29 protein-coding genes and 1 tRNA gene are annotated in these 40654 nt (G+C 69.0%); 20 read left to right on the forward strand and 10 right to left on the reverse strand.

Translation table 11 applies throughout. The features are described 5' to 3' along the window. Window position 1 precedes the first annotated feature (1 nt). From nusA to ribF, 5 genes are all read left to right on the forward strand, one after another. Window positions 2-1030, forward strand: a complete 1029-nt coding sequence (nusA, locus tag GFD21_RS09420) for a transcription termination factor NusA (RefSeq protein WP_163197715.1) — start codon at window positions 2-4, stop codon at window positions 1028-1030. Window positions 1031-1209: 179 nt separating this feature from the next. Further along, window positions 1210-4107 (forward strand): translation initiation factor IF-2, encoded by a 2898-nt coding sequence (gene infB, locus GFD21_RS09425; RefSeq protein WP_163197716.1) that lies wholly within the window; start codon window positions 1210-1212, stop codon window positions 4105-4107. Window positions 4108-4278: 171 nt separating this feature from the next. Further along, window positions 4279-4809 carry a 30S ribosome-binding factor RbfA gene (gene rbfA, locus GFD21_RS09430; RefSeq protein WP_163197717.1) on the forward strand — a complete coding sequence of 177 codons (531 nt, stop codon included), beginning with the start codon at window positions 4279-4281 and terminating at the stop codon, window positions 4807-4809. Further along, window positions 4802-5950 (forward strand): tRNA pseudouridine(55) synthase TruB, encoded by a 1149-nt coding sequence (truB, locus tag GFD21_RS09435; protein WP_225431772.1) that lies wholly within the window; start codon window positions 4802-4804, stop codon window positions 5948-5950. The genes rbfA and truB overlap by 8 nt, the downstream gene beginning before the upstream one ends. Before the next feature lie 237 nt (window positions 5951-6187). Beyond that, window positions 6188-7312 (forward strand): bifunctional riboflavin kinase/FMN adenylyltransferase, encoded by a 1125-nt coding sequence (gene ribF, locus GFD21_RS09440; RefSeq protein WP_163197719.1) that lies wholly within the window; start codon window positions 6188-6190, stop codon window positions 7310-7312. Window positions 7313-7410: 98 nt separating this feature from the next. Here the strand turns inward: ribF and radA are convergent, their stop codons facing one another. Continuing rightward, complete coding sequence (radA, locus tag GFD21_RS09445; protein WP_163197720.1) at window positions 7411-8853, reverse strand: DNA repair protein RadA; 1443 nt, start codon at window positions 8851-8853, stop codon at window positions 7411-7413. Window positions 8854-8946: 93 nt separating this feature from the next. Between radA and GFD21_RS09450 the strand changes: the two genes are divergently transcribed. Continuing rightward, window positions 8947-9567 carry a hypothetical protein gene (locus tag GFD21_RS09450; RefSeq protein WP_163197721.1) on the forward strand — a complete coding sequence of 207 codons (621 nt, stop codon included), beginning with the start codon at window positions 8947-8949 and terminating at the stop codon, window positions 9565-9567. 202 nt (window positions 9568-9769) lie between these two features. Then, a complete protein-coding gene (locus tag GFD21_RS09455; RefSeq protein WP_004268639.1) occupies window positions 9770-9859 on the forward strand; it encodes a 30S ribosomal protein bS22 in 90 nt (29 codons plus the stop codon). 115 nt (window positions 9860-9974) lie between these two features. On the opposite strand, the gene rpiA is transcribed toward GFD21_RS09455, so the two are convergent. Together rpiA and GFD21_RS09465 are read right to left on the reverse strand one after the other, a co-directional pair. Then, a complete protein-coding gene (gene rpiA, locus GFD21_RS09460) occupies window positions 9975-10673 on the reverse strand; it encodes a ribose-5-phosphate isomerase RpiA (protein ID WP_163197722.1) in 699 nt (232 codons plus the stop codon). 95 nt (window positions 10674-10768) lie between these two features. Beyond that, entirely contained in the window at window positions 10769-11905 is a 1137-nt protein-coding gene (locus GFD21_RS09465) for a ribonuclease H family protein (RefSeq protein WP_163197723.1), read from the reverse strand. A 391-nt stretch (window positions 11906-12296) separates the two neighbouring features. Between GFD21_RS09465 and GFD21_RS11360 the strand changes: the two genes are divergently transcribed. From GFD21_RS11360 to GFD21_RS09495, 6 genes are read left to right on the forward strand one after another with little or no spacing between them, the layout of a single operon-like run. Beyond that, window positions 12297-14717 carry a fibronectin type III domain-containing protein gene (locus tag GFD21_RS11360; RefSeq protein ID WP_163197724.1) on the forward strand — a complete coding sequence of 807 codons (2421 nt, stop codon included), beginning with the start codon at window positions 12297-12299 and terminating at the stop codon, window positions 14715-14717. 5 nt (window positions 14718-14722) lie between these two features. Then, window positions 14723-15958 (forward strand): heme/hemin ABC transporter substrate-binding protein, encoded by a 1236-nt coding sequence (locus GFD21_RS09475; protein ID WP_225431773.1) that lies wholly within the window; start codon window positions 14723-14725, stop codon window positions 15956-15958. Beyond that, window positions 15955-17097, forward strand: coding sequence for a FecCD family ABC transporter permease (locus tag GFD21_RS09480; RefSeq protein ID WP_163197725.1), 1143 nt, complete (start codon window positions 15955-15957; stop codon window positions 17095-17097). Before GFD21_RS09475 ends, GFD21_RS09480 begins: the two co-directional genes overlap by 4 nt. Then, complete coding sequence (locus tag GFD21_RS09485; protein ID WP_225431774.1) at window positions 17094-18041, forward strand: heme ABC transporter ATP-binding protein; 948 nt, start codon at window positions 17094-17096, stop codon at window positions 18039-18041. Before GFD21_RS09480 ends, GFD21_RS09485 begins: the two co-directional genes overlap by 4 nt. Then, the gene (locus GFD21_RS09490; protein WP_163197726.1) at window positions 18038-19510 is read left to right on the forward strand and encodes a hypothetical protein; all 1473 of its coding nucleotides are present in this window, start codon (window positions 18038-18040) and stop codon (window positions 19508-19510) included. The genes GFD21_RS09485 and GFD21_RS09490 overlap by 4 nt, the downstream gene beginning before the upstream one ends. 14 nt (window positions 19511-19524) lie before the next feature. After that, the gene (locus GFD21_RS09495) at window positions 19525-20979 is read left to right on the forward strand and encodes a hypothetical protein (protein WP_163197667.1); all 1455 of its coding nucleotides are present in this window, start codon (window positions 19525-19527) and stop codon (window positions 20977-20979) included. 162 nt (window positions 20980-21141) lie between these two features. Here the strand turns inward: GFD21_RS09495 and pgm are convergent, their stop codons facing one another. Continuing rightward, window positions 21142-22818, reverse strand: coding sequence for a phosphoglucomutase (alpha-D-glucose-1,6-bisphosphate-dependent) (gene pgm / locus GFD21_RS09500; RefSeq protein ID WP_163197727.1), 1677 nt, complete (start codon window positions 22816-22818; stop codon window positions 21142-21144). A 483-nt stretch (window positions 22819-23301) separates the two neighbouring features. Here pgm and GFD21_RS09505 point away from each other — a divergent pair, with 483 nt between their 5' ends. Both GFD21_RS09505 and GFD21_RS09510 read left to right on the forward strand, forming a co-directional pair. Further along, window positions 23302-25431 carry a glucose PTS transporter subunit IIA gene (locus tag GFD21_RS09505; RefSeq protein WP_163197743.1) on the forward strand — a complete coding sequence of 710 codons (2130 nt, stop codon included), beginning with the start codon at window positions 23302-23304 and terminating at the stop codon, window positions 25429-25431. Between the two features lie 46 nt (window positions 25432-25477). Beyond that, window positions 25478-26311 carry a PRD domain-containing protein gene (locus GFD21_RS09510; protein WP_163197728.1) on the forward strand — a complete coding sequence of 278 codons (834 nt, stop codon included), beginning with the start codon at window positions 25478-25480 and terminating at the stop codon, window positions 26309-26311. Window positions 26312-26320: 9 nt separating this feature from the next. Here GFD21_RS09510 and GFD21_RS09515 read toward each other — a convergent pair whose 3' ends face one another. Next, window positions 26321-27451 carry a diacylglycerol/lipid kinase family protein gene (locus GFD21_RS09515; protein ID WP_163197729.1) on the reverse strand — a complete coding sequence of 377 codons (1131 nt, stop codon included), beginning with the start codon at window positions 27449-27451 and terminating at the stop codon, window positions 26321-26323. Between the two features lie 149 nt (window positions 27452-27600). Here GFD21_RS09515 and serS point away from each other — a divergent pair, with 149 nt between their 5' ends. After that, window positions 27601-28887 (forward strand): serine--tRNA ligase, encoded by a 1287-nt coding sequence (gene serS / locus GFD21_RS09520; protein WP_163197730.1) that lies wholly within the window; start codon window positions 27601-27603, stop codon window positions 28885-28887. Between the two features lie 101 nt (window positions 28888-28988). After that, window positions 28989-29073: transfer RNA gene (locus GFD21_RS09525), tRNA-Ser, on the forward strand. 62 nt (window positions 29074-29135) lie between these two features. On the opposite strand, the gene GFD21_RS09530 is transcribed toward GFD21_RS09525, so the two are convergent. Together GFD21_RS09530 and GFD21_RS09535 are read right to left on the reverse strand one after the other, a co-directional pair. After that, entirely contained in the window at window positions 29136-29867 is a 732-nt protein-coding gene (locus tag GFD21_RS09530) for a LuxR C-terminal-related transcriptional regulator (protein WP_225431775.1), read from the reverse strand. A gap of 8 nt (window positions 29868-29875) precedes the next feature. Then, a complete protein-coding gene (locus tag GFD21_RS09535; protein WP_225431781.1) occupies window positions 29876-31237 on the reverse strand; it encodes an ATP-binding protein in 1362 nt (453 codons plus the stop codon). 200 nt (window positions 31238-31437) lie between these two features. Between GFD21_RS09535 and GFD21_RS09540 the strand changes: the two genes are divergently transcribed. The 3 genes from GFD21_RS09540 (at window position 31438) to GFD21_RS09550 (ending at window position 36080) form a co-directional block, all read left to right on the forward strand. Beyond that, window positions 31438-33405 carry a PspC domain-containing protein gene (locus tag GFD21_RS09540; protein WP_163197732.1) on the forward strand — a complete coding sequence of 656 codons (1968 nt, stop codon included), beginning with the start codon at window positions 31438-31440 and terminating at the stop codon, window positions 33403-33405. Continuing rightward, on the forward strand, window positions 33398-34186 hold the full coding sequence (locus GFD21_RS09545; RefSeq protein ID WP_163197733.1) for a hypothetical protein: 789 nt from the start codon (window positions 33398-33400) through the stop codon (window positions 34184-34186). Before GFD21_RS09540 ends, GFD21_RS09545 begins: the two co-directional genes overlap by 8 nt. 133 nt (window positions 34187-34319) lie before the next feature. Beyond that, the gene (locus tag GFD21_RS09550; RefSeq protein WP_163197734.1) at window positions 34320-36080 is read left to right on the forward strand and encodes an alpha/beta hydrolase family protein; all 1761 of its coding nucleotides are present in this window, start codon (window positions 34320-34322) and stop codon (window positions 36078-36080) included. Window positions 36081-36089: 9 nt separating this feature from the next. Here the strand turns inward: GFD21_RS09550 and GFD21_RS09555 are convergent, their stop codons facing one another. The 3 genes from GFD21_RS09555 to GFD21_RS09565 form a co-directional block, all read right to left on the reverse strand. After that, entirely contained in the window at window positions 36090-36749 is a 660-nt protein-coding gene (locus tag GFD21_RS09555) for a DUF4125 family protein (RefSeq protein WP_163197735.1), read from the reverse strand. Between the two features lie 37 nt (window positions 36750-36786). Next, window positions 36787-39051, reverse strand: coding sequence for a DUF4037 domain-containing protein (locus GFD21_RS09560; RefSeq protein WP_404801581.1), 2265 nt, complete (start codon window positions 39049-39051; stop codon window positions 36787-36789). Between the two features lie 194 nt (window positions 39052-39245). Further along, window positions 39246-40433, reverse strand: a complete 1188-nt coding sequence (locus tag GFD21_RS09565; protein WP_163197737.1) for an MFS transporter — start codon at window positions 40431-40433, stop codon at window positions 39246-39248. Between the last annotated feature and the right edge of the window lie 221 nt (window positions 40434-40654).

The raw sequence follows: 40654 nt of genomic DNA on the forward strand, positions 1-40654 counted from the left end.
AATGGAACTGGACCTGGCAGGAATGCACAAGCTCGCAGCCGAGCAAGGAATCGACCCGGAGGCGCTCGACGGGGCGCTCGCTGAGGCGCTGCGCCTCGCCTATCTCAAGACCCCGCATGCGGCGAAGCACGCCCGCGTCGAGCTTGACGACCGCGCCGGCACGTTCACCGTGTGGGCGGCCGACGAGATTCCGGGCACGCCCACCGAGGAGGACCCCCACCCGGCCCCCACGCTCGGCGAGGAATACGACGACACCCCGAAGGACTTCGGCCGTCTCGCCGCGGCGACCGCGCGCCAGGTCATCACCCAGCTGTTCCGCCGTGCGGAGGACGAACGCGTGTTCGGCGCGTTCTCCGGCCAGAAGGGCAAGCTCATCACCGGCATCGTCCAGCAGGATGTGAAGGACCCCTCCAACGTGCACATCGCCGTCGGGGACGTCGAGGCCATCCTGCCCCGCCGCGAGCAGGTGCCGGGCGAGCGCTACCGCCACGGCGAGCGTCTGCGCGTCTACGTCGTCAACGTGGGCCGCGGCCTCAAGGGCCCGGAGATCATCGTCTCCCGCTCCCACCCGGAACTGGTGCGCAAGCTGTTCGAGCGCGAGGTGCCGGAGCTCGTGTCCGGCGCCGTGTCGATCATGGCGATCGCCCGCGAGGCGGGCGCCCGCACCAAGATCGCGGTCAAGGCCAACACCGATGGCGTGAACCCGAAGGGCGCGCTCATCGGCCCCGGCGGCGCCCGCGTGCGCGCCGTGATGGAGAACCTCGGACCGGAGAAGATCGACATCGTCGACTACTCCGACGATCCGGCCAAGTTCGTCGCCTCCGCCCTGAGCCCGGCCGTCGCGACCGGCGTGCAGGTGATCAGCGAGAAGAACAAGACCGCCATCGCCTTCATCCATGACGACCAGCTGTCGCTGGCCATCGGCAAGGAGGGCCAGAACGCGCGTCTGGCCGCCAAGCTCACCGGTTGGAAGATCGGCATCGAGTCCGCCGAGGCCCACGCCAAGAAGGTCGCCGAACAGGGCCAGTGAACGTTTCGCGCCCGGCGTGCCCACATCCAGCGTACTGAGTATGCTTGGTGCGGTATGCCGGGCGTAAGCATGCCCGGCCGAAGAACGAGGAATACACGATCATGGTCGCACGATGAACAGGCTCGTCGTCTTCGATATTTGACCGCGCCGACGCGTGGTCGCAGATAGGAGAACAAGTAGTGGCGAAACCACGCGTTTATGAAATTGCCAAGGCCCTTGGCGTCGACAGCAAGACGGTGCTGGAGAAGCTCAAGGATATGGGGGAGTTCGTCAAGTCCGCCTCCTCCACGGTCGAACCCCCGGTGGTTCGCAAACTGAAGACCGCCTTCGCCAACCAGGGCGGCAACAACGCCAACGGCGGTCAGTCCGGCAACGGCGGCAAGCAGGGCGGCGCCCGTCCCGCGGCCCCGCGCGGCCCCCGTCCGTCCGCGCCGCGCCCCGGCCAGCAGCATGGCGGCGAGCGTGCGCAGCGTAACGAACAGCATCCCGCCCCGGTTCCGGGCGCCCGTCCCGCGGCCCCGCGCCCGGGCCAGCACCAGCAGTCCGCGCAGCCGGGTCCCGCCCAGCACGGCGAACGTCCGCAACATCACGGCCAGGGCCAGCCCGGCCAGCAGGGCCATCGTCCGGGTCCCCAGGGCCGTCCGGGCGCCCGTCCGTCCGCGCCTCGCCCGCAGGGCGAGCGCCGCGGGCCCCAGTCCGGCCAGGGCCGTCCCACGCCCCAGCCGGGCCCGCACAACAACCAGCGCGGCCAGCAGGCGCCGCGTCCGGGCCAGGAAGGCGCCCAGCGCCCGCATACCCCGGGCCCGCGTCCGGGCAACAACCCGTTCAGCCGCAAGCAGGGCATGCACACGCCCACGCCCGGCGACATCCCGCGTCCTCATCCGATGGCGCGCCCGACCGTGAACGACAGCCGCAACGGCGGTCGCGGCGGCCGTGGCGGCCAGCGCGGCGGCTTCCGCAACGGCCGTCCGGGCCAGGGCGGCGCCCCGCGTCCGGGCCAGTGGGGCCATAACCGTCCGGGCCAGGGCGGCGCGCAGGCCGGCGGCCAGCGCGGCGGTTTCCGTTCCGGCACCGGCACCGGCGGCTTCCAGAACAACGGCGGTCCGAGCAACGGCCCCGCGCGCGGCGGCGGCCGCGGTCGCGGCGGCGCCGCGGGCGCCTTCGGCCGTCAGGGCGGCAAGAGCTCCAAGGCGCGTAAGAACCGTCTGGCGAAGCGCAGGGAGTACGAGGAGATCAAGGCGCCGACCATCGGCGGCGTGCGCATCCCGCGCGGCAACGGCCAGACCATCCGCCTGCGTCAGGGCGCGTCCCTGGCGGATCTCGCGGAGAAGATCAACGTCAATCCGGCGGCCCTCGTCACCGTGATGTTCCATCTCGGCGAGATGGCCACGGCCACGCAGTCGCTCGACGAGTCCACCTTCCAGATCCTGGGCGAGGAGATCGGCTGGAACATCCAGATCGTCTCCGCCGAGGAGGAGGACAAGGAGCTGCTCCAGCAGTTCGACATCAACCTGGACGAGGAGGAGCTGCAGGAGGACGAGAACCTCAAGCCGCGTCCGCCGGTCGTCACCGTCATGGGCCATGTCGACCACGGCAAGACCCGACTGCTCGACACCATCCGCAAGACCAACGTCATCGAGGGCGAGGCCGGCGGCATCACCCAGCGCATCGGCGCCTACCAGGTGACCGTCGATCTTGAGGGCGAGAAGCGCAAGATCACGTTCCTCGACACCCCGGGCCACGAGGCGTTCACCGCCATGCGCGCCCGCGGCGCCGAGCTCACCGACGTCGCGATCCTCGTGGTCGCCGCCGACGACGGCGTCATGCCGCAGACGGTCGAGGCCATCAACCACGCCCAGGCGGCCCACGTGCCGATCGTCGTGGCGGTCAACAAGATCGACAAGCCGGGCGCCAACCCGGACAAGGTGCGCGGCCAGCTCACCGAGTTCGGCCTGGTTCCGGAGGAGTACGGCGGCGACACCATGTTCGTCGACATCTCCGCCAAGCAGAACATCAACGTGGACAAGCTCCTCGAGGCGGTGCTCCTCACCGCCGACGCCGAGCTCGACCTGCGCGCGAACCCGGACATGGACGCGCGCGGCGCCACCGTCGAGGCCCGCCTCGACAAGGGCCGCGGCGCCGTGGCCACCGTGCTCGTCCAGCAGGGCACCCTGCACGTGGGCGACGCCATCGTGGCCGGCACCTCGTACGGCCGCGTGCGCGCCATGCTCGACGAGAACGGCAAGCACATGAAGGAGGCCGGCCCGTCCACGCCCGTCCAGGTGCTGGGCCTGACCTCCGTGCCGACCGCGGGCGACCTGTTCCTGGTCGCCGGCGACGACCGCACGGCCCGCCAGATCGCCGAGAAGCGCCAGGCCACCGAGCGCGCCGCGCAGCTGGCCAAGCGCCGCAAGATCGTCTCCCTCGAGTCCCTCAAGGAGCAGTTCGCCAAGTCCGAGGTGGACATGCTCAACATCGTCATCAAGGGCGATTCCTCCGGCTCCGTCGAGGCGCTCGAGGACTCCCTGATGAAGATCGAGGTGTCCGACGAGGTCGGCATCCAGGTCATCCACCGCGGCGTCGGCGCGATCACGCAGAACGACGTCAACCTTGCCACGGTCGACAAGGCCGTCATCATCGGCTTCAACGTGCGTCCGAACCGCCAGGTGCAGGACCTCGCCGACCGCGAAGGCGTGGAGATCAAGTACTACTCGATCATCTACAAGGCCATCGAGGACATCGAGGCGGCCCTCAAGGGCATGCTCAAGCCGGAATACGAGGAGGTCGTCACCTCCCACTCCGAGATCCGCGAGATCTTCCGCTCCTCCAAGTTCGGCAACATCGCCGGCGTCATGGTGCAGGACGGCGAGGTCAAGCGCGGCACGAAGTGCCGTATCCTGCGCAACGGCGTCGCCACGGTCAACGACCTGGAGATCTCCTCGCTGCGTCGTTTCAAGGACGACGTGCAGTCCGTCAAGGAAGGCTACGAGGCGGGCATCAACCTCGGCACCTTCAACGACATCGAGCTCGGCGACATCATCGAGACCTTCGAGATGCGCGAGGTCGAGCGCAAGTAGTGCAGGCAACCGCCTCACCCAGGTGAGGCCCGGCCCCCTCCGACGAGGGGACTGTCATCCCAGGATGACTGGGGGAGGGATCGACGGCGGTTCCGTCGGTCCCTCCCCTACCCGGCGATGCCGGGAGCCCCGCTCCCGAGAGGGGGCCGAGTCATATGAAAGGACTTTCCCATGGCAGGAACCAACCCCCGTGCGGCACGCATCGCGGCCCTGATCCAGCGCGTCATCGCCTCCTCCATCGAGCGCGAACTGCATGACAAGCGACTGGCGAACATCACCATCACCGAAGTGCGCGTGACCAACGACCTGCAGATCGCCAAGGTGTACTGGACCCAGTACGGCCATGAGGGCAAGGAGACGGGCGAGCGCAAGCGCGCCCAGCAGGCCCTCGACCAGGCCAAGGGCCATCTGCGCAAGCTCGTCGGCCACAAGGCCGGCCTGCGCCTCACCCCGCAGCTGCAGTTCGTGTTCGACGAGGTGCCCGGCGAGGCCCACGAGATCGAGGACATCCTCGCCATCGCGCGCAAGCGCGACGAGGAGCTCGCCAAGGCCCGCGCCACCGCCCAGTACGCCGGCGACGCCGACCCGTACAAGCACGACGACGAGGCCGAGGACGCCTCCGGCGACGGCTTCGGCGATGACGACGCCGATTTCGACGATATGGACGATTTCGACGTCTCCGATGAAGCCGCGCATGAGTGACGGCCTGATCATCGTCGACAAGCCGCAGGGTGTGACCAGCTTCGACGCGGTCGCCGCCGTGCGCGGCGCATTGCGCACGAAGAAGGTCGGCCACGCCGGCACGCTCGACCCGATGGCCACGGGCATGCTGGTCATCGGGTTCGGACGCGCCACGCGTCTGCTGCAGTACATCGTCGAACACGACAAGACCTATGAGGCGACGATCCGCCTCGGCGCCGGCACCACCACCGACGACGCCGAAGGCGAACTCATCCGGTTCCCGTCCGGTGAAGGGAGCCGGGCCGTGCCGCCGGACCGGGCTCGCATCGAGGCGATGATCGCCGAGCGGTTCCTCGGCGACATCGAACAGGTGCCGAACACGTTCTCCGCCATCAAGATCAACGGACAGCGCGCCTACGACCTCGCCCGCGAAGGCAGGGACGTCGAACTCAAGGCGCGTCCGGTGCATATCGCCGACTTCTCCGTGCTCGACGTGCGCGCCGGCGTCGCGTCCGTCTCATCCACGACGGCGCCGCTGGAACCCGGCGACGCGACGGCCCGCATGGACCACAGGGACCGCGACGCGACGGCGGACCCCGCGCGCATCCCCGTCGTCGACGTGGACGTGCGCGTCAGCTGCTCGTCCGGCACCTACATCCGCGCGCTGGCCCGAGACCTGGGCGCGGCCCTCGGCACGGGCGGCTACCTGACGCGTCTGCGCCGCACCCGGGTGGGACGGTTCGCCCTCGCGGACGACCGTTCCGGTCTCGCCGCCGACGTCGCGACGCAGGGCGTGCACGCCATCGCCGCGCATGCGGAGCCGAGGACCTTCACCAACCGCGACGGCGAGACCGTCACCCGCAACCGTTGCGTATTGGACACGCCGGACGGATTGTCCGGCGACGAACGCGGGGACTGGCTGCGTGCCCGCGCCATCGGCATGGACGCGGCGGCGCGCGGCGCATTGCCGGTCGTGGAGGTCACGGCCGCCGACGCCGCCGAGCTGCGGTTCGGCCGCCGCCTCGAACGGGAGATGCGCAGGGGCGTGCCCGCGGCGGCCATCGTGCCCGCGCACGACGGCCTTCCCGGCGACGTGGTCGCGATCGTGGAGCGGGCGAACGCCCACCAGATCAAACCGGTCACCGTATTCCCGGCGCAATAGGGGACGTGCGGCGCCGGCATCCGGTGCCGGTGCCTGGTGCCGGTGCCTGGTGCCGGTGTCGGGCGCCGTAACGGTCGCCATGACGGCCCGTCCTTCACGGCGGGCGAACCGCCGGACCCTCATAGCGGGGTGTTGCTAGAGTGGACGCGGCGAAAACGCGTATGCGGGCGCGGCACCCCGCGCCTTGTCCATGCGCCGTCGCGCATGGACCGGATTTCCAGACCCTCAAGGACGGCAATGAACATCACCTACCTGACCCCGGACGAGAACGGCGACGTGGAATGGCCCGCCTTCGACAACGACAAGCGTTCCGTCGTCACGCTCGGCGCGTTCGACGGCATGCATCTGGGCCATCGCGCGGTGATCGACCGCGTCGTCGAACTCGCGAAGAAGCATGACGCGTTCTCCATCGTGATTCTGTTCGACCCGCGTCCCGCGTTCGTGCACGCGTGGGCGAACGCGCACGACGGTGCGGAACCCGGTCCGGACATCATCGACGCGAACGCGCTCAGCGGCGTGGACGACCGTCTCGCGTACATGGAGCGGGCCGGCGTCGAACATGTGCTCGTCGTGCGCTACACGCTGGCGTTCGCCGCGAAATCGTACATCTTCTTCCTCGGCCGCCTGGTGGGCAAGATCGGCATGCGCACGCTCGTGCTCGGATCGGACGCCGCGATGGGCGCCGGCCGCAAGGGCGACGTGAAGGCGATCTCCAACCTGGCCGCCGGCGCGGGCGTGTTCGAACTCGACGTGGTCGATGACCGCGGCCCGGGCGAGGTGCGCATCCCGCGCGACTGGAAGCCCGAGATGCCCGCCGGGTGGGGCGAGCCCTCCGACCCGCTCGCGAACGCCACCAAGGCGGAACGCCGCGCCTGGAGCAAGAAGCACCAGGCCAGGCTGACCCGCGCATGGAGCTCGTCCAACGTGCGCTACCTGCTCGGCCACGGCCGCATCAGGGAGGCGAACGCGATCCTCGGCCGCATGCACAGCGTGATCGGCGAGGTCGTGCACGGCGAGGAACGCGGCCGCACCATCGGGTTCCCGACCGCGAACCTCGGCGAGGCCGTGACCGGCTACCTGCCGGTCGACGGCGTGTACGCCGGATGGCTCGTCGACGGCGACGACCGCTGGCCCGCCGCCATCTCCATCGGCACCAAGCCGACCTTCAGCGAGAAGACCGGCCTCAACGAGCGCGTGGTCGAGGCGTACGCGATCACCGACGACTGGCTGGAACTCTACGGCCACAAGGTGCGCATCGAATTCGCGGGCTACCTGCGCCCGCAGGTGAAGTTCGACGGCGTCGAGGCCCTCAAGGAGGAACTCGCACGCAACGTCGAGGAGACCAAACACCTCACCGCCTGACATCGTTGACGCTCGTCCGTCGATCGGCCGTATGGTCTCGCGCGGCTGCATGGTCTCGCGCGGGCATACGGTTTATATGGTTTCGCAAGGTCATACGGTCATAACAACACCCCCAATGCGGACTTGAGCGTATCCACCTGTACGACGGCGAGCCCGGGGATCTCCACGCGCCTGCGCAGGCGCGGCACCACCGCCGTGGCGAACCCCAGTCGCGCCGCCTCGCGCAGCCGGTATTCCAGACGCGGCACGGGCCGTACCTGACCGGTCAGGGAGATCTCGCCGATCGCGCAGGTGGTGCGGGGGATCGGCGCGTGCTTCGCCGCGCCCGCCAACGCGGCCACGATGGCCAGGTCGCAGGCCGGTTCCTTCGCCAGGCCGCCGGCGATCGTCGAAATGTACAGGTCGTTGCCCAGCAGGTTCACATGACCGTGCCGGTACAGCACCGCGACGAGCATCGCGATGCGGTTCGCATCCACGCCGTTCGCCGCGCGCCGCGGCGTCGGCAGCACCGAATTCGTGACCAACGACTGGACCTCGATGGGCAGCGACCGGTGGCCGTCGAGCGTGAACGTCACGCAGGTGCCCTCGACCGCCGCCCCGTCGCCGTCGGAACCGTCCGCGGAGGAGAGGAACAGGCCGGAGGGATCGGTGACCTCCTCGATGCCCTCGCCGCTCATATCGAAGCATCCGACCTCGTCGGTGGGACCGAAACGGTTCTTCACCGCGCGCAGCATGCGCAGCGCGGTCTCGCCGTCCCCCTCGAACTGGCAGACCACGTCCACCAGATGCTCGAGCGTGCGCGGGCCGGCGATCGAGCCGTCCTTGGTGACATGGCCGACCAGCAGCACCGGCACATCCAGCGTCTTGGCCACGTCGATGAGCGCGCTCGCCACCTCGCGCACCTGCGTGGAGCCGCCGGAGATGCCGTCGACGTCCTGCGAGACGATCGTCTGCGCCGAATCGACGATCGCCAGCGTGGGCCGTTCGCGTTCGATGAGGCCGAGCACGGTGGCCAGATCGGTGGTGGCGGCGAGCAGCAGGTTCGGTTCCACCGCATCGATGCGCGTGGCGCGCAGACGCACCTGCCCCTGCGACTCCTCGCCGGACACGTACAGCACCGTGCCGCCCTGCGCCGCGTGCGCGCGGGCGATGTTGCCCGCGGTCTCCAACAGCAGCGTGGACTTGCCGATGCCCGGCTCGCCGGCGATGAGCACGACCGAGCCCGGCACGATGCCGCCGCCGAGCACACGGTCGAACTCGGAGAAGCCGGTGGGGATGCGCGCCACGTCGTCGGTACCGACCTGGGTGATCGGTGTGGCCGCGGATTCGGCCACCGCGGCCGCCTGCGTGCGGGCCGTGCGGCCGGGGCCCGAGGCGCGTGACGACGCACCCGCCCCGCCCCGTCTCGCCGCAGCGGTCGGCCGGGCCTCGTGGAACTCGTCCACGGTTCCCCACTGCCCGCATTCGGGGCATCTGCCGTACCATTTCGGGCCGGTCCACCCGCATTCGGAGCACAGATATCGCACGTTCGTCTTCGCCATGCCTCGAACCTACGCCCGCGAACCGACGACCGGTAGATATCTACCGGTTTTTCCCTCTCCGGCGCGTCACCCGGCTGTGCCACAATCGGAGGCATGTCGAACACTCGTAGCTTCTCGCAACATTCGTCGCACGGCAAGCTGATCGCCGTCGTCATCGCCGCGGCGCTGGTCATCATCCTCGCGCTGCTGTCCGCCTTCGTCTGGCCTGGCTGGGCGCTCAACAAGGGCGGAAACGCGAGCCAGGGCGCCGGCACCCAGCAGACCGCGGAGCCGACCACGCCGAGCATCAAGGCCACGGCCCTGCCGGACAACGCCACCGAGCTGCTCAAGGCCATGCCGGACAGCGTGCTCAATTTCGCGCGCACCAAGGCGGACGCCTCGACCACGTGGAACTCCGCCACGCCGCTCGAGGAGTACACGCTCACCTACTCCACCGGCAAGAAGGCCGCCGACGTGACCCTCGTCGTGGCCCAGTGGAGCGAATCCGATCCGGCGAAGACCCAGTACGACGCGCTCGCCAAGGCGGTCACCGGCAAGACCATCGCCTCCGGCGCCGTCAAGGTGCAGGGCGACGCCACCGGCGACTACGTGGTGAAGACCGATTCCGGCGACGCGAAGAAGGCCACCGCCCTGTGGCGCAACGACACGGTCGTGTTCCAGGCCACCGGCTCCAAGGCCTCGGTCCAGCGTTTCTACCAGAAGTTCCCGCTGTAAGGGGAGGCCGCCGGGGTGCGGGAGCGCGGGCGGCATCGTCCGCCCGCATCGTATCCCCGGCATTCCGCGCGGGCCGGCATCCGCCCGCTCGCATCGTGGGCGCATCCGCGCCCCGTGGCGACGCACGGGTGGCGTAGTCCGCGAGAACGTGTATACTCGTGCGAGTTGCAACTTTTACGATTAATCGGATTGGAGGCTTCAGATGGGTTCCGTCATCAAGAAGCGCCGCAAGCGGATGAGCAAGAAGAAGCACCGCAAACTGCTGCGTAAGACCCGCCACCAGCGCAAGTAGTCTTACCTGCAACCAAGGCATGGAAAACCCCGCGGACCGTACGGTCGCGGGGTTTTCTCATATTCCGGGGAAGCGGGCGGAAGCAATCCGGCCTCCGCCCGCGGGGATCACCGGGTCACTTGTTGCCGTTGGTGAGGACGCGCGGGCCGTTCGGGTCGCCGACGATCACCTTGTCGACCATGTTGAGGAACAGGCCGTGCTCGACGACGCCCACCGTGTTGATGAGGTCCTCGGCCAGGTCGAACGGGTGCTCGATCTTCTCCAGGTGCAGGTCCACCACGTAGTTGTTCTCGTCGGTGCGCACCTCCTTGCCGTCGGCGTCGAGGCGCAGGACCGGCTTGTAGCCCTTGGCCTCGAACTTCTTGATGACGTGGCCGGCGCCGAACGGGATGACCTCGACCGGCAGCGGGAACTTGCCGATGGTGTCGACGACCTTGGACTCGTCGACGATCCACACGATCCTGTCGGAGTTGGTGGCCACGATCTTCTCCCACAGCAGGGCCGCGCCGCCGCCCTTGATGCCGTTGAAGTCCTTGTCGACCTCGTCGGCGCCGTCGATGGTCACGTCGATGTGGTCCACGTCGTCGATGTCGACGATCTTGATGCCGTAGCTTTCGGCCTGGGCCTGCGTGCGGCGGGAGGTGGTCACGCCGGTGAACTGGAGGCCCTCCTCCTTGACGCGGCGGCCGAGCTCGTCCACGAGGAACTTGACGGTGGAACCGGTGCCCAGACCCGCGATCATGCCGTTCTCGACGAGCTTGGCGGCTTCGATGCCGGCGGCCTTCTTGAGGGCGTCCTGCTGTGCCTTATCCATGATGTGAATCCTTTCCTTCCATGTGAAAGTCCGTTACCATCCTAACGCGCATGGGAGATTGTGTGCGCTCGTGTCCGCTCCTGTTCGACGGATGTTCAACCGCGCAGAAACTCCGCATTCACAAGGGTGAGATTGCCGTCGCCGTCCACGAATCCGTCCACCGCGATGTACCCGCGCACGTGCATCGCCTCTCCCGTGTAGAACGGGCTGGTCTTCGGCGCGGGGGAGAAACGCACGCCTCCCGACACGGTCAGGCCGGTCGGGGCCGGTCGGGGCGTCGGCGCGGCGGTCCGCGGCTGCTGGGAATCCGCGTGCCGGTCCGGCTGCACCGTCCGCTGTGCGGGGCGCCGGTCCGTGCCCGCGGGGCCGGCGGCATGCGTCGCGGCCGCCGCCCGATTGGTGTCCTTGCGCGCGTCGCCGATTCGCCTCGCCCCGGGCGTCGTCGCGGGTTCCGCCCCGGCCCGTGCCTCGTCGCCGTAATCCGGCGCGCCCTCCGGTTCGGCGAGCATGTCCGCGAGGCTCTTACGTGATCCCGCTCGCGTCGCCGACCGCGAACCCTCCGTCGCGTCGCGGCGTATGCCGGCATGTGCCGGCGTGTCGCCGTCGCCCGCGCCGTCGCGCAGACTCGCGGCGTCGGCCTTGCCGTCCAATACGAGCTGCACGTCCGGCGGCACGTCGGTGCCGCGCGAATATTCGGAGTTGAGCAGCGAACGCCATCCCTCGATGGGCAGGTACCCGTCGCGTGCGCCGGAACGGCAGTCGCCCGCGTACGTGCGCGCGAGTTCGTCGACGAGCTCGTTGCCCGCATTGCCGGCATGGCCCTTCACCCACTTGAACTCGACCGGGCCGGGGCGTTTCGCGATCTCCTCGTCGATGGCCTGGACGAGTTCGCGGTTCTTGACCGGCTTCTTCTGTGAGTTCTTCCAGCCGTTGCGCTTCCAGCCCTTCACCCATTTGGTCGAGCAGTTGATGGCGTACTGCGAATCCGATTCGATGATGAGCCTTTGCGGTCCCGGATGCGCGCGCAACGCCTCCAGGACCGCGCACAGCTCGCCGATCTGGTTGGTGCCGTTCGTGGCGCCGCCCGCGTCATAGCCGCGCGAATCGTGCTCGTGCCCGGGCGCGCCGCCGTCGCCCGCGTCCTTCGCGTGGTCCGCCCACGCCCATCCCATCGGGCCGTTGGGGTTGCCCAAGGCCGAACCGTCCGTCGAAACCACAATCGTCTCAGTCATGCCCTCCACCCTACGGTCCGGCGGGAATAACGGGACTCCCGTCTCCGTCCCGAAGGCCGACGCCGGGGCGGAACGACGCACCGGCGGCTCCCCGAGGGGGCGGCCCATGGGGATGTGAGCTTTGTCACATCCGTTGACTTTCCGTGTGTCGTCTGCCATCGCGCGCGCATGAATAGCGGGGGTTATGGGGTGGACACAAGTCTTTTTTCGGGGGAATTTTCCCCATATATTGCGGGAGGTTTCCATGGAGACGCCCATCGGCAGCGTAAGGATTTCGGGGTGCCCTCCACCGGACCTACCCTTCACTTCCAACCAACGGGTACACCGGCGGGCCCGCCACGCGGGTCCGCCTCCTTCAGGAGAGACCGGGAACGAACGAAAGGAGACACCAGTGTTCTCACCATCCCGCATGCAGGGCCCCGCGGCCCGGCCGACGCAGGCCGTGGCCGCGCTGGCGGCCGTCGCCGTCCTCGGCGCGGGCCTGACCGCCGCGTCCTCCGCCGTCGCCGCCGAGACGACCGCGAAGACCACCAGCGACGCCACGCTCACATGGAGCCTCAACAAGGAATCGAACTGGCGCGCCTACGCGCCCGGCACGTTCAACTTCCTGTCCGCCGGCATCGTCGACAAGACCTCCGCCAGCGACCCCGTCGAGGAGAACGAGTGGAAGCAGGCCGACGGCGACGTGTCCATCGAGAAGAAGCAGGCCGACGGCACGTACCAGGCCGCCACCTGGGCGGGCCTGAAGACCACGCCGGACGGCAAGGACCTGCCCGCCGCCTACACGGCGACCGGCGAGGGCAGCGGCAACCGCGTCAGGCTCGCCAACGGCACCGGCACGATCGACGCCGCGAACGACGACGCCGAGATCTCGTGGGACGGCGCGTTCACCGTCGTCTACTACTCCGGCCTCAACCAGTGGTACGCGAAGGACCTCAAGCTCACCGTGGCGAACGGCTCCGGCAGGCTCACCGCCACGCTCGGCGGCTGGGGCACCGACATGAACGACACGAGCAAGTTCGCCGTGCTCGACGAGGAGAAGGACGTGGAGATCGCCACGCTCTCGAACGTCGACGTGAAGGACGACGGCACCGTTGTCACCCCCGACTTCAACGAGACCGACGTGGACGGCCAGGGCACCATGCGCAAGAGCTGGCCGAAGCGGTTCCTCGACTTCGTGACCAAGACCGGCACCGGCCCCTACTGGTACGCCTCCGGCGGCGCCGCCGACCAGCGCAAGACCCCCGCCGAGATCCAGGTCTCCTACACGGCGAAGGCCCCCGAGCCGCAGGCCACCGCGCCCGAGGCGCCGGCCAAACCGACCGCGACCGTCGCCGGCACCATGGCCGACCCGTACCAGGTGAAGGTCGACTGGAAGGCCCCGGCCAAGGACGGCGGCTCCGCGATCACCGGCTACACGGTGACCCTCGTCCCGTCCACCGGCGATCCGGTGAGCCAGGACGTCGACGCGAGCGCCACCACCGCCACGTTCGGCAAGCTCACCGCGCAGAACGTCTCCTACACGGCGTCCGTCGTCGCGAAGAACACGGAAGGCGCGTCCGCCGCCTCCGCCGCCTCCGACCCGGTCACCCCGAACGCCGACCCGGCCGCCGCGCCGGCCGTCACCGTCGAGCCGACCGGCGACATCGACCCGGCCGTGGAGAACACGTTCACCGTCAAGGGCACCGGCTTCACCGGCGGCGCCGCCTTCTACGGCGCGTACGCCGTCGTCGCCGACACGGGCAAGTGGAACGCCGGCCGGAACCCGACTTCGCCGAACGACTTCGTCAAGGCCGCATGGGTCAAGGCCGCCGGCATCAAGGACGGCGCCTTCACCGCCACCGTCACCGTGCCCGCCGGCTCGCTCGAATACGGCAGGACCTACGTGGTCGGCACTACCGCCGCGCACGGCCTGTCCCTGACCGACCGTCGCCTCGACACCGCCACGGCGATCACGCTCAAGGCCCAGGCGCAGGCCCCCGAGGCCCCGGCCCAGCCGCAGCTCGCCGCGAACGGCACCAGCGCCACCGTCACCTGGACCGCCCCGGCCGACAACGGTTCCGCGATCACCGGCTACACGGTGACGCTCACCCCGGCCGACGGCAAGGGCGACGTCAAGACCCAGCAGGTCGACGCCGCCGCGACCGCCGCCACGTTCGACGGCCTCGCCAAGGGCGTGACCTACACGGCCACCGTCGTCGCCAGGAACGCGATCGGCGCGTCCGCCGCGTCCCCGGCCTCCGCCGCCGTCACGATCGCCGCCACCGCGCCGGGCGCGGCCGGCGACGTGACCGTCCGCCAGTCCGCCGCCCACGAGCTGATCGTCGGTTGGACCGCTCCGGCCGACGACGGCGGTTCCGCGATCACCGGCTACACGGTGACGCTCACCCCGGCCGACGGCAAGGGCGACGTAAAGACCCAGCAGGTCGACGCCGCCACGACCACCGCCGTCTTCACCGACCTCGATCCGGCCGTCGCCTACACGGCGTCCGTCGTCGCCACGAACGCGATCGGCGATTCCACCGCCGCAACGTCCGACATCAACGCTCCGGTCAACCCCGCCCCGGACCAATCCACGGGCGATGGTGACGGCACCGATTCCGGTGTCACCGACGGCGACGGCGCGACCGGTGGCACGCAGTCCGGCACGACCGGCACCATCGGCTCCGGCATCGCGAACACCACGACGAACGCCGACGGTTCCGCGAAGCTGGGCTCGACCGGCGCCTCCGTCGCCGTGTTCGCCGGCGTGACGGTCGCGCTCGCCGCCGCCGCGGCCGCCGTGACCATCCTGCGACGCCGCAACGCCTGAGACGGATGATGACCGACTCCCGCAACGGTCGCCGCCGCCGCGCTTCGGCGCGTGCGGCGGCGGCCTTCGTGGCCGTGTGCCTGCTGACGCTCGGCGGATGCGCGAACATCGGTACGATCTCCGAGGTGAGCCTCGACAGCTGCGACGTGCCGACCGCCTCCACCGAGCCGAATCCGCCGCAGCTGCCCGACGTCACGCAGGCGCAGCTCACCGACCCGCGCGCGATCGAAGGCCCCACGACCGCGTACACGCGGTCGGACCGGATCATCCCGATCACGAACGTGCCGTTCGAGGAGCAGCAACTGCCCGTCACCGTGGAAAGCGCGGACGGGCCCAAGCAGACCGTGACGGACACGACGCGCATCCTCGCGCTCAACCAGAACGGCGGTCTCGCGGCCGCCGTGTACGCGCTCGGATTCGGCTGCAATCTGGTCGGCCGCGACACGGCCACCGGTTCGTCCGGCATGGACAAGCTGCCCAAGGTGACCGTCAACGGCATGGACCTGAACGCGGAGGCGATCCTCGCGCTCGAACCCACCGTCATCATCACCGACACGTCGATCGGCCCGTACGACGTGCAATTGCAGTTGCGCCAATCCGGGATTCCGGTCGTGTTCGTGCCGTTGGACAGCGAGAAGGGCGTCGCCGGCGTGGGCGCGCAGGTCCAGGCCGTCGCCGACGCGCTCGGCGTGAGCGACCTCGGCAAACAGCTCGTCAAACGCACGAACAGCGAGATCGACCGGACCATCCAGAACATCCAACGCACGCTCGTCCCCACGGACGAGAAGCGGCGCCCCCGCATCGTGTTCCTCTATGTGCGCGGCACATCGATCTACTACTGGTTCGGCGAAGGCTCCGGCGCGGATTCGCTCATCCAGTCGATCGGCGCGGTCGACGTGGCCGAGGAGGTCGGTTTCAAGGGCATGGCGCCCACCAACTCCGAAGTGCTCATCAAGGCGAAACCCGACGTGATTCTCGCGATGACCCTCGGCGTCGAATCCGCGGGAGGCGTCGACGGCATGCTCGCCATGCCTGGCATCGCGGAGACGCCCGCCGGGCGGCACCGGCGCATCGTCGACATGAGCGACTACGAGATCATGAGCTTCGGCCCGCAGACCGCGCAGGTGCTGGCCGCGCTCGCCACCGCCGTCTACGCGCCCGAATACGGCTACCAGCCGGACGACAAGCCGGAAGTCATCCAGAAACGACTCGACGAGATGCAGCAGGAGGACCAGTCATGACCTCGCCGACACGCACGTCACCGGCCTCGCGGTCCGCGGCCCGCGAGCGCGATACGCGCATCCGCGCCGATGCGGCCGACCTCGGCCTTGCGGCCCGCACCCCGCGCGTCGGCAGGACCGCCCTCACCTTCATCGTGCTCGCCGCGGGGCTCGTCGTCATGACCATCGTCTCCGCCTCGCTGGGCCAGCTCATCATCCCCTTCGACCAGGTGCTCGGCTCGGTCTTCAACAAAATCGGCCTCCACTGGCTCGACGGCCCGTCCCGCGCGTTCGGCGAGGAGGCGTTGTGGAACGTGCGTTTCCCGCGCATCGTCATGGCGATCGTCGTCGGCGCGGCGCTCGGCGTGGCCGGCGCGCTCATGCAGGGCGTGTTCGGCAATCCCCTGGCCGAGCCGGGCACGGTGGGCGTCTCCTCCGGCGCGGCCGTCGGCGCCAGCTGCTCGATCCTCATGGGCTGGGATTTCCTCGGCGCGCTCACGACGCCCGCCCTCGCCTTCGCCTGCGGCCTGTTCACCACACTGTCCGTGTATCTGCTCGCCCGCCGCGACGGCCGTACCGAGGTCGTCACCTTGATTTTGACCGGCGTGGCCGTCAACGCGGTGGCCGGCGCGCTGATCTCGTTCTGCACGTTCGCCGCGCCCACCTCCGCCCGCGACCAGATCGTGTTCTGGCAGATGGGTTCGTTCAACGGCTCGCGCTGGAACCAGGTCGCGCTCGTCGCACCGATGTGCGTGGTCGGCGTCATCGCCGTGCAGTTCATGGCGCGTCGCCTCGACCTGCTCGCGCTCGGCGAGAAGCCGGCCCGCCATCTCGGCGTGAACGTCGAACGTCTGCGTTTCCGATCGATGCTCGTCGTCGCGCTGCTGGTCTCGTCGGCGGTCGCGTTCTGCGGCATCATCGCGTTCGTGGGCTTGGTCGTGCCGCATCTGCTGCGCATCATCATCGGCCCCGGGCACCGCGCGCTGCTGCCCGCCTCCGCGCTGGGCGGCGCGCTGCTGCTCACCATCGCCGATTTCGCCGCGCGCACCACGATCCGGTTCGCGGACCTGCCGATCGGCATGCTCACCTCGCTCGTCGGCGGGCCGTTCTTCTTCTGGCTGCTGCGCCGCAGCCGCTCCAAGTCGGGAGGTTGGGCATGAGCATCCGCAACATGAACATCGGCATGGGCGTCCTCGACCGCACGCATCGCCCGCCGGTCCCGCCGCGCCCGGGCGACACCGTGCTGGAACTGAACGGCGTCGATGTCGAGATCGACGGCCGGCGAATCCTCGACGGTATCGACCTCGACATCCGCGCCGGCGAACTGCTGTCCATCGCCGGGCCCAACGGCGCCGGCAAATCCACGATGCTGAATGCGATCACCGGCGACGTGCCGGTCACGTCCGGCTCGATCAGCCTGTTCGGCGAACCGATCGCCGCGTGGGATGCGACCGAGCTCGCGATGCGTCGCTCCGTGCTCATGCAGAACGTGGACGTCACGTTCCCGTTCTCCGTCGACGACATCGTGCGCATGGGTCGCTCCCCGTGGGAGGGCACGCCCGACGAGTCGGACGACGACATGATCGTCGCATCGGCGATGGCGATGACCGAGTCGACGTCGCTCGCGGAACGCGTCTACACGTCCCTGTCCGGCGGCGAGCGCGGGCGCGCCGCGTTCTCGCGCGTGCTCGCGCAGGCCGCGCCGATCCTGCTGCTCGACGAGCCGACCGCGGCGATGGACGTGAAACACCAGGAGATGCTGATGCGTCTGGGTCGCGACTACGCCGAGGCCGGTTGCGCGGTCGTCGTCATCGTGCACGCGCTCGACGCGGCGGCCGCATGGTCGGATCGCGTGGCGCTGCTCGAGCGCGGCCGGATCGCCGCGCTCGGCGCGCCCGAGGAGGTGTTCACGTCCGCGCGACTGTCCGCCGTGTACCAGTGCCCGATCGAGGTGCTGCGGCGTGACGACGGGAGTCTCGTGATCGCGCCGGAGCGTCCGGCCGTGCGTCGTCACGTGTACGGCCGCCGCGCGTTCCCGCTTGAGGGGCGTGCGAACCTGCCGCAGTTCGACCATGTGTCCGGTCAGGGGAAGGAGACGCGATGACGGGGAAGGAAACGGCCGTCCGTGTGGCGCCGCGCGTTACGACGCGTCTGGCGGCGTGCGGCGCGTCCGTGTTGCTGTCCGCGGCGATGCTCGTCGCGTCCGCGTTGTCCGGCGTGTGGCCGGGCGCCGCGTCGTCGGCTCTCGTGCCGTCCGCCTACGCCGCGGGCGCGAGCGTCGCCGTCGGCGTGGACGGCGGCACGCTCAATCCGGACGGGAACACGGCGGTCTCGTTGTCCGGCAGCGGGTTCCAATCCGTGAAGAACGGGTTCGGCGGCATCTACGTGCTGTTCGGCTGGGTGAGCGATCCGGGCGGCGACTCATGGAAGCCGTCGCAGGGCGGCGTGACCGGCGAGACCTACAAATACGTGCCGGACGACGAGAACGATCCGGCCGGCTACGACGTGTTCGTCGCATTCCCCGGCAGTTCGACCGAAAGCGCGGCGAACGGCGGCGAGATCGCCGCGGACGGCACGTGGAACGCGACGATCACCGTGCCCGGTGCGAGGTTCACGAGCACGGACCGTTCCGGCAACCCGTCGGATGTGGACTGCACGGCGGTGCAGTGCGGCATCATCACGATCGGCGCGCACGGCGTTGCGAACGCGAACAACGAGACGTTCACGCCGTTGACGTTCGGCGCGACGGCCCCGTCCGCCGCGGATACCACGGACTCCGCGGACTCCGACGCCGCGCAGTCGGGGCGGTCGTCGGAATCGGCGTCCGGTTCGGGCGCGACCGGCAAGACCGGCAGGAGCGCGGACGCGGGCGGTGCGACGACCGCGGATGCCACCGCGCGTCAGACCGTCGGAACGGCGTTGGAAGGAGCGAATGTGGGAACCCCTGCTTTGGGTGTGGCCGGATGGCTGATCGTCGCGGCGGCGATCATCCTCGGCATCGCCGTGATTGTGCTCGCGGCGGGATTCGGCGGCTATCTCGCCGCGAAATCGTTGCTGCTCGGCGTCTCGCCGGCGGCGATGGAGCAGGAGATGGCGCGTCGTGAGCGTCGCGCCGAGAGCGTGCGCGCGCGTGAGGAACTCAACACCGCGAAGCGGCGGCGCAAACAGTCCGAACGTCTGGCGCGCGAACAGGCGAAGGCCGGTCGCGCGCGGGGACTGCTGGCGGATGCGGGTGCGCCGGTGACGCGTGCCGCGATGCCGGAGGCGTCGGATGGCGGTGCCGTGCCGGGCAGGACGATGCCGGTCGACGCCGGCACCGTCGGCGAAGAGACGCAGATGCTCGCGCCGCCGGCGGGGGAGACCACGGTGATGCCCGCCGTCGCGGGGGATTCGGATGCCCCTGGCGGCGTCGCGCGTCGCGCGGCCGACATCCGCGGGTTCTTCACCCGTCATGCGGCGGCGGACGTGTCATCCGACGCCGCATTATCACCGAAATCACGGATATCGCCGGAAACGCCGGAATCACCGGTAACGACGTCGTTCCGGCCGGCACGAGGCGGGGAGGTCGCATGATGGGTGCGGGACGCATGATACTGAAGACGCTGTGCGCGGCCGCTGCGACGCTGGCCGTCTGCGCCGGCTCGGTGGCCGTCGCCGCGCCCGCGCTCGCCGCGGACGGCGGCGCGGCGACGAACGCGGCGACGATCACCACGCTCGACGGCGGCTCCGGTGACGGTGGTTCCGGGGACGGCGGTGGCGATGGTTCCGGCGATACCGCCGGCGGTGATTCCGGCGACGGTGCCGAAGCCCCCGGGGACGCCACGAAACTCGACGACGTGACGCTGCGCTGGAGCATGAACGACGAGACCAATTCGGCCGCGTTCTTCGGCGGCTGCAACTTCCTCTCCGCGGGAGTCGCCGGCGACACCGGCGCGTCGAAGACCTGGGACGAAAGCCTCTACCGGTCGTCGGACGGGAACGTGAGCATCCAAAAAACCGACGCGAACGGCGCATGGGCGGAGGCGACCTGGGCGTCGAAATGCCTCACGCGCGACGGCGCGAACGTGACGATGGGCAAGCGCGCGGACGGCCGGTCGATCAACACCGAATCGCAGGTCGTGATCTCCGGAGGCGCCGGCACGGTGAAGGCGGACGGCACGACGACCATCAGTTGGAAAGGCTCATGGACGGTCGCCTACTACGGCGGCATGACCTACTGGTCCGTCACCGATCCGACGCTCACGCTCGGCGCGGACGGCGCCGGCGCGCTCACCGCCACCGCATCCGGCTACGGCGCCGACATGAACGACTCGAGCAAGTGGTTCACGCTCGAACCGCAGGAGATCCACCTTGCCGACTTCACCGGCGGCAATACGGTGGACGTCGCGAAAGCGCTCGACGACCACGGGTTCACCGCGACCCCCGACTATCTCGGCGTCGCGGTGAACGCGAGCGGCGACCATGGCTCGCAGGCCGCGAAAAGCGATGCGAACGCCGCCTACTGGGGTGCATTCCCGCAGTCGTTCGTCGACTTCCAGCTCAAAACCGGCCAGTCCGCCTACTGGTACACGTCGGACAGCGCGCGTGATTTCGCGAAACCGACATTACCGCTGTACGTGCAGTACGACGCGTCGTATGTCGTGGACGCGGGGGAGGGAAGCCCGGCCGCCGGAACCGCAGCGGGGGGAGCGGCGTCGGCCTCGGGTTCGTCGGCTTCGCGTGCCGGTGCGGGTTCGGGCTCCTCCGCGACGGCGAAAAAGACGACCTCCTCCGCGACGACGCCGTCCTCCGGCGGTGAGGCGTCGGCTGACGACGCGGGTACGGGCTCCGGGGATACGGGTGCCGGGGATACGGGCGCCGCGGCGTCGGCGGGCGGCTCCGGCGACGGCACGATGCTCATCGCCGACAACGCGAAGACCATCGCGGTCGGTTCCGGTTCGGTGGCCGTGGCCTCCGGGCTGCCGCTGGCCTTGGGGTGGCTCATCCGCCGACGCCTCGGCCTCGACGTCGCCGCCGAACTCGACCGGCGTCTCGGTCCGTAGCCCCGTTGGCCGCCCATGCCATGCGGTCGCCTTGAGGATGGTGGCATCGCACGGCATGGGCGGCCATCACCGGCAATCGTCCGGTGTGAAATATGAAAGACCCCGGGCGGTCCATACATTGCGGACCGCACCGGGGCCTTTCACGCATTCAGGTCAGCGACCTCACTCGCCGAGGGCCTTGTCGACGACCTCGGAGGCTTCCTCGAGCACCTTGTCGAGGGCCTCGGGGCTCTCGAAGGACTCGGCGTACACCTTGTAGATGTTCTCGGTGCCGGAAGGACGGGCGGCGAACCAGTTGTCCTTCGTGGTGACCTTGAGGCCGCCGATCTTGGCGTGGTTGCCCGGCGCCTCGGTCAGCTTGGCGGTGATGTCCTCGCCGGCGAGCTGCGTGGCGGTCACGTCGTCGCCGGTCAGCTTGGCGAACTTCTGCTTCTGCTCGAGCGTGGTCGGGGTGTCAACGCGCTTGTACCAGGACTCGCCGAAGCGGGCCACCTGGTCCTTGTGCAGCTCGGCCGGGTTCTTGCCGGTTTTCGCGGTGATCTCGGCGGCCAGCAGGTCGGGGATGAGACCGTCCTTGTCGGTGGTCCACACGCGGCCGTCGCGACGCAGGAAGCTCATGCCGGAGCTCTCCTCGCCGCCGAACGCGACCTCGCCGGAGAACAGCGGGTCGACGAACCACTTGAAGCCGACCGGCACCTCGAGGACCTTCGCGTCGATCGACGCGGCGACGCGGTCGATCAGCGAGGAGGAGACGAGGGTCTTGCCGACGGCCGCGCCCTTCGGCCAGCCCGGGCGGTTGCCGCCGAACAGGTACTCGACGCACACGGCGATGTAGTGGTTCGGGTTCATCACGCCCCAATCCGGGCAGACGATGCCGTGGCGGTCGGCGTCCGGGTCGGTGCCGCCGACGAGATCGTACTTGTCCCAGGCGCCGGCGTTGAGCTCGTCGACGAGGCCCTTCATCGCGTACGGCGAGGACGGGTCCATGCGGATCTTGCCGTCGTGGTCGATGGTCATGAAGCGCCAGGTCGGATCGACCTCGGGGCGCACCACGCCGATGTTCAGGCCGTACTTCTCGTTGATGAGCGGCCAGTAGTTGACGGACGCGCCGCCCAGCGGGTCGATGCCGAGACGCACGCCGGAATTACGGATCGCGTCGAAGTCGATGACGTTGCCGAGGTCGGCCACGTAGTGCTCGCGGAAGTCGAAGCCCTCGACGTACTCGGACTTGACGGCCTCCTCGTAGGGCACGCGCTTGACGGACTTGTAGTCGCCGAGCAGCTCGTTGGCGCGGGCGGCGATCGCGTTGGTCACGTCCGCCGGGGCGGGGCCGCCGGTGACCGGATCGTACTTGAAGCCGCCGTCGGTGGGCGGGTTGTGGGACGGGGTGACGACGATGCCGTCGGCCAGACCTTCGCCTTCGAAGCGCTGGGTGCCGTCGGCGGCGCGGTTGTGGGTGAGGATCGCCTGGGAGACCACCGGGGTGGGCACGAAGTCGTCGCGCGAGTCGATACGCACGTGCACGCCGTTGGCGACGAGCACCTCGATGGCGGTCTTCTTGGCCGGGCCGGACAGCGCGTGCGTGTCGGAGCCGAGGTACAGCGGGCCGGTGACGCCGGCCTTCTTGCGGTATTCGGCGATGGCCTGGGAGATGGCGACGATGTGGGCCTCGTTGAACGAGGTCTTCAGGGACGATCCGCGGTGGCCGGAGGTGCCGAAGATGACACGCTGCTCGGGGACGGACGGGTCGGGGACGAGGTCATAGTACTTGCCGATGACCTCATCGACGTTGATCAGATCTTCTGGGGTGGCGGGCTTGCCCGCATTGTTTGCTACCATGAAACCAATTGTACGGCGATGGGGTCGGATAACACGTGAGGTTTTGTGCCTAATTGTTCTGAAATGTGTGTGAACTCGGAGTGAATCGCGGCGCGGGGGCGCAAACCGGCGTGCCGTGGCATTGGATTCCGTTCGATGGCATGTCCGGGTCGCGCCCGGGGTCCCGTTGCATGTCCCATTAACGCAAAATCACTTTTGTAAAAACCATTGGAATTACTGGCAACACGTCGAACGGATGACAAGGTTTGCAGGATTGTTACCGTTCTGTTATAGTGACGCACTGTCAGTTTCCTTTAGCAGGGTTGCTACTCAAGATTTCGAGGCAAGACCTGAGGCGCGAGTCTGGCCGTAGACGTATGCCGTTCCGGTGTCCGTCCGCGGGCATGAAATGCTCTTGCCTCGGGTCTTTTTTCGTCATCTGGGTCAATGTCGACCTGGCGATGGGCGACTACACATTGATGGAAGAAAGAAATGGAGAATCCGATGTCGCATCAGGACGATGTCAAGGCGATCATCACCGCCGTCGGTGGTGCCGCCAACGTCAAGTCGTTGACGCACTGCGCCACCCGACTGCGTTTCGAGCTCAAGGACGGGGGCAAGGTCGACCAGGCCTCGCTCGACGCCAACAAGACCGTGCTGGGCGGCGTGCCCCAGTCCGGCGACCGCTACCAGGTCGTCATCGGCGGCCAGGTCGCCACCGTGTACGACGAGATCATGCACCTGCCCGAGATGGCGGGCCTCGGCTCCGGCACCGTCGACGCCGACGACGCCGACGGCGAGATGAGCAACGCCGAGCTCAAGGCCGCGGCGCGCAACAAGGGCGTGCGCGGCAAGGTCGCCTGGCTCGACAACTTCTTCGAGTACCTGGCCGACTCCTTCCGCCCGATCCTGGGCGTCCTGCTCGGCGCGTCCATCATCATCGCGCTGGTCAACCTGTTCATCTCCCTGGGCGTCATCCCGAACGACGAGGCCAACACCGGCCTCATGTTCATCAAGGCCATCTGGAAGGGCGTGTTCTACTTCCTGCCCATCATGGTCGCCTTCAACGCCGCCAAGAAGCTCAAGGTGGACCCGTGGCTGGGCGGCGCCATCATGGCCGCGCTCATGACCCCGCAGTTCACCGCCCTGTCCGATACCAAGACCTGGGGCGACGCCGTCCAGTGCGTGGAGAACACCACGCTGGGCACCTCCTCCTGCACCGCCACCGTGTTCGGCCTGCCGATGCAGCTGTCCGACTACTCCGGCAACGTGTTCGTGCCGCTGATGATGGCCGCCGTGCTCGCCCTCGTCTACCACGGCCTGAAGAAGATCGTCCCCGAAAGCATCCAGCTCGTCTTCCTGCCGTTCTTCTCGATGATCATCGTCGGCGCCCTGACCGCCTTCATCATCGGCCCGCTGGGCGTGTGGGTCGGCAACGGCCTCGGCGTCGGCCTCGCCTGGATGAACGGCCACGCGCCCTTCATCTTCGCCATCGCGATCCCGCTGCTCTACCCGTTCCTGGTCCCGCTCGGCCTGCACTGGCCGCTCAACGCCCTCATGCTCATGAACATCCAGTCGATGGGCTACGACTTCATCCAGGGCCCGATGGGCGTGTGGAACTTCGCCTGCTTCGGCACCACCGCCGGCGTGCTCGCCCTGTCCATCAAGGACCATGACGACCAGATGCGCCAGACCTCCATCGGCGCCCTCGCCGCCGGCCTGCTCGGTGGCGTCTCCGAGCCGAGCCTCTACGGCATCCACCTGCGCTACAAGCTCATCTACTCCCGCATGCTGGTCGGCTGCGGCGTCGGCGGCGTCGTGATCGCCGTCCTCGGCTGGCTGTTCCCGGCCACCGTCGCCTCCGGCGAGACCGTGCACGGCGTGACCACCACCGCCTTCGCCTTCACCTCGCTGCTCACCATCCCGGTGTTCAACCAGATGTGGGTCTACGGCGTGTCCATCGCCGTGGCGTTCTTCCTGTCCATGTTCCTGGTCATCACCCTCGACTACCGCACCCCGGAGCAGAAGGCCGAGGTGAAGGCCCGCGTCGCCGCCGCCCGCAAGGCGAAGGCCAAGGCCGAAGGCGAGTCCGCCCCGGTCGCCGAGGCCGCCCCGGCCCCGGCCTCCGCCGAAACCGTGGCCCCGGCCGCCGCCGAGGCCCCGGCCGAGCCGGCCGCGCCGACCACCGAGGTGCTCGCCCCGGTCGACGGCCACGTCGTCTCCCTCGACGACGCCGGCGACCCGGTGTTCGCCTCCCGCGCCCTCGGCGAGGGCGTCGGCGTCCAGCCCGCGGCCTCCGTGGTCAAGGCCCCGGTCTCCGGCGTGCTGCAGACCGTCGCCGAGACCGGCCACGCGTTCGGTCTCAAGACCGACGACGGCGTCGAGGTGCTCGTGCACGTCGGCATCGACACGGTCAAGATGAACGGCGAGGGCTTCGCCGTGAACGTCGCCAAGGGCGACCGCGTCAACGCCGGTGACACGCTCGTGACCGTCGACTTTGATAAGGTCAAGGCGGCGGGCTACAGCACCACCACCCTGATGACGGTGCTCAACACCGCGATGCTCAAGGCGGTCACCCCGAAGACGGACGTGGACGTCAAGGCTGGTGACGCCGTCATCGCCATCGAGAAGTGAATCCGGATTAGCGAATAGACCCGGATCGGATTTCCGGGAGGATGTCATGGAAATACTTCGCGTCTTCAACAACAACGTCGTCCTGGCCAAGGACGGGAGGCGCGAAGTCATCCTCACCGGGCGGGGCCTCGGCTTCAAGGCCAAGCCCGGCATGACGGTCGACGCGGCCAAGGTGGCGCGGGTGTTCGTGCCCGCCGACGGCCGCGACCCCGACCACATGGCCCAGCTGCTGGGCGACATCCCCCCGGAGATCATCAAACTCGTCTCCGACGCCATGGACGAGATCGGGCTGGGCGGCGAGGCCGCGCAGGACCCCACGCTCGTCATGGCGCTCGCGGACCACGTATGCGGCGCACTGCGCCGCGTCAAAAACGGCATCCCCGCCATCGCGTACCCCCTCACCGAAGAGGTGCAGTCGCTGTACGAGCGGGAATACTCGCAGGGATGCGCCCTGCTCGCGGCGCTCAACCGCCGTCTGGGCGGCGTGCTGCTGCCCAACGAGGGCGTGGCCTTCGCCCTGCACCTGGTCAACGCCGGGTTCTCCACCGGGGACCTGTCGCACACGTATGCGATGACCGGCGTGATCCAACAGCTGCTGGCCGTCATCGAAAGCACGTACGGCATCACGTTGGACGAGCATTCGGTCAACGTCGGCCGGTTCATCACGCATCTGCGCTACCTGTTCGTGCGCATCCACCAGCATGAGCAGCTCGACCGCGAACCCGAGGCGATCGTCACGTCGATCGTGCAGTCATACCCCCGGGCGGCCGACTGCGCCCGGCGCATCGCCGCGCTCATCGAACTGCGGCTCGGCACCACGCTCACCGAGGACGAGATCGCCTACCTCACCCTGCACGTGGCGCGCGTGAGCGCCGCGTGAGCGGTCCCGTCAGACCCTGATCGGCTCCATCGTGCCCGTGGCGGACGGGTCCTGACGGGTGACCTCCGGCACGCGCACGATCAGCGCCTCGCGTTCCACATCGAAGCGGATGTGGCGCGTCTCCGGCAGCATGTCGCCGTCCACCTGCGCCAGCGCGGTCTTCTCCAGCACCAGTTCGGCGCTCACGCCCTGGATCTGGTCGATCGTCGAATTCGTGGACAGCGGGTTCTGTTCCGCCTTGCCGGTGATCGTCTGGTGCACCACGTCGCCGAACAGGTTCGCCCATCCGATGATGCCGCCCGTCGTGTCGATGATCTCGAAATCGAGCAGGCCGTCGTTGAACGAGGCGTTCGGCATCAGCGAGAACACCGGGATCTGGCCGCAGTTGCCGGCCATGAACGTGCGGAACACGAGACCGCGCGTCGAATGCGTGCTGCCGTCCGCGCTGGTGATCGTCACGTTCGCGCGGTACTTCGGGGCGAACAGGTTCTTCACGCCGCCCACGAAATACGCGAGCCAGCTGATGTTCTTCTTGAGTTCCGGATCGGTGTCGTCGATCATCGCCGCATCGAAACCCACGCCCGCGATGATGAGGAAGGCGTGCCCGTGGTCCTCCTCCGGATGGTCGAGCAGCGTGAGACGCCCCATGTCCACGCGCCGCGAACCGTGCGACGTGGCCACGGTCAGCGCCGCGTCGATGTCGTCCACCGGAATGCCCATGTTGCGGGCGAACAGGTTGCCGGTGCCGATCGGCACGATGCCCAGCGCATGCCCGGTGCCGGACACGGCCGACGCGACCGTGCGCACCGTGCCGTCGCCGCCGACGGCGACCACCACGTCAGCGCCGTGCTCCAGCGCCTCGAGCGCGCAGGCGCGGCCGTCCTTGTCGAGCTGCGTGTCGATGTATTCGACCTCCGTAAGGCCCCTCGCCTCGCAGAACCGTTCGATATGCGCCCGTCGCGCCGCCGCCTGCGGCTTCGACGGGTTGATGATGAACGCGTAACGCACCTGGTCGTCATCACGTTCGACGAGCTTCTGCGCGAGACGGCGGCGACGGTAGGCGCGGAACGCGAACGCGGCCGCGACGAGGACGGCGACGACGCCAAGGACGACTGCAAGGATGATGGCGGCTGTGGGCATAGTCCTTATTCTGCTCACTTCACGCCGGGATTCCCGCATCGCCACGAGATAATTGAACGATTCCTCTACGTTGGATGAACCGCAGGCGACGCGGGCGGCGGCGGACGGCGCGACCCCGCGTGTCGGCTTACGGCGGTAGGCTTGGCCGCATGCTTGATATTCAATTCATTCGCGAACACGCCGATGTCGTCAAGGAATCCCAGCGCAAGCGCGGCGAGTCCGTCGAACTCGTCGACGAGGTGCTGCGTTCCGACGAGGCGCGTCGTTCCTCCCTCAAGGAGTTCGAGGCCGCCCGCGCCCAGCAGAAGGAGATCGGCAAGAAGGTCGCCGCCGCCCCGGCGGACGAGAAGGCCAGGCTGATCGCCGAGACCAAGGCCCTGTCCCAGAAGGTCGCCGAATACAAGGCCGCCGCGGACGCCGCCTCCGAGGAGTACACCACCGCGATGTGGAAGCTGTCCAACATCGTCGAGCCGGAGGCGCCGGAAGGCGGCGAGGACGATTACGTCGTCGTCAAGAAGGTCGGCCAGATCCGCGACTTCGCGGCCGAGGGCTTCGAGCCGAAGGACCATCTGACCCTGGGCACCGAGGTCGCCGGCATCGACATGCGCCGCGGCGTCAAGGTCGGCGGCTCCCGCTTCTACTTCCTGCGCGGCCAGGTCGCCCGCATGCAGATCGCGATGCTCACGATGGCCGTCGACCAGGCCGAGGAGCACGGCTTCACGCTCGCCATCACCCCGACGCTCGTGCGCCCCGAAGTGATGCGCGGCACCGGCTTCCTCAACTCCCACGCCGACGAGATCTACCGTCTGCGCGAGCCCGACGACCAGTACCTCGTCGGCACCTCCGAGGTGGCGCTGGCCGGCATGCACGAGAACGAGATCCTCGACCTCGGCAACGGCCCGCTGCGCTACTGCGGCTGGAGCTCCTGCTACCGCCGCGAGGCGGGCGCCGCCGGCAAGGACACCTCCGGCATCATCCGCGTCCACCAGTTCGACAAGGTGGAGATGTTCGTCTACGCCAAGCAGGAGGACTCCTACGCGGAGCACCAGCACCTGCTCGAGATGGAGCAGGAGATGCTCGCCAAGGTCGAGGTGCCGTACCGCATCATCGACACCGCCGCCGGCGACCTCGGCTCCTCCGCCGCCCGCAAGTTCGACTGCGAGGCCTGGGTGCCGACCCAGGGCCGCTACCGCGAGCTCACCTCCACCTCGAACTGCACCGAGTACCAGGCCCGCCGCCTCAACATCCGCGAGCGCACCGAGGACGGTTCCACCCGTCCGGTCTCCACGCTCAACGGCACGCTGGCCACCACCCGCTGGCTCGTCGCGATCCTCGAGAACCACCAGCAGAAGGACGGCTCCATCGAGATCCCGAAGGCCATGCGTCCCTACATGGGCGGCAAGGAGGTCATCGAGCCGACCAAGTGGGAGGCGTGACGAAGTCCCGCCTGACGTGATCTGACGGCGGTGTGAGGTCATCCTCACCTTCTGTATAATTGAACATCGCGTGTGTGGCCGAAACGGCGCGTGCGCGACACGGACAGATGTCTGAGCGGTCTAAAGAGACGGTCTTGAAAACCGTTGGAGCGCAAGCTCCCGCGAGTTCGAATCTCGCTCTGTCCGCATGCACGAAGGGTCCCGGGCCAATCGGTCCGGGACCCTTCGCATAGTCCCTCTCCTTCTCCCTACACGAGGCGGCGGTCGGCGGCCCAGCGGGTGAGTTCGGTACGGTTCGACAGCTGCAGTTTGCGCAGCACGGCGCTCATGTGCGTCTCCACGGTCTTGATGGAGATGAACAGTTCGGCGGCGACCTCCTTGTACGTGTAGCCGCGTGCGATGAGACGCATCACCTCCTGCTCGCGGTTCGACAGCCGGTCGAGCTCCTCGTCGTGCACGGGCCGTTCGCCGGTGGCGAGCCCCTCCGCGCCGCCGCCCTGGAACACGGACAGTACGAATCCCGCCAGTTTCGGCGAGAATACCGCGTACCCCTCATGCACTTGCTTGACCGACGAGATGAGGTCGGCGCCCGTGATCGTCTTGGTCACATAGCCGCGCGCGCCGGCGCGGATCACGGCGCCCACGTCCTGCGGCGAATCGGACACGGACAGCGCGAGGAACACCGACCCGGGGGAGAGGCCCTTCGAACGCAGCAGGATCTCGGTGCCGCCTCCGCCCGCGCCGCCGGGCACGTGCACGTCGAGCAGCACCACGTCCGGCTTGGTCCGTGCGATCATCGCGATTGAACCGTCCACGTCCGCGCCCTGGCCGACGATGTCGAATTCGGTGCGCAACGTGGCGATCACGCCCGCGCGGAACATCTCGTGGTCGTCGACCACGGCCACGCGGATGCGCCCGCCGCCGGCCGTATCGTTCGCCGTCGCGTCATCGCGCGTCGCCGTCGCGTTCGTCTCCGTCATCGTGTCCATCATTCCTTCCCGTCCTGCCGTGCCGCATCGCCGTCGGGCGTCGTGCGCCCGCCGCCGGCCGCGACCGGCATGTGCATGCGCACCTCCGTGCCCCACCCGGACCGCGACACGATCTCCACCGTACCGCCGCGCCGCCGGACACGCCCGATGATCGACTCGCGGATGCCGAGACGGTCCGGCGGGATCGCGTCCACGTCGAAACCGCCGCCGTGGTCGCGCACGTACACCTCGACCTGCCGCGCATCCGCCTCGCAGTAGACGGACACCGGTTCGCCGCCGTGCGTGACCGCGTTGACGAGCGCCTGCCGGGTCGCGTCGAGCAGCGCGTCGGTGGCGGCGCTCGGACGCGCGTCGCCGACGGTCACGACGTCGATGGCGCGGCCGTGGGAGTCCTCCACTTCGGCGGCGATCGCCTTCACGCCGGCGCTCACCGACCGGTCCGACGTGACGCGCTCCTGATACAGCCATTCGCGCAGCTCGCGCTCCTGGCCGCGCGCGAGCGTGAACACGGTGTCCGGTTCGGTGCTGTGCAGCTGGATGAGCGCCAGCGTCTGCAGCACGCCGTCATGCAGATGCGCGGTCATGTCGGCGCGCTCCTCCTCGCGTTCCTTCATCGCGCGTTCGGCCGTCACCGTGCGCAGCATGGCGCTCGCCCACGGCAGGATGGCGAGCACCACGCCGACGAGCAGCATGAACCCGGCGATGATGATGCGGCGGGGGAACGGCGTGCCCGAATACATGACGGTCGTCACGTACGCCACGTACGCGAGGAAGATGAGGACGAGGCCGGCGACCATCGTCGGGATACGCCCCTGTTTCGCGTCGAAGCGCGACCACGCGGCGATGAGGCCGCACGCGGCGAGCAGCAGCGGCATGATGAGGTCGGCGTGGTTCGTCCCGCCCAACGCGACGCTCATGGCGACGAGCGCGAGTCCGACGCAGGCGACGAGCGTGGGCAACGGGATGCCACGGATCGCGGCGAGCGCGTTCTCCGTCGAACCGTGCATCGTCTCGGCGGCCGATTCGGCGCGCGTGCGGCCGGTCGCCGCGTCGCGGTTGCCGGAGGCGAGCGGCGCCTGCGCGACCGGCGTGACCTGTGACCGGGCGGCCGCCGCGGCGACCGGGTCGCCTGCGGGTGTGAACATCCACAGGAACAGGTAGGCGGCGACGCCGGCGCCCCACATGAACGTGAGCGCGACGAACGCGAGCCGCACCCAGGCGACGGACACCCCCAGATGCAGGGAGACCCCCTTGCATACGCCGGCGAGCATGCGGCCGCGCTTCGGGCGCATGAGCGGAAGCCGCGCCGGGCGCAGGGGAGGCGGGGGCGTCGGCGCGGCGCCGGGGAACGTGCCGGGCATCGCGCCGGGGAACGTGCCGGGAGCCGCGCCGGGGAACGTGCCGGGCATCGCCGTTCCCGGCGGCTGCGGGTTCATGGGTGAGGTCATGCCTCCATTGTGCCCGCTTCGGGGTGGCGAATGGGGATTCCTAGCCGGGGTTCAGGGAAGAATCAGGGGTTTCCCGGACGGCCGTGCAAGCGTGCGGCTGATGTAATGGAGGCATGAACGAGAACAACAAGCTATTGACCAAGGTGTTCGCCTGGTTCCGCGCCTCCGGCGTGACGCGAGGCGACGACCGCTGGATCGGCGGCGTGTGCAGCGGCATCGCCGCCCGCCTCGGATGGAGCCCCACGCTGGTGCGGGCCCTGATGATCGTCTTCACCTTCCTGTTCGGCTTCGGCGCCGCGCTGTACGCGTTCGCATGGCTCATGCTGCCGGACGCGCGCGACGGGCGCATCCTCGCCGAGGAACTCGTGGCCGGCCGTTGGGATTGGAACTGCCTGGGCGCGTTCGCGATGCTCGCCGTGGCCGTGGTCATCGTCGGCGCCGGATGGGTGGCCATCGTCGTGGCGGCCGTGGCGTTGTGGGCCATCTGCCAGAGCGGCATGCGCCAGCAGCACGGTTACGGATACGGTTACCGCAAGGAAGGGCCGAACGGGCCGTACACGCCGGTGCCGCCGCGCGGGTATCCGGCCGGGGCGGCCGGTGGCGCGTATCCGGGCGGCGCCGGCGGATATCCGGCGGCCCCTGGGCATCCCGGCGGGTTCGGATATCCCGTCGCTCCCGCGGCCGGACCCGTCCCCGGCGCGGCCACCGGACCGGTGCCCTCCCAGGGCGCGCCGAACGCCTCCTTTCCGGTGAACGCCGGCGGCCCGGCTCCGACGGGTCCCGGAAGGCCGGTGAATCCCGCCGGTGCCGACGGTCCGGTGCCGCCGGCTGGCTCTTATGCCGCGCCGATTCCCGGCCCGTCCTACGTTCCGCCGGCGGGTGCCGCGCCCGTCATGCCCGGCCCGGCCCCCGCTCCCAAACCGCGCCGCGTGCGCCGCAAGCCCGCCGGCCCGTTCCTCGTGCTGCTCGTCATGGGACTGTCGCTCGTCTCCGGCGCGGCCGTGATGCTCGCCATGGAGCACGGGTACGCCGACGACCACACCGGCGAAAGCATCATCAACGCGGTCACGATGATGACCGTGTGGATCTCCGCCGTGTGCATCGCGATGGGCGTGCTGCTCGTCATCCTCGGGGCCGTGGGGCGCCGCTCCGGCGGGCTCATCCCGCTCGCGCTCATCGCCGGATTCGTCGCCTGCTGCATGATCGTCGCGACCGGCGTCGCCGGCTATTCGACCTACGACATCAACAACGTCCGCAACGGCTATACCGAGGTGCGCCTGGGGGCCGGGTCGAGCGCCGGATCCGAGAACGCATACGGGATGGTCGCCGTGCAGGCGCGTCTCGACGAGAACGCCGACCACGACTACTGGTCCGCCACCGACGGCCTCAACGCGAACATGAACTACTGGGTCGCCGATTCCAGTCCGCAGAACTTCCGGCGACTCGAACAGGGGGTCCACTTCCAGGGCGTCGACTACGACCTGAGCACGGCGAACATCGACCTGAGTGAATACGGCAACTGGAACTACGGCGGCGAGCAGGTGAACAAATACAAGGCCGGATGCCCGGCCGGGCAGATCAACCTGTCCGTGCGCAACGCGCACGTGTACGTGACGCTGCCCGACGGCTGCCCGTACGCGTTCGGCTCCGGCGGATTCGTCTACATGCAGACCGATTCGATGGGCGGGTACAGCGAGATCGTGCGCAACAACGGCGCGACGACGCTGGAGGTGCCGTTCCTCGAGCGCATGGCCAGAACCCGCGACAACCACGACGACAGCATGATGAACTCGGACGGCTACCAGCCGGACAACTACGACTGGCAGGGCAACGGCGAGACCGACGAAAGCTCGTTCCTCATCAACTTTACCTCCGGCGTCTCCGGCAAGGTGACCGTGCGCTACGCCTCCGAGACCGTGCTGCCCGGCTACGCCGACTTCATCAGGCAGATCTCGAAGGGCGACGTCGCCTCGCTCGACCTCACGACCCGCAAGCACTACGCCGTGCAGAACGGCGACACGACCGCCTCCGGCGATAACGGTTCCGGTGCGGCCGGCAAGAAGGAGCATTCCGATGACTGACGACAAGACTTTGGACAAGACCACGAACATCCGCACCATGGACACGCAGGCCATGCCCGTGGAGCAGAGCGCGGCGGCACAGACCGCCGCGGACAAGGGCTTCGACGACTCCCGCAACCGCTCCCTGCAGGACATCGTCGACACGCAGGCCATGCCCGCGCCCGCCGACGTGAAGCCCGACGCCGCCCCGCCCACCGAACGGGTCCTCGACAAGCCGATCCCCGCCGTCGACCAGAACGCCGACACCGCCGTGTTCTCCGAGACCGCGAAGGATCCCTCCGCGCCCGTCGACCTCGACACCCCGCTGAACCGCCTGGCGGGCGTCGCCGACGACGAGCCGGAACCCGAACCGGAACCCGCAGCGAAACCCGAGCCGAAGGCCGAACCGGGCTCACGCGCCGACGGATTCCCGCCGGATGGAGCGGTGCCTCCCTCCGGCACGGTTCCCCCATACGCGAGGCCGCAGTCGGGCGCGATGCCGCCGAATCCCGCGGCGCCGCCGGCCTCCGCGCGGCCCGCGGCCGCCTCTCCCACGACGATCGCCCCGACCGGGCCGAGCATGCCGACCATCCTGCTCGGCGTGACCGGCATCCTCGTCGGCGCGTTCGGACTGCTGCTCGGTCTGCGCCTGCCCGACGTCACCACATGGGTGATCGGCGTCGACCCGCAGACCCTGACCGCCCTGTTCTTCGGCGGGGTCGGCGTGATGCTCATCCTCGTCGCCGTCATCTGGGGCATTGCCAAGGCGGTGGCCGGCCGCGGCAAGCGGACGGGCAGGTAGGAAGTCTCCGCGCGGACGCTTCCGCCGTACCGGTCCGCGGGGTGTCGGCGGGGAACGGGAGTCACTACAGTGGAGCCCGGGTCCGGAGGGGCCCGGGCGACCGGCACAGCAAGGAAAGAACCGAGGGACGACGATGAAGGCGTGGCGGACGGCGATGCGCGTGGCGGCGACGACGGCCGCATTGCTCGTGGTGTTCGCCGTCCTCGGGGCCCTCATGATGCCCCGATGGCGTTCTGAACCCTACACCGACCACATCGCGGTCGCATCCGCGGACACCGCCATCGCGGCGAACCCCGCCGCCATGCCGGCCTCAAGCCCATCGGCGGATCCGGCCCCATCATCCTTCCTCGCCGACCATCAGGGCACGTACCGCACACGGGAACGACGCATCAGTGTCCATCTCGAGGACGGCGGCAGCGTGCCCGCCATCCTGCGCGAACCGATCGGCGCGCCCGGCCGCCGCCCCGCATGCCTGTTCGTCCACGGATCGGGCACCGGCGCCGCCGACGACTTCGGCGACATCGCCAACGCGATGAGCTCGGCAGGCATCATCACCCTCGTGCCGGCGAAACGCACCGACGACTACACGCCGCTGCACCGCGACTACCCGCGTTTCGCCCGCGACTACGGCACCGCCCTCGACCTGCTGAAGCTGGTCCCCGGCGTCGACACGGGCCGCACCGGCCTGTACGCCGAATCCGAAGGCACATGGATCTCCATGCTCATGACCGAACATCGCCACGACATCGCCTTCTCCATCCTCTCCTCCGCGCCCGTATACAAAGGACGCGAACAGATGGCCATGGCGGTGAGCGCCTACGTGCACCAGAGCGGTGCGCCCGGACCCGTCGTCAAGGACGTCGCCAAGCTCATGTCGCTCGACTTCGCGCCGTTCGACCTGAGATACGCCGACTTCGACGCCGACGACGCACGCGACTCGCTCACCATGCCCGTGCTCGTCAACTACGGCACGTACGACACGGCCATGCCCATCGAACAGGGTGCCCGCACCATCATCGACACGGCCGCTCGGCGCGGCAACCGCAACGTCACCGTGCGCTACTACGCCGCCAACCACCAGATGCGTGCCGGCAAAGGGCTGTTCGCCCCCGGGCTGCCGCTCGCCGACGGCTACACCAGGGACCTGTCCGACTGGGTGAACGGCGTCGCCGCCGGCACCGGGGCGGAAGGCTGGTCGACGCCGCTCATCGCCGGCGCCGCCCCAGACCAGCGGTACGCCGCCCCCACCGACACCTCCTCCGGCATCATCGGCTCGCTCGGCGTGCTCGCCGGGCTCACCGCCGCCGCCCTGGCGTGCTTCGCCGCGGTCGTGTGCGGCGCCGTCTGCTTCGGATGCGCCGAACTGGCGCGTCGACGCCGCATCGCCGCGATGACGGGTTCGCCCGGCCGCATACGCGCACGACTGCCCATCGTGAACCGTCGTCTGCGCGCCAGGACGGACACGACCGGCGCATGGCCCGGGACCAGCCGGGCCTTCGTACGCGACGTCGGCTACTCGCGCGGTCTGGCGCGGCTCATGGCGTGCGGCGTCGCGGTCTCCTGCATGATGCTGGTCGCGCTCGCCGCCTACCTGTCCTATGTGGGCGTCAGCGCCCTGTACCTGCGGCGTTCCCCCGCCATGATGTCCGCCGGCTTCACGGTGCTGCGCGTCGGCGGCGTGCTGTGCATGATCCTGTGCGCGGCGCTCATCGTGAGGCTGGCGGGCGCATGGCGCGTACGCCGCGCGTACCTCGCCCACGGCCTGTACCCGACGGCCGGTCTGCACTCCACGTGGCTGGTCGGCCGCTGGCATTGGATGGTGGCGCTGCTCGCGCTCGCCGGCATGCTGCTCGCGCTCGTGGTGATGGCGTTCTGGGGGTTGTTCTCGCTCTGAGCGGGGCCGTCACGCGGCCTGCGCCGCCTCCGCCTCGTCAAGATCGGCGAAGCCGCCGAGTTCGACCGTGTTGCGGATGGTCTCCTCGGTCAGATTGCGGCCTTCGGATTCCAGATCGGCGACCATCCGCTCGTACAGGGCGAACGTCGCATCGGAATACGTGCCGAGCTCGCCGCGCAGGTAGGTTTCGAACGACGTCGCCTCGTGCGTGTCCTCGCCGGTGGTGAGCACGCGCATCGCCTCGCCCAGCTTCGGGTAACGATCGCGGAAAGCGCGCGCCCACGCCACCTGCGTGGCGATGACGCGCTCCTGGTGTGCGATGCGGTCGGCGTCGAGGTGCGGGATGTACGGTTCGATGCCGCGCGCGTATTCGTCCGGCGCGGTGGAGGCCATCATGCGTCCGTATTTCTCGGTGACGAGGTTGCGGCCGATGCGGTCCGCCTCGTCCAGATCATGCGCGTAGGAGTCCAGCAGCGGAACGCCCCATGTGAGGAACTGGGACAGCCGCATCTGGTGGAACACGGGCCAGTTGCCCTGGCATGCGGCGCGCCCGCCCTCGTTGTTGGTGCGCTGGAACTGGTCCCATTCGTGACGCACGATGCGTTCGCGCAGTGCGGCGGCGCCGTCCGGGGTGTCCGTGGCGTCCGTGGCGTTCCGTTCGTCGGTCATCGTCGATCTCTCCTTGCTTGCCGGTTATGCTGCGGGATCACAGGCTGTGCAGACAGGGGGCGTCGGATCCGATATGCTCCTCGACATAAGGGCGCTGCCATTCGAGGAAGGTCTCGTCCGAGCGGGTCAGGCCCTCGCGCGCGAGCTCCTTGACGATGTCCGCGGCGATCCTTTCCACGGTGCGCTCCACCGTTTCGACGGCCGGCGCGGCCCCCTTGCCGCCCTCGCCGAAGCCGGCCCCGCCGTAGCATGCCGCCGAGGCGAGGCGCATCACCGTCTCCAGCCCGCCGCACACGTCGGGCAGCAGGGCGAACACGCGTCCCGACAGCCTGCGCAGGGCCGCGAACCGCCACTTGTAGTACGGCATGTAGCCGACGGTCATCGGCTTGTTGATCAGGAACACGAGCGAGGCCGCGGCCTCGACGAACTCGCCGATGGACAGCCAGGCCGCCGCGCCGTCGCCGCGCTCGAGGGACCTCGGCAGGTTGTACTGGCCCGCCTGGGCGATCATGCCGAGCCTTCTGGAGATCAGTGCGAGACGCACGTCCTCCGGCATGTCCTTGAAACCCTGGCGGGTCGTCGAGAACCGGCCGAGCGGGTCGGCGAACACCTGGCCGTTCGTGGCGGCGGCCAGCGTCGCCTCGTCGAGCATCAGCCATTCGTGCGGCGCGGTCGGCGCGGGGGCCTGGCGGTATCCGGTCAGCGATTCGAAGAAGTCGCCGATGCGGAACACGCCGTCGCGGCGGAACGCGCCCCGGGCGCGGGGCGTCAGCGTCGCGCCGTCCGTGGTCCCGGCCTCGGCCCCGGCGTGTGAAACATTGTGTGAAACGTCTTTGAGGGGTTGTGGAACATCCTGTGAAACAACAGGCGTCGTGCGGGGCGCGGCGTCGGTTGCGGTGTCGGACGCCGCGTCGCCGAAGGCGGAGGCGGCGGGGCGCACGAATCCGCGGAAATCGCGGGGAAGCGCGTCATAGTCGGCCTGCAGCCGTTCTCCGATCGCGGCATAGTCCTCGTCGGTGAGCCACAGGCAGAACCGCGGGCCGAAATCATGGTCGCGGGAGCGTTCGTCGTCGAAGCCGTAGCATTCGGAGCCGTGCCCGACCAGACCGGCGGCGATGCGCCCCGCGTATTCGGGGTATTTCGCCTCGATCATCGGCCTGCCGACCTCCTTCCAGTACGCGCGGGCGAGCCTCAGCCCGGAAACGGGGGAGGCGTCCGGTTCCGTCCGCCGTGCGGTCCCTGGGCGGCCTGCGGGCGTGCGACCGGCCGCAGGCCGTGCGCCCGTCGGAACCCCGCTCCGGCTCCCGGTGCCGCTGGCGGGGGAGGGGGCCGGCTTCCCGTTGCCGCCGGCGGACGGCAGCGACGGGGAATCGCCCGACTTGGCCTCGGCCTGTTCGAGGTTCGCCTTGGTGATGCGGTAGTAGTCCGTGTCCTTGCCGTAGCACTCCTCGATGACGGCCAGCGCGCGGCGGTAATGCTCCGCCGCGTCGGCGTAACGGTGCTCCGCATAACGCACCTGCGCAAGGCCGGCCAGCGCGGAGGCGTAATGCGCCGAATGCTCCAGATGCCCGGCGGCGTAGATGAGCAGCGCCTTGTCGGCGTGCCAGTCCGCCCCTTCCAGCTTGCCTTCCTGCAGCAGCACCAGCGCGAGATTCGTATGCGACGAGGCGACGTCGATGTCCTCGTCGGCGTTCACGCTCGACGCCTCCACGATGCGCAGCGCCTCGCGCAGTTCCGACTCGGCCTTGCCGAGACGCCCGGTTTCGCTGTACAGCATCGACAGGTTGTTGTGCAGCGCGGCGATGCGCCGGTCCGTGGGAGAGAAGACCTTCTCCGCGCAGGAGAGCGCCTGGCGGTACAGGTCCTCCGACTGGTCGTAGCGCTTTGCGGCGCGCATGGCCGTCGCGCAGTTGATGAGCGTCGTCGCCCACGCCTCGGAGCCCTCGAGGCCCATGCGCAGGGCCAGTTCGATCGCCCGCTGGACGATCCACTGGTTCTCCTCATGCCGTCCCTGCGAACGGTAGAAGCCCATCGTCTCGTTGAGCACGGTGAGCAGGCCGGCGTCGTCGCCCGCGTTCTCCGCGTCCACCGCCGCCTGCTCCAGATAGGGCCCGGCCTTCTCGGCGGCGTCATGCGCGTCGAAGATCGCGTCGAGCCCCTTGAGGAAGCGTTGCGTGTCGAAGGTGTGCGGTCCGTCGCCGCTTCCGCGGCCCGCCGCATCATCCCTGTCCGCGGGCGCGTCGAAATCGTGCGCGTGCTTCGCCTCCATGGCATGCAGCGCCGCCTCGAGCGCGCCGTCCATCGCTCCGCCATCCGCCGCTTCGTCGGCCATGCCGTCATCCCCTCCATCGCGAACGCGCGCGCCGTCCGTCGGCGCGCGTCACTGGAATCCAGCGTACTGTGGCCGTTCCCGTGCGCCGGTGTGAGTGTCGTTACATATGGAGGATCATGGAGGATTATGGAGGATCGGTCGTGCGCGACGTCACGCGGGAACGGTCACACGTGGACCTCGCGCATGCGGTGGATGGCCTCGGTGTCGGTCTCGCAGCGCCATGAGTAGAAGACGAGCAGGCCGACGGACAACGCGGCGAGCGGGATCCCGCCGAGACCGGTGAAGCGGTAGTCCATCGAGAACGTGGTCAGCATCAGGCCTCCGATCACGGAGCCGACGGCGTTGCCGAAGTTGAACGCCACCTGCACCGCCGCGCCGGCGATGAGCTCGCCGCCGCCACGTCCCGCTTCGGTCATGAGCAGCTGCTGCGGGGCGGAGATGAAGAACAGGCCGAACGCGATCCAGAACGTGAGCAGCGCGGTGGTCGCGCGGTTGCCGGGAAGCAGCAGCACCATGAGCAATCCGAGCATGGAGATGAACTGGCCGAGCGCGGCGGTGCCCGCGTGGCGCCAGTTGTCGGTGATGCGCCCGCCGACGAGGCCGCCGACCACCATGCCGAATCCGGCGAGCATCATGAGGAACGGGACGAGCGCGCCCGGCCACCCGCCGGTCTTCTGCAGCCATGGGGACACGTAGCTCCACCAGCAGAACACGCCCGCGTTGCCGACGAACACGGCGGCGAGGATCACCCACGGACCGCGGCGGCGCAGGAACCGGAACTGGCCGAGGATGCCGGTGTCCCTGACCGGCGGCACGAACGGGATCCATGCAAGCGTGAGTGCGATGGTCATCGCCGCCCACGCGGCGAGGATGCCGAAGGCGAGACGCCATGAGAGGAATTCGGCCATGAGCGTGCCGGCGGGCACGCCGAGCATGTTGGCCACGGTCTGTCCGGTCACCATCATGGACACGGCCTGCGCCTCCTTGCCCTTCTCCGCCAGCGTCTTGGCGATGAGCGTGGCCGTGCCGAAGAACGCGCCGTGCGGCAGACCGGAGATGAACCGGGCGACGATGAGCATGCCTGCGTTGACGGACAGCGCGCTCAGGGCGTTGCCGGCCAGGGCGATCGCCATGAACAGGATAATGAGGGTCTTCGGCGGCACCTTGCGTCCGAAGACGAGCATGAGCGTGCCGATGCACACGCCGATCGCGTATGCGGAGATGTAATGGCCGGCGGTCGGGATGTCCACACCGGTCGCGGCCGCGGCCTGCGGCAGGATGCCCATCATCACGAACTCGGCGGCGCCGAGGATGAACGCGCCGGCCGCCAAAGCAAGAAGGCTCTTCTTCATTCTTTCCGTTCTTCTTTTCTTCCTGCCCTCCCGGGGCCCGGGGAATGCGCGCGGCCTCTCGGCCGTCCGGTTCCGCCGGGGCCGCACACGCCGGCGGAACCGGACCGTGCCGCAGGTCGCGGGAGGGGCCTGGAGTGGAATATGGGGTTAAGTAAAGAAACGTGGGTCTTAAATTCGGGGTGAGGTGTTCTCCTGTCTTGCGTGTCGGGGTGTGATTAACA

Origin of the sequence: Bifidobacterium platyrrhinorum, assembly GCF_010667645.1 — a bacterium.
GTDB classification, from domain to species: Bacteria; Actinomycetota; Actinomycetes; order Actinomycetales; family Bifidobacteriaceae; genus Bifidobacterium; species Bifidobacterium platyrrhinorum.

Coding starts and splice junctions, on each gene's coding strand:
- nusA (WP_163197715.1), top strand. CDS start 2: ATGGAACTGGACCTGGCAGGAATGCACAAGCTCGCAGCCGAGCAAGGA.
- rbfA (WP_163197717.1), top strand. CDS start 4,279: ATGGCAGGAACCAACCCCCGTGCGGCACGCATCGCGGCCCTGATCCAG.
- truB (WP_225431772.1), top strand. CDS start 4,802: ATGAGTGACGGCCTGATCATCGTCGACAAGCCGCAGGGTGTGACCAGC.
- ribF (WP_163197719.1), top strand. CDS start 6,188: ATGAACATCACCTACCTGACCCCGGACGAGAACGGCGACGTGGAATGG.
- radA (WP_163197720.1), bottom strand. CDS start 8,853: ATGGCGAAGACGAACGTGCGATATCTGTGCTCCGAATGCGGGTGGACC.
- GFD21_RS09450 (WP_163197721.1), top strand. CDS start 8,947: ATGTCGAACACTCGTAGCTTCTCGCAACATTCGTCGCACGGCAAGCTG.
- GFD21_RS09455 (WP_004268639.1), top strand. CDS start 9,770: ATGGGTTCCGTCATCAAGAAGCGCCGCAAGCGGATGAGCAAGAAGAAG.
- rpiA (WP_163197722.1), bottom strand. CDS start 10,673: ATGGATAAGGCACAGCAGGACGCCCTCAAGAAGGCCGCCGGCATCGAA.
- GFD21_RS09465 (WP_163197723.1), bottom strand. CDS start 11,905: ATGACTGAGACGATTGTGGTTTCGACGGACGGTTCGGCCTTGGGCAAC.
- GFD21_RS09475 (WP_225431773.1), top strand. CDS start 14,723: ATGATGACCGACTCCCGCAACGGTCGCCGCCGCCGCGCTTCGGCGCGT.
- GFD21_RS09480 (WP_163197725.1), top strand. CDS start 15,955: ATGACCTCGCCGACACGCACGTCACCGGCCTCGCGGTCCGCGGCCCGC.
- GFD21_RS09485 (WP_225431774.1), top strand. CDS start 17,094: ATGAGCATCCGCAACATGAACATCGGCATGGGCGTCCTCGACCGCACG.
- GFD21_RS09490 (WP_163197726.1), top strand. CDS start 18,038: ATGACGGGGAAGGAAACGGCCGTCCGTGTGGCGCCGCGCGTTACGACG.
- GFD21_RS09495 (WP_163197667.1), top strand. CDS start 19,525: ATGATACTGAAGACGCTGTGCGCGGCCGCTGCGACGCTGGCCGTCTGC.
- pgm (WP_163197727.1), bottom strand. CDS start 22,818: ATGGTAGCAAACAATGCGGGCAAGCCCGCCACCCCAGAAGATCTGATC.
- GFD21_RS09505 (WP_163197743.1), top strand. CDS start 23,302: ATGTCGCATCAGGACGATGTCAAGGCGATCATCACCGCCGTCGGTGGT.
- GFD21_RS09510 (WP_163197728.1), top strand. CDS start 25,478: ATGGAAATACTTCGCGTCTTCAACAACAACGTCGTCCTGGCCAAGGAC.
- GFD21_RS09515 (WP_163197729.1), bottom strand. CDS start 27,451: ATGCCCACAGCCGCCATCATCCTTGCAGTCGTCCTTGGCGTCGTCGCC.
- serS (WP_163197730.1), top strand. CDS start 27,601: ATGCTTGATATTCAATTCATTCGCGAACACGCCGATGTCGTCAAGGAA.
- GFD21_RS09530 (WP_225431775.1), bottom strand. CDS start 29,867: ATGACGGAGACGAACGCGACGGCGACGCGCGATGACGCGACGGCGAAC.
- GFD21_RS09535 (WP_225431781.1), bottom strand. CDS start 31,237: ATGCCCGGCACGTTCCCCGGCGCCGCGCCGACGCCCCCGCCTCCCCTG.
- GFD21_RS09540 (WP_163197732.1), top strand. CDS start 31,438: ATGAACGAGAACAACAAGCTATTGACCAAGGTGTTCGCCTGGTTCCGC.
- GFD21_RS09545 (WP_163197733.1), top strand. CDS start 33,398: ATGACTGACGACAAGACTTTGGACAAGACCACGAACATCCGCACCATG.
- GFD21_RS09550 (WP_163197734.1), top strand. CDS start 34,320: ATGAAGGCGTGGCGGACGGCGATGCGCGTGGCGGCGACGACGGCCGCA.
- GFD21_RS09555 (WP_163197735.1), bottom strand. CDS start 36,749: ATGACCGACGAACGGAACGCCACGGACGCCACGGACACCCCGGACGGC.
- GFD21_RS09560 (WP_404801581.1), bottom strand. CDS start 39,051: ATGGACGGCGCGCTCGAGGCGGCGCTGCATGCCATGGAGGCGAAGCAC.
- GFD21_RS09565 (WP_163197737.1), bottom strand. CDS start 40,433: ATGAAGAAGAGCCTTCTTGCTTTGGCGGCCGGCGCGTTCATCCTCGGC.